The organism is Paraburkholderia sp. BCC1886 (assembly GCF_900996245.1).
GTDB lineage: Bacteria > Pseudomonadota > Gammaproteobacteria > Burkholderiales > Burkholderiaceae > Paraburkholderia.
Genome location: NZ_CAAJGK010000043.1, coordinates 57,515 through 113,986 on the forward strand (window position 1 = coordinate 57,515; position 56,472 = coordinate 113,986).

A 56,472-nucleotide genomic window follows, 5' to 3' on the forward strand; every position below is an offset into this window, starting at 1 on the left:
CGCGGCTTCGTAATTGACGGGAACCCATTCATAGCGATGACCGTCTTTCCGGATGTGTCCCAGGCCGGGAAACGCGATATGCGCGGCACCGACCAGATAGCCTTTGTCCACCGCCAATGCCAGCGCCATGCGACGCGAGCGTTTCGCCGACGCCGCGTCGCTGTCGTATTCGATCGAGACCTCCGGGTTCGGCAACTGGATCGACGCGACGTGGATAATGTCGCCCCACACCAGCAGGTCTTGCGATCCACCGTGCACCAGATAACCGGTGTGACCCGGCGTATGCCCCGGCAAGGCCAGCGCGCGAATGCCCGGCTCGAGTTCGACGTCGCCGCTGAACGGCTCGAAGCGTCCCGCGGCGACATATGGCGCCACCGAAGCGATCGCGGCATCGAAAAAAGAACTCAGAAACGCGGGCGCTTTCACCTTGTTCGCCGGGTTCAGCCAGTAGTCGGCATCGGTCTGGCTGACACGGACGATGGCGTTCGGAAACGCCATCGCGCCGTGCGCATCGATACCGCCCACGTGGTCCTTATGCAGATGCGTGAGCAGCACCTCGTCGACCTGTTCGGGCAGATAACCCGCGGCCCGCAGATTGGCGCGCAGCTTGCCGCAGCAGTCACCATACAGAACGCCCGCGCCCGAATCGATCAGGATCAGCTTCGAGCCCGTGTTGATCAGAAACGCGTTGATGGAACCCTGCACCGGTTGCTGCAAAAAATCGCGTGCCAGGTCTTTCGCAACTTCCGCTTTCGACGCGCCGTCAACGACCGTGCCGATCGGGAACGGATGCGTGCCGTCGAGCAACGCCGTCACTTCGACGCCGCCCAGCATGAGCCGATAAAAACCGGGCCCTTGCGTTTTCACCATCGGAGCGGCCGCAAAGGCAATCCCGCACCACGCCATCACCGTCACGCCAGCCAGCACCGTCAGCCAGCTCGCGACGCGCCTTGCCCCCACGCGTCCACCCTGCTTCATGATTCGATCCTCGAATTTGCCGCGTTATCGAACGGAAACCGTCAGTTCGCGGCTCAGATACGCATGAATCTGACTGACGACGGCCGCGCCATCGCCGACCGCCGCGGCCACCCGTTTGGCCGATTCAGAGCGCACGTCGCCCACTGCGAACAGACCCGGCACGCTGGTTTCCAGCAGATAATACGCGCCGGCTTCGGACCTGCGCGACTCGCTGCGCGCCGACCCCGTCATGACGAAGCCACGGTTATCGAATTCGACGCCGCTCGACACCAGCCAGTCTGTTTTCGGGTCCGCGCCAATGAAGAGAAACAGATGACGCGTCGGGACCGCCTCGTCGATGCCCTCCGCTTCGCGCCGGATATGCACTTCGGTGAGCCCGGCTTCATCGCCTTCGAGCCGGCGCAGCACACAATGCGTGCATAGCGTCACGTTCGGCAACGAGCCGATCCGGTCGATCAGATATCTCGACATGCTCGCGTTCAGATCGCCTGCGCGGATCAGCACACGAATGCTGCGGGCGAAATTCGCGAGGAATACGACCGCCTGACCGGCCGAATTGCCGCCGCCCATCAGCACGATGTCCTGTCCTTTGACGAGCTTCGCTTCGATGGTCGAGGCCCAGTAGTAGGTGCCGCGCCCCTCGAAGCGCTCGAATCCGGGCACGTCTGGTTTGCGATACGCGGCGCCGCTCGCGACCACCACGGTGCGTGCGCCGATTCGCTGCCCGTCCTGCAGCGTCAGCACGAAATTTCCCTCCTGCCGGCTCACGTCCAGCACCTTGCCGGGAATCGCCAGATGCGCGCCGAACTTGAGCGCCTGCTGGAACGCGCGCGCCGCGAGCGCCTGGCCCGAGATGCCGGTCGGGAAGCCCAGGTAGTTTTCAATGCGGGAACTGGCGCCGGCCTGTCCGCCAGGCGCGCGCTGATCGAACACGGCGACCGACAATCCCTCGGTGGCCGCATACACGGCGGCCGCGAGTCCCGCCGGCCCGGCGCCGACGATCGCGACATCGTAGACGTGCGTGGGCTCGAACGTCGGCACGAGGCCGAGGCACGACGCCAGTTGCGCTTCATCGGGTGCGCGCAGCAGGCCGCCGTTCGGGCAGAACACCAGCGGAAAATCGTCCGGACCCGTCGTCATGTCGCCGAGCAGCGTGATCGCTTCGGGATCGGTGCGGGCGTCGATCACCGTCGCCGGGTAGGCATTGCGGCGCAAAAATCCCTGCAGGCGGATGAGCCGCGCATCGTCGCCATTACCGACGATGATCGGCCCCAGTCCCTGCTCGATGAGTCCGAGTCGTCGCAGGATCAGCGCACGCATGATGTGCTCGCCCAGTTGCGCATCGGCGACGATTAACGCGCGCAAGCGCTCGGGCTCGATCACCAGCGTGTCGACGTCGGTCAGCGCAATGCCGTCGATCAGCGCCGGCTTGCCGGACAGTTGCGCCATCTCCGCCATGAAGTGACCCGCTTCATGCTCGGTGATGACGGTCGAGCGCCCGAAACTGTCGCGCGACGCGATTCTGACGCGGCCGTGCAGCAACACGAAAAGACCCAGCGCCACCTTGCCGGTTTCGAAAATCAGTTCGCCCGCGCGGAACGACCTGGGGGTCGCGAAGCGCCGCAGACTTTGAATCTCCCCCGCAGAAAGGCGCGGAAACATCTGATGCTGCCGGTATTCGAGCGACGAATACGGCATCTCGAGTTCCGGGTGGGGCAACGCATCGCCGGCAAAATCCGGGGTGTCCATAACTTGACCTCTTCTGAAACGTCGGCTGTCGGGTTGGTTCCGATTGCTACCGCTGGCTACCGCTTGCTAGCGCTTACTACCAGCCGAACTTGAGTTCGGCGCCGACATAGTCGGCATTGCGCGCGCCAAGATCGCGCAGCGACGGCCCGACCTGAAAGTGCACGGCTTCCAGTGCCGCAGCGAGATTCGCGGTGACCGCGTAGTCCGCGCGAATCTGCGTATAGAAGCCGGTCCATGCGGTGCCGTGTCCCGCAGTCCCCGGTACGACAGCCGAGCCCTGACCGTACACGGCATCCGCCGTGGTTTCGCGCCATTGCAATCCGACACCGGCAAGCAACGTGAGCTTGCTGCTCGGCTTCAGGATGAGGGTCGGCTTGACGTGCACCAGGTTCGTGTAGCCGGTGTAGCCCGCCAGCGCGAAGTAGTAGCCGTTCGGAAAGAGCGGATTGAACGTGCCGACGCGCCCGTCGCCCGGGTGACTGTCGCCCGAGGCAGCGTCTATCTGGATACCGACGCGCGGTGTCCACGGCACGCTGCTCAGCGTATAGCCCGCGAGAGAACCGACCGCCCACGCGCCGATCGTCTTGCTGCCGACATGCCCGGACTGATACATCGCTTCGACGTCCCAGTCGAGCGCCGCGAGCTTGCCCGCATAACGTGCGTCGAACACATCGCGATGCTCATCGCCGCTGGCGTCGACGAAATGCGCATTGCTGCGGTTATAGCGCGAGTAGTACGCCGACAGATCGCCGGGACCGACGTCCTTGTGCTCGACACGTACACCGCTGAACGTCAGGTCGCGATTCGACACGTCGTCGAAATCGGAGCCGTCGCGGTATTGCACCGGCTGCGAAGCGTAGGCGATCCAGCGCCACGGACCGGTTTCATAGTCGGCCCAGATCGCGTCGAACGCCTGGCGCACGTTCGGCCCGTCGCGCACCGAGACAAACCGTTGCAAGTCGAACGCCATCTCCTGGCGGCCCACGCGAAACTTCACGGTGCCGGGACCGAGCGGCTCCGTCACCGCGATAAACGCTTGCCGTAAATCCAGCGGATTTTTATCGACCGGCGACACCGCGTCCTTGCCGTACGGGTCCGCATCCTCGAACTGCGTGAAGATCTGCACATGAGGACCGAGACGCACGTCGGCGTGAACTTCGAGACGCTGCAGGATATACGTGTCGTCGTGGCCGGTGCCGAGTCCGAAGAGCGGCGCGTCGTTCATCTCCAGCCGTTCGCGCAGCACCATGCCGAGCGAGATATACGCATCGGGATTGCCGAACAGCGGCAGGTATTTCAGCGAATCGAACGGCTTGCGCGGCACGCACGGATTGGCGAGCGCCGACCAGTTCTCCTGCCAGCGGTTGAACATGACCGCGGGACGGGCGCAGGATGCCGCGCCGGCTGCAGTAGTCGCGGTGGTCGCCGCAGCGCTCGTCGTGGTCGTGTCGTCCGCACTGCCGAGCGCGGTATCCGCCGCGGAAGCGGGCAGCGCTGCCGCCAGTCCCGTGCCGAGCAGAACCGCACGCAGCGCACGCAGGGTGCACTCGCGCCGCGCATTGAGCATGACGCGCACGTCACTTGCCATCGTGCACTTCGGCGATATACCCGCCCGGGAATTCGAGCATCGCGGTCTTGCCGGTCGCGCCCTGATACGCTGGCACCAGCAACTTCGCACCGGCGGTTTGCGCGCGCTCGAGCGTGGCGCCCAGATCGTCGACGCCATAGCCCGTGGTCTCACGCCCGAACGGGAACGGCAGCATGCCGTCCGTGACGAACACGACCATCCGGCCGAAGCCCGACTCGATCCGGATCTCGCGGATGGTTTGCCCCGGACGCCCGATCACACCCGCATCCGCGTGCCGGTTGTCGGACACCACCTTGCCGTGCGAGAAATGCAGCCAGCGGCGCACGAAGTTATTCGCTTCGTAGCGCGATACATACACGCGGTTATCCGGCACGCTTTGCAGCGGCGCATAGTTCGGCGCTTTGGTGTGCCAGTAGAGTTGCATGGTCAGGCCGCCCGGCCATTGAATGATCGCGTCCTTGCCGATCGGATCCGGAAACGGATCGACCAGCACGTCGGCGCCTGCCGCGCGCGCCGCCTTCACGCCGTCGTCGATATCCGTGACGAGATAGCCGGTTCGCTCGTTGCCGAACGGATAAGGAATCGGCGTTTCGAAACCGAACACCGAGAGCATGCCGACCGGCGTCTGCACGTATTGCGACGCCGTTTTGCTCGGCGTCGGCGTCACGGTGAACACCGCGCGCGGCGACGCCTTGCCGCCGAAGGTCGCAAGAAAGCTGGTGACGAACGCGTCGAGGTCGGCCGACGCGACATACACGTGCGTAGTGTCGTATTGAGCGCCCACCGACACGTCGCGATGTTTAACCAGCGCGGCCGGCGGCGTCGCGTCTTCCTGCGGACCGTTATCGGCGAAAACGGGAGCGACCGGCGCGAGCGTGCCCAGCAGCGCGGCGCAAACCAGCGCAATGGATCGGTATCGATTGAAGAGCGTATTGCGGGACTTGAACATGGGATTACCCGATTCAGTTGAGAGGTTGAGTGGATCTCTGTTGCCATGCCATCCACAGCAGCACGGCAACCGGCAAGACAATCGCGGGAAATGAAAACCGGGTATAGGCAAGCGCGCCGCCGATCGCGCCGAGCGCGAAGCCGAGCATCGCCGCGAGCGTCGATTTGAGGCGGCTGCTTACCTGCCGGGCGTGGTCGCCCTGCGTGCCACGATGCAGCAGTTCGACCACGTCGAGCACGATCTGCGTGACATTGCCGGTCATGACCGTGTTCGGCAGCCCGGGGCTTTGCAGCAACTTGCCGCGCGCGTTCTGCACGCCCATTGCCGTCGTGCCGAGCACGCCGCACAGGAGCACCATCGGCGCGCTCGCATCCGTGACCGGCAGCGCGAGCGCGCCCGTCACGAGGAACGACACGAGCAGCGCGGCCTGCAACAGATACAACGCGCTCGACGCATCGGCCGGATGGCGGCGCTCGAGAAACTTGAAGAACACACTGGACAGCACGATGCCGACGATAAACGACGGAAACGCCAGCAGCTTGAGCAGCACGCCCTGACCCACGCCGGCGACTTCGGCGCCGATCAGCACGAAGTTGCCCGTGACGTGCGCGGTAAAAAGGCCGAACAACGCGACGAAACCCACCGTGTCGACGTAACCGGCAATCAACGCGAGAAGCGTGTCTTCGTAGCGCTTCATGTTGCGTCCGCCGTCGCGGCGCCGAGGTACACGGCGCGCATCAATTGCCCTCCTTCGCCGCATCTGCCTTGCGCACCGGCGGATTCGCAGGCGGATTCGCAGACGGCTGCACCGCCGGCACCGTGGTCTGCGCAGAAAGCTGCGCCTTGACCACCGGAATCGCGTGCTCGCCGAGCACCATGCCGAGCAGACCGGCTAGCGCGATGAGCGGCGGCGCCGGCGATTGCACTTTCAGCAGCCAGTAAAGCAGGCCGACGCCGAATCCGACGCCCAGTGAAACGATGTAGCCCATGCCGTTCTTCCTTCCTCTAACCTTCGTCAGTTCGCCCAGTTGGAGCCGAGCACCAGCCCGCAGAAATTCAGCCGGCGATAATCCGGATCCCACCGGTCCAGTACATCGGCGTTCACGCTGCCGAACGTCGTCTCGGGCCGCTGCGCCATACCGAGCGCGTACGCTTCGAGCAACTTCTCCTTGAAGCCCGATTCGCGCGGATACGTCCGCACGATCTCGTCTCTCTGCTGCGCCGTGAATTCGTCGTAACGCGCGCCACGCACGTCCATCTGCACGCCCGCGCCAATCAGCCCGACGAGCGCCGACAGATGTTCCGGAACCCCAGGCGTCGTATGCAGCGCGATGCCGAGCCACACCGCTTCGATCTCGTGCTCCGCAATCGCATGCTGAGCGAGAAAATCGCGCGCGGCGTTCGCGCCGTCCACCTCGAACCGATACGGCGACGTGCGATAGCGCGCGTTCAGTCCGACGTTATGAAACAACGCGCCGACATACAGCAACTCGATGTCGAAGATCAGGTTCTCGCGGTAACCGGTCAACGCGCCGAACAGATAACAGCGCAACGCGTGATGCAGCATCCATTCGGATTCGATCTTGCCGATCAGCCCGGTTGCCGCGCGGATCATCGCGCTGTCGGGAATCTCGACTCCTGCCACAGTTCTGCTCATGCGACTTCTCCGTGTCCATCGCCGGTTTCCCTATCGCGGATGCCGGTTCGCTTCATAGCGCGAGCTCGTGCAACCGCCGCACGCCGTCGCGAATCCATTGCAGCAGCCCGCCGGGCGACCCGTTCACATCGACGGGCGCCGCCAGCAGCAGCTCCTCGGTCGCGTGATGTTCGGACAGCAGGCGGCACATCTCCTTCGCCACCTCCGGGCGGCGCGCGAGAACCGGCGTCAGCGCGCTCCGGTCGAGACGAAACACGGTGGCGCGGGTCAGCGCGCGCACGACGACCGCAGTCCGCACGCCGGCCAGAATGCCCGACTGCCCGATCGAATCGCCCGGCGCGAGCCGGCGCAATTCGATCTCGGCGCCGGCCTTCGGCACGCTGACCTTCGCGACGCCCTGCGCGAGAATGTGCAACTCATGGCCGCTCTCGTCGTCGGCCCTGTACACGATGTCGTCCGCATCGAATTCGTGGCGCGTCAGTTGCGTCGCCAGCCCGGCGATTTCATCGTGCTCGAGCGTGCGGAAAATCAGCACGTCGCGCAACAGGCGCTCTTTCTCGTCCGTATGCATGTCGCTCACCGGCTCGGGCACCGACAACGGCTGCAGCACCACACCGCGCGACAGCAGATGCCGGTGCGCGAGATCGAACAGTTCGTTGCGCACACCCGTTTTACGGTCCAGTTCGCCGACGTAGCAGACAATCTCGTACTCCATCGCGTCGTTGGTCGCGCGGCGCACGCTCACAATCGGCTTCGGCTCGGTCAGCACTTTGGCGCAACTGGCTGCCGCATCTGTCAACGCCTGCAGCACCGTCGCCGGCCGGATCGACGGTTTGACCGGGAGCACCACGCTGATGCCGTGCGTATGCGACGGTTCGTTCGCATTGACGATATTGGTCCGCGCCGCCACGCTGTTCGGAATCACCACGATGTTGCCTTGCGCGTTGAGCAGACTGGTCGCGCGCCAGTTGCTTTCCACCACTTTTCCTTCGACCTCGCCGATCGTCACCCAGTCGCCGATCGTAAAAGGCTGGGTGGCATTCAGCACCACACCCGAGAACACGTCGTTGAGCGTGCTCTGGATTGCGAGGCCGAGCACGATCGCGAGTGCGCCCGAGGTCGCGAGCAAACCCCGCACGGGCAATTCCAGCACACAGGCAATCGCGCCGACTCCGGCCGCGAGAAACAGCAAGGCGCCGAGCACGTCCTGAAACAGACGCTCCTTGTGCCACGTTTGAGGCAGCACCGTGCGATCCAGCACGATGGTCAGAAGCCGCGCGCCTTGCAGCCACCACACCACCTCCAGCAATTGCGCGAGCAGATGCCGGAGCGGTTCGCCGGGCCACGGCGCCGCGCGCAACGGATTCATGCCGTGATCGAACAGCACGTACGTCGACAGCGCGAACATCAGCGTGCGCAACGCGAGCCGCGACTGGTCCGTCTTGCGGCCCATGAAGCGCCACGCAAGAAAGTCGAGGACCAGAATGCCTAGCCCATACAACACGCCATCGGTCAGGGTCGGCATGAAAGGTCCTTGCTTGCCGTGCGGCATCCGGCCATCGACGGCCGGCGTTCAGGGGTTCAAAGCCGGGGGTCGTGCTCAGAACGCGAAACAGCTACAACCCAGTGCCCCCCAGAAACCATTCGAATCGCTGACCGGCACGTTCTTGCGCCACGCCCAGCCATGCGCGTGCGCATGCACCCCGCACAGATTCACGCAGCCGTCCACGCAGGCCACCGCGGTCGGCTTGTAACGGCTATAGCCGCCGAATTCGGCAACGGGCGACCACGACGGACTCACCGGCAGATCGGGTGGCGCGAGCGTCGAGAACTCATCGTCCGCGTAGACCACCTTGCCGCCCACGACCGTCATGTTCGACGTGAGGAATTTGATGCGGCTTTCGTCGATCGAGAAGTAGTCTTCGCTGAGCACCGCGAAGTCCGCGAACTGGCCCGGCACGAGCGCGCCCTTCTTCTCCTCTTCGTTCGAAAACCAGGCGCTGCCCACCGTGTAGCGGCGCAAGGCTTCCATCCGGTCGAGCCGGTTCTCGCTCGCGTACATGGACGTCCCGCCCACCGTTTTGCCCGACACCATCCAGTAGAGCGACACGAACGGATTGAAACTGGCGACCCGCGTCGCGTCGGTGCCCGCGCCAACCGGTACGCCCGCATCGAGCATGTGACGGATCGGCGGCGTGCGTTTGACAGCTTCCTCGCCGTACCGGGCAATGAAGTATTCCCCCTGAAACGCCATGCGATGCTGGATCGCAATGCCGCCGCCGAGCGCGCGAACCCGTTCGATATTCTTCTGCGTGATGGTCTCGCAGTGATCGAAAAACCAGCGCAGTCCGTTGAACGGAATCTCGGCGTTCACCCGTTCGAACACGTTCAGGAAGCGTTCGATCGATTCGTTATAAGTGGCGTGCAGACGGAACGGCCAGCGGTTCGCGACCAGCAGCCCGACGACCGCTTCCAGTTCGGCTTCGAGCGAATCCGGCAAATCCGGGCGCGGTTCGAGAAAGTCCTCGAAGTCGGCAGCCGAAAACACCAGCATCTCGCCAGCGCCGTTCACGCGCAGAAAATCGTCGCCTTCGCCGGGCTTCGTCATCTTCACCCACTTGGCGAAGTCTTCGATTTCCGCTTTGGCGTTCTGCGTGAACAGGTTGTACGCAATTCGCACGGTCAGCTCGCCCTGCTTCGCCAGCTCCATGATGACCGCGTAGTCGTCGGGATAAGCCTGATAGCCGCCGCCCGCGTCGATGGCGCTGGTGACGCCCAGCCGATTCAGCTCGCGCATGAAATGACGCGTGGAATTGCGTTGATCCTCGAGCGCGAGCTTCGGGCCTTTGGCCAGCGTCGCGTACAGCAGTCCGGCATTGGGCCGCGCGATCAGCATCCCGGTCGGATTGCCGCGTTTGTCGCGCTGAATTTCGCCGCCCGGCGGGTTGGGGGTGTCCTTGCTATAGCCGACCGCGCGCAACGCGGCGGCATTCAGCAATGCGCTGTCGTACAGGTGCAGGATGAACACCGGCGTATCGGGAGCGATCGCGTTGATTTCGTCGAGCGTCGGTGCACGCCGTTCGGCGAACTGGAATTCGTTCCAGCCGCCTACCACGCGCACCCATTGCGGCGCGGGGGTCCGCGCCACCTGTTTGCGCAGCATGTCGAGCGCGTCGGCGAGCGACGGCACGCCGTCCCAACGCAGTTCCATATTGAAGTTCAGCCCGCCGCGAATGATGTGCAGGTGCGAGTCGTTCAAGCCCGGAATCACCGTGCGGCCTTTCAGGTCGATGTGCCGCGTGGCGTCGGTGGCGTGACGCAGCACGGCATCGCGCGAGCCGGCCGCGACGATACGGCCGTTGGCAACGGCAACCGCGTCGGCGAACGAGCGCTTGTCGTCCTGCGTGGCGATCTTGCCGTTGAAGAAGACGACCTCGGCCGGTGTCGGTTCGGAAGTACTGGCGTTCATGACGATCCTCATAAGGCGCGCGCCCGGGTCGCGCGCTGTCGATCGGGCGGCGCGAGTGCCGCCCGCTTTTTTAGCCCGTCTTTCGGCCCGTCTTTCAGCCTGCTTCGCTCGCGTGCTCGCCGAGAATCGACTTCGCGTAACGCACGCCGATGCCGTACGCGCTATGCGCCTTCAGGATGTCCATGCAGCCTTCGTACGTTTCGCTGCGCGCCCAGTCGCGTTGCAGTTCGAACATGTACTGGAACGAGGACATGGGCACCGCGCCGGCCTGGATGATCCGCTGCACAGCGCGCTCGTGCGCTTCCGTGCTGACGTCGCCGCATGCGTCGGTCGGCACGTAGATTTCGTAGCCTTCGTTGATCATCTGGATGGTCGGGAACGACACGCACACTTCCGTCCACAGTCCGGCGAGCACGATCTTCTTGCGGCCGGTGGCTTCGATCGCCTTGCGGAAATTCACGTCCTCCCACGAGTTCATCGTCGTGCGGTCGATCGGCGTGTACTCGGGAAACACGGACTGCACTTCCGGCACCATATCGCCGCTGAACGATCTGGCCGCGACGGTCGTGAGAATAGTCGGGACCTTGAAGAGCTTCGAGGCTTTCGCGATGGCCTGTACGTTGTGCAGGATGCTGGTCCGTTCATGCGACATCGTGCCGAAAAACATTTGCGGCTGATAATCGATCAGCGCAACGGCACATGAATCGGGGGTCAACAGTTCTTTAGCCATTTGAGGCTCCATAGGGAATTAAACGATGCAGTCTGGAATAAGAGACCTGCGTGAACTCGCCGACGGCGAGACAACCGGGCACCGTGTCGGGACAGGCGTGAGGCGGCGTCGAAGCAGTTGCATCTTATTCAGAATCTATTTTGCTGGGGGCTTAAAGCTTCTTAATCATCATTAAAGCCGGCAGGCGTCGACAAAGCCGCTTTAATCGACTCGCGCTTTAAGAAGTTTTAATGATTATGAAGTTTCATATCGCCGCCAGTTCCGTAGGATCGATGGGCCGCGCGATCGACGGGTTCTGGCGCGAAGGCATGCCCGGCTCGATTCGCGGTCGGTACGCGTGTATCCAGTCGTTCCCGGAAGTCGGGAATCAGAGCCGGATCCGATAGCGTCCCGCGCCGCCGAGCAAGATCGTCCCGAAGATGATCAGCAGCATCCACGCAAACTGCGCGTCGAAGAGCGTCCACTCCGGGTGAACAAAGACGAGTGCAATGGCCGTCACCGCGATGATCGGCAGCGCTGCCAGCCGGGTCGCGATGCCCGCCATCATCAGCACCGGACACACGACCTCGGCGAAGATCGCAAAGCCGATGGTCAGTCCTTTGCCGATATGAAACGGATCTTCTATCGCGCCGGCCTCGCGCGCGTAGTGCAGCACCTTGGGCAAGCCGTGCACGAGCAGTACGAGCACGCTGCCCGCAACCCGAAGAAAGAGCAACGCGATATCCGCGCCGCACTTCTCGAACATCGCGCCGGGATTCTCGCCGGAACGTTGCGCGATGGTCCGCGAATTCATCATTTCATTAGCTCCCTGTGATTCGCTCAAGCTAAGTCAGTCGCGAGCAAAAGTCCTGAATCGCCACTTAAAACACCTGAAAACACGAACCGCAGAGCGGCATTGCGCGATGCGTGAATTCCAGTATGCTGGCGTACCGCATCACATCCGGCTGCACGTTATGAATCTTTCCTTCGAAGTTCTCCAGGTCCTCGACGCCATCGATCGCACCGGCACGTTCACGAGCGCGGCCGAAACGCTCCACAAGGTGCCGTCGTCGTTGTCGTATCTGGTGCAGAAACTGGAAAGCGATCTGGACGTCAAGCTGTTCGACCGCAGCGGGCGGCGCGCGGTACTCACTCATGCCGGGCGCGTGGTGGTCGAGGAAGGCCGGCGGCTGCTCGAAGCCGCCGAAGACCTGGAGTGCAAGGCGAAACGCATCCAGCACGGCTGGGAGTCCGAGTTGCGCGTTGCCGTAGACGAGATCATCCCGTTCGATCTGTTATGGGATCACGTCGACGCGTTCTACAAGCTCAAGCTGGACACACGGCTGCATCTGTCGAAAGAAGTGCTGGGCGGATCGTGGGACGCGTTATTGACGCGCCGCGCCGATCTCGTCGTCGGTGCCGCGGGCGAGCCGCCGGCCATTCCGAATCTCGTCGCGAAGCCGATCGGCACGTTGCGCCATGTGTTCGTGGTGGCGCCGCATCATCCGCTTGCGTCGATGCCGGGACCGCTGACCCAGGACGTCGTCTCGCAGCATCGCGCGGTGGCCATCTGCGATACGTCGCGTAAGCTCGCGCCGCGCACGATTGCGATCGGCGTGAACCAGGAAGTCATGACCGTGCCGACGCTCGAGGCCAAACTCGCCGCCCAGATCAAAGGGCTCGCCGCCGGCACGATTCCCGAATGTCTCGCCGTCGAGCCGTTGAGCCGCGGCGAACTGGTGCAGAAAGAAGTGATCGGCATGCGCGACGTCACCCAGTTCTATCTGGCCTGGCGCGGCGACGAAACAGGTAAGGCCCTGCGCTGGTGGGTGGACGCGTTGAATCGTCCGGATCTGATCGACGACGTCGCGCAACAGCGGATGGTGACCGGCTAACCGGCCATCGGGTCACGCGCTTCCTGTTCGGGCCACGCCGCGACAATGCCGCTTTCTTCACTTGCAGCGCCCGATCCGCCTGCCTGCTTCGCCACCCGCAAGCACGTTACGGCCGCGAGATAGTCGTCGCAATCGCGGCCTTCGGTGATCTCCGCGCAGGCGGACTCGAGCAGCCGCACGGCCTCAGCGCTTTCGCCCCGCGCGTGCCAAAGGCTTGCAAGGCTGGTCGCCGCGCGCAGTTGAAACGAGCGGCACTCCTGCTCGTACGAGTCCTGCAGCGCTGCCCGTAGACAGGCTTGCGCATCGAGCGAGGCTTTCTCCGACGCCGCAGCGTCCCGCCCGCTCGACTCGCGCGCTTTCATCGCGAGCAGGTCGCCGTGAATGCGCTTCAACTCCACGGCATACCAGCCGTCGCCGGTTTCATCGCATTGCTGCAGTGCGGCCGTGAGCGTCGCGATGCCTTCGTCGTAGCGCCCCGCCCGGCCCAGCAAAAGACCATAGCGACCGACGAGCATGGCGCGCGGCGCGCCGAATTCGAGCGCCTCCAGTTCGTCCAGCGCCGCGCGGAACACGCGCGGCCGCAGCGGCCGCTCCTCGTCCAGCGTGTGCAGATATTCCTCGAAACAGCGGCAGCAGGCTTGCGCCACGCTCAGCCCGCCACGCGCGGACACCTCGCGCAGCAACGCGATTGCCTCTGCCGCCCCTTCGCGCTTGCCCGCCAGCAGCATCAGCGGCACCAGCGCTTCGACCAGCACATAACAGGTGACGATGGCCTGTTGCTGCTCACACGCGTCGTTCACGCTGTCCTCGGCGAGCGCCAGCGCCTGGTCGCGCCAACCTTGCAGCCACAGCACGCGCGCGAGCGTCGCCTGCCCGACGACACGCTGATCGACCGATTGCCCGAGCGGCAAGCCATGCTTCAGTTCGTCGGCATGTTGCAGCAGCCGTTCGAGGGAGGCGCGCGCCTGCCGCTGGTCGCCGCTGTAATGCGAGGCGATGCCGATCAACCGGTAGCCCAGAATCGTCCCGCTCGTGTCGCCGGTTTCCACGGCGAGCGAGGCGAAGCGCCGTGCGAACGCCAGCGCGTTGCGGGCCGCGCCCGCCGACTGGCTCGCGTTCCACATGCCCCATAGCGCGCGGGCTTCGAACGCGGGGTCGTCCGCTGCGATCGCCGCCGCCAGCACCTCCGACCAGATGCCGAACGTCTCGCGATTCGGTCCGTGGACATAGACGAGCCCGGCGGCCAGCGCCGACTGCAACTGCATGCGAACGAGCAGATGGCGGCTCGAACCGGAGCTTCGATGTGTGACGGCGACGACGTCGAGCGCACGGCGCGCCCAGATGCAGCATTCGTCGACCAGCGACAGTTCATAGAGCAGGAACACGACATTGACCGCGAGCGATTCGCCGAGCGCCTCGTCGCCCTTTGGCGATAGAGCCCAGCCGAGCGCCGAGCGCAGATCGTCGAGCAAGGCAAGCATCCGGCGATGCCAGCCGTCGGCCTGCGTCGCCGATGCTTCCCCGCGTCGCGGCTTATCGCCCTCCAGCACGCTCAGGTAATAACGCGCGTGATGCAACGTGATGAAACGCCGCTCGCCGTTGTCATCGAGTTTTTGCAGCGCATAGGCGCGAGTCGTTTCCAGCAGGCGATAGCTTGCGCGGCCACGTTCCGTGCGCGTCACCAGCAACGATTTTTCGACCAGTCCGGACACCGCCGTGATGACGTCGAGCTCGCTCAGCGTGCTGTCGCCGGCGACCGCAATCGCCGCCTCCATCGTGAAGCCGTTCACGAAAATGCCGAGCCGGCGCAAGCTCGTGCGCTCGGCGTCGTCGAGCAGCGCATGACTCCAGTCGAGCGTCGCCTTCAAGGTCTGGTGCCTCGGCAAGGCCGTGCGATTGCCGCCGGTCAACACGTTGAAGCGGTCGTCCAGATGCGCGACCAGCGTTTCGATGCCGAGTATCGCCGCGCGCGCCGCCGCGAGTTCGATGGCCAGCGGAATGCCGTCGAGCCGCCGGCAAACCGTGCCGGTCAGCCGCACGGTGGTTTCGTCGGACGGAAACCGCGCGTCGATCGCGCGGGCGCGCGACAGGAACAGTTCGACCGCACTGCATTGCAGCACATGGAGGTTCTCGTCGTCCTGGCCCGGCACCTGCAGCGAGGGGACCCAGTAGAGGTTTTCGGTCACCACGCGCAGCGGTTCGCGGCTGGTCGCGAGCACACGCACTGCCGGGCCCAGCGCGAGCAGCGTCTCGGCGAGTTCGGCTACGGGTTCGAGCACATGCTCGCAGTTATCGAGTACGAACAGCACGCGGCGTTCGCTCAACGACTTGCTCACCCGCGAGAAAGTCAGCGGCCCGATGGCCTGACTGACGCCGATGCTCGCCGCGAACGCGGCGAGCACACTGTTCGCGTCGGAGGTGGACGCCAGCGCCACCAGATAGACACCGTCCGGAAAGCTCGCCATCAAACTACGCGCCACCTCGATGGCGAGCCGGGTCTTGCCGATGCCGCCCGAGCCGACCAGCGTGACGTGACGCCCGTTCGCGAGCGTAGTCGAGAGATCGCGAATCGCCTCGTCGCGGCCAATCAATGTGGAAAGCTGCGCAGGCAGATTGTTGGGGATACCGCGCGATGGCGTGAACTCGCCGGAGGGATCGTCGGCGAATGCCAGGTCTGGGTCCGCGACGCTTTGAGTGGTGTTTCTGCCTGTACGGCTACTCGTGCCCGGGTTCGCGATCCTGCCTTGCATGAGCCGGTAGCCACGGCCGGGCACCGTCTGGATAAGCCCGCGACTGTCGCCGAGAATCTTGCGCAGCGCGGACATGTGTACCTGCAGATTGTTCTCTTCGACGATCGAGTTCGGCCACACCTGACGCAGCAGATCGTCTTTCGACACGAGACCGCCTCGCGCCGCGGCCAGCACGACGAGCAGATCGAACGCGCGGCTACCCAGACGTACCGGTGCCCCGTCGAGCAGAATCTCGCGACGGTCGACGTCCACCTGGAGCGGGCCAATACGGATCATGCGGGGTTCCAGGAAACAGCGGTGATTCAAAGAAAAACTCACGGGGGAGCTTGAAGCAGCGCAATCGGCGGCGCAACGGACACACCGCTTTGCGTCCCGGGAAGTCTAGAGCAACGGGCGTGACGCATGCGCGGAAAAAACTGATCCTATCGTTCGAATTTTTTGTACGGAATGCGCTCCGTCTACATGGTTTTCGGTTATTCGACGCTCAGGCGTCGGAAGCCGCATGAAGTCGCGCTTCGAGAAAGCGGACGAACGCGCGCACCTTGCTGGACTGCCGCCGGTTCGGCAGGTAGGCGGCGTACACCACGGCCTCGCCCGAGTGCGGCCGCACATCGAACTGCTCGAACAGACGCAGCAAACGGCCCGCACGAAGCTCGGCGGCAACCTGCCAGCGCGGCAGTAATGCAATGCCGCGCCCGCACATGACGGCTGCATACAGGATGTCGAGGTTGTTGGACTGCATTTGCCCATGCACGTCGACACGCTGCTCGCCCTGCTCGTTCCGGTCACCGCGAAATGTCCACGTCTGATGCGTACGATAGCCGCCGCCATACGCCGAGCGCAGGCATTCGTGGCCGCCGAGCGCCTCGGGTTCGGCCGGCATGCCGCGGCGTTGCAGATAGTCCGGCGTTGCCACGACGTAGCGCGGATTGTCGGCCAGTTTGCGCACGATCAGATTAGCGTCGCGGTCGGCCCGGCCGATACGGACCGCGACATCGATGCGCTCGTGCGCGAGATCGACGAAATGATCGGCGACCAACACGTCGAGAAACACGCGCGGGTGGTCCGCGAGAAAAGCCGCGAGATGCGGTGCGAGACAGATGCGGCTATACGTGGACGGCACGGAAATACGCAGCGCGCCGACCGGCGACGCGCCGCTGTCGAACACGCTGTCGTCCGCTTCGGCGAGGTCGTCGAGCACCTTGGTGACCTGTTCGACGTAAGCGGTGCCGGCGTCCGTCAGGCTGACCTTGCGCGGCGTGCGGGTCAGCAACGCGGTGCCGAGCGACGCTTCGAGCGAATCCATCAAGCGCGTGACGGACGACGTGGCCACGCCCAGGCGCCGCGCAGCCTTGGAAAATCCGCCTGCATCCGCGACTTCGAGCAGGGTTTTGATGGCGAGGAGCTTATCCACGGTTGGCGCCTTCTGAATGGGATTGGTTGCACTCTATGTTGTGCCACACGCAACGCCCGTTTGCGCTGGCCGCCCATTCTAGCAATCAAACGCAACGATTAAGCTATGCATAGACTCGACTCGCCTCATCGGGCGGCAACGGTCGATCGCTATTGCGCTTAAGCTGTGCGCCACGCTTACCTGCTTCCCGGAATTTCAATCAAGGAGTTGTCATGTCGACCCCGACTCACACTGCGGCGGGCGGTAGTCACCCCGTCAAGATGACGCGCGGTCTGATCGCGCTGTTCGCGTTCTGTTGCGGCACGATCGTCGCCAACCTGTACTACGCGCAACCGATCACCGAACTCATCGCGCCGGACATTCGCATGTCCGGCGGCACCGCGAGTCTGATCGTTTCGCTGACGCAGATCGGTTACGCGTTCGGCCTGTTCTTTCTCGTGCCGCTCGGCGATCTGCTGGAAAACCGCAAGCTGATGATCGTCACCGCGCTGGTGTCGATCGTCAGTCTCGCCGCCGCGGCGCTCGTGCATCAGCCGGGCGTGTTTCTCGCCATCTCGCTGCTGGTCGGCTTCAGCTCGGTCGCCGTGCAGATTCTGATTCCGCTCGCCGCGCATCTCGCGCCGGACGAAACGCGCGGCAAGGTGGTCGGCACGATCATGAGCGGATTGCTGCTCGGCATTCTGCTGTCGCGGCCTATCTCCAGCGTGGTGGCCGGGCACTTCGGCTGGCGCACGGTATTCGGCTGCGCCGCCGTGCTGATGACTTTCGTCACCGCCGTGCTCGCGCTGACCATTCCGAGCCGGCAGCCGGATCACAAGGCTACTTACTTCGAACTGATCGGCTCGCTCGGCCATCTGGTTCGCACGATGCCGGTGCTGCGTCATCGCTCGTTCTATCAAGGTTTGATGTTCGCTTCGTTCAGTCTGTTCTGGACCGCGATCCCCATCGAACTCACCCGTCATTTCGGGCTGTCGCAAACGCAGATCGGCATCTTCGCGCTGGTCGGAGCGATCGGCGCGACCTCGGCGCCGGTCGCGGGACGTCTCGCCGATGCGGGCCACACCGTGCGCGCCACGTTGATCGCGCTGGTGGTCGGCGCGCTGGCCTATACGCCGGTGCTGGTCCATCCGGCCTGGGGCGTGATCGGACTGGTCGCGACAGGGGTCGTGCTGGACTTCGCCGTGCAGATGAACATGGTGCTCGGCCAGCGCGAGATCTACGCGCTGCACGCGGCCAGCAGAAACCGCCTGAACGCGTTGTATATGACGAGCATTTTCGTGGGCGGCGCGTGCGGCTCGGCGCTCGCCAGCCCGCTTTACGAACACGGCGGCTGGACGCTGGTAGCGGCGGTGGCGACGGCGTTTCCGTTGATCGCGCTCGTGCATTACCTGTTGATCGGGCGGCCGCACGCGGCGAGTATTGCGTGAAGCGACCTCAGTCCGAAGAAAGGATCGCCGTATAGCGACGCGCTGGTAGGGCGGCCCGCAGTCCAGCGGTGCCGCGCTACCCGCCCTACTTCTCCACCACCCCCAGCAGCGCCTGCTTCCCATCCACGTACTTGTACAGCGATATCACGCCATGCCGCAGATCGCCTTTCGCATCGAACTGCGTCCTGCCGAGTACGCCTTCGTGGTCCGTCGCAGGCATGGCCGCGAGAATCTTCGCGGCGTCGGTCGATTGCGCGCGCTTCATCGCGTCGACGATCACGCCCACTGCGTCGTAGGCAAACGGTGAGTTCAACACCGGCGCGTAACCGAAGCGCTTTTTGTAGCGCTCCACGAACGCCGGGCCGCCAGTCATTTTCAGCAGCGGCGCGCCCGCAATCGAGCAGATCACGTCGTCGGCCGCATCGCCCGCGAGTTTGGCGAGGTCGTCCGCGCACAGGCCGTCGCCGGCCAGCACCTTCACCGCAATGCCCAGTTGCTTCGCCTGTTTCGCAAACGGCCCGCCCGTGCCGTCGAGTCCGCCGTACATGATGGCGTCCGGCTTTTCGCCCTTGATTTTCGTCAGGATCGCGCGGAAATCCACGGCTTTGTCGGTGCTCGCGTCGTGCGAGAGCACCGTGATGCCGTCGGCTTTCGCCTGCTTTTCGAATTCGACCGCAAGGCCCTGGCCGTAGGCCGTCGAGTCGTCGACGATCGCGATCGTTTTGATCTTCAACGTTTTCGCCGCATAGTCGGCGAGCGTCGGCCCTTGCTGCGCGTCCGTCGCGACGACGCGATACGCCGTCTTGAAGCCTTGCTGCGTATAGACGGGATTCGTCGCGGAAGGCGACACCTGCACGATGCCCGCATCGCTATAAATTTTCGAAGCCGGAATGGTCGAGCCGGACTGCATGTGGCCCACCACGGCGACCACCTGCTCGTCGACCAGTTTCTGTGCGACCTGAGTCGCCTGACGCGGATCGCCGGCATCGTCCTGCGCGTCGAACACCAGCGTCACCTTCTGTCCGCCGATCACGAGACCGGTCTGGTTGATCTCTTCGACGGCGAGGCGCGCGCCGTTCTCGGTGTCCTTGCCGAGATACGACGCCGGTCCCGTCACGGGCGCGGCCTCGCCGATCTTCACCGTCTGATCGGCCTGGGCGACGCCCACTGCGGCCGCCGCCAATGTCCCCAACACGCCGACCGTCACGATGCCGCGACCCAAAGCCTGGTATTTGCTCATGCTTCACCCGATAAGAATTGTGGTTGGAACGAACGGCGGGTCGTGCAGATGAAGCGCGATACCGTTCGTCAGCGGGATTGAATTTATGCAGCCACAATCCGTTGCGATTGCATCGATCTGCCGGAAAATAGAAGAATTGCGGCAAGCCGTCCGCGCCGACCCGCCCGTATAATCGACCGGCCCACTCAGGAGTTCGCGCATGCCGGATGTCGACGCTTCCCTCCGCGCCACCCGCTCCGTCCAGCAACTGGTCGAGCGTCTGGATGCTTCGCCGCATACCGTCCAGGTCCGCCCGAGCCGGTCCGGCGCCGAACTGAGCATCGGCATCCTGCTGTGGCCGCGCTTTCCGATGCTCTCGCTCGGCGGCCTGTGCGACGCGCTGCGTCACGCAGCGGATCGCGGCGACCAGAGTCGCCAGTTGCGCTGTTTATGGACGATTGTCGGCGCGCAAGGGGAATCGATCGAAGCGAGTTGCGGCATCCCCGTGCAAGCGCAATCCACCTTTCCGGACGTCGCGCAGTTCGACTATCTGGTCGTGATCGGCGGATTGCTGCCGCATCTGGATCAGGTCGACCGGCGCTACTGGGACTATCTGAAGCAGGCCGCCGAAGCCGGCGTTCCGCTGGTCGGCATCTGCACCGGCAGTTTCGTGCTGGCGCGCGCGGGGCTCATGGAAAGCCACGTGGCCTGCGTGCACAGCTTCCATCTCGACGACTACCGGCACATGTTCCCGACGCTGCGCGTGGCGACGCACGTCGACTATCTGATCGACGGCGCGCGCATTACCTGCGCAGGCGGCATTTCGGTTCTCGAAATGGCCGCGCGCCTGATCAGTCTGCACTGCGGCCCGGACCGCGCGTCGAAAGTGATTCATCAGATGACGGTCAGCCGCCGCGGCGGCTCGTCGTTCGTCGAGCGGCGCGCGGCGCTCGGTTATCTTTCGGTCGACGATGCCGCCGTGCGCCACGCGGTGCTCCTGATGGAGGAAAACTTCGAGGCGCCGCTGAACATCGCGGTCATTGCCAGGATGATCGGCACTAGCGTGCGCAACCTCGAACGGGCATTCATGACGGAGATGAACACGTCGCCCAACGAGTTCTACCGGCGCATGCGCTTGCGTTACGCGCGCTGGATGCTCGTCAATACGAGCCGCAAGATCACGGACATCGGCTACGAATGCGGTTTCGCGGATGCCGCGCATTTCATCCGCGTGTTCCGCGAGGCCTATGGGGTGACGCCCGGCAAACTGCGCGGGCCGCGGACCGCGAGCGCCGCCTGAACCGGCCGCCTCTATCGAATCGGTCGAATCTGTCGCGATTCTTCTACTTTCCGGCAGATCGATGCAATGCACTTCGCCGGCGACTCCGTACAGTGCGGTCATCGGGCCGACGACGTGCACACGCATGTCGTGCGGTCATCCTGAACACGAAGAGAAAGCGGGTGCGGCGGTATGCGGATATCGATCCTCGGTGCAGGCGTCATCGGTCTGTCGAGTGCTTATTACCTCAGCAGGGCCGGACACGAGGTCACCGTCGTTGACCGTCATCCGGCAGTCGCGAGCGAAACCAGCGCCGCTAACGGCGGCCAGTTGTCGTATAGCTACGTCGCGCCGCTGGCCGGCCCCGGTGTGGTGTCGAAGCTGCCGCGCTGGCTCACGCAGCGCGACTCGCCGGTGCGCTTCCGTCCGCAAATGAGTGTCGAACAATGGCGCTGGTGCTGGCAGTTTCTAGCGGCGTGCACGCGCGAACAGAGCGAACTCACGATGCGCAATCTGCTGCCGCTGTCGTTCCTCAGTCGCACGCTGCTTCATGAATTGATCGCCGCGGAACCGTCGCTCGACTTCGACTTCGTCCGCTCCGGCAAGCTCGTCGTGCACCGCGAGTCCGGCTCGATGCAAAGCGCGGTCGCGTTGCTCGAATTCCAGCGCTCGCTCGGTTGCGAACAGCAGGCATTGAGCGCGGATGCCTGTGTCGATCTCGAACCGACGCTGGCCCATCTGCAGGCTCATCTCGCCGGTGGCATCTACACGGCGAGTGAAGACACGGCCGATTGCAGCCGCTTCTGCCAAGGCCTTGAAACAGTGCTGCGCGCTCGCGGCGTGCGGTTCCTGATGAATACGTCGATCGACGCCCTCAGGTCGGATGCGAGCGGACGCATCGCAGCCTGCAGCGGCGGTGCGCCGCTCGAATCGGATCATGTCGTGGTCGCCTCGGGTGCCGCCGCCGCGCGCTTGCTGAAACCCGTGGGCATCCACGTGCCGGTGTATCCGCTCAAGGGCTATAGCCTGACCTTCGATCTGCAAGCGCAGACGGTCGCGCCTCGCATCAGCGTCACGGATTTCAGCCGCAAGGTGGTGTATGCCCGCCTGGGTGAGCGGCTACGCGTCGCGGGTATCGCGGATATCGGCGGCTATTCGCTCGAGGCCGACCCGGCACGGCTGGCGACGCTGCGCGCCGAGGCGCAAGCCCTGTATCCGGATGTCGTGCGTTCTTGCCGCTCTAACGAATGGACCGGCTTGCGCCCGGCGACGCCGCGCGGCACGCCCATTGTCGGACCGACGCGCTATCGCAACCTGTGGCTGAACGTCGGCCATGGCGCGCTCGGCTTCACGCTGGCAACCGGCTCGGCCGCGCTGCTGACGCGGTGGTTCGAAAACGGCAACGGCAAAGCCGAAAACGACGATCTGCGCGACCTGTTCACAGTTTCGCACTGAAAAACCCACCTACCGACCTCGCATGACACACAAGGCCAACATCGTCGTGATCGGAACCGGCGGCACGATTGCGGGTCAGGGCAAAGCCGCCAGCAACACGTCCGCGTACCTATGCTCGGTGCTCGGTATCGATGAAATTCTCGCGACTATCGACCCTCGCAGCCTGGCGGTCGATCTGCGCGCGGAGCAGTTGCTGCAAACCGGCTCGGAGAATTTCGGCAATGAGCAACTGCTTGCCATCGGCAGGCGTGTAGCCGTTTTGCTCGCGCAAGACGATGTCGATGGTGTGGTGATCGCGCATGGCACCGATACGATCGAGGAAACCGCGTACTTTCTGCATCTCACGCTCAAGAGCGCCAAGCCGGTAGTCGTGGTCGGCTCGATGCGGCCCCCCTCGGCGATGAGTTCCGACGCCGCGCTGAACCTCTACGATGCGATCGCGGTCGCGGCGCACCCGGCGTCGGTTGGCCTGGGCACGCTGGTCGTCGCGAACGACGAGATACATACCGCACGGGATGTCACGAAGGGCAACAGCTTCAAGGTCGAAGCGTTCCGCTCGCCGTACGGGCCGCTCGGTTATGTGATCGAAGGCCGGCCGCGCTATTACCGGCATCCGTGTCGCGCGCACACGCTCGCGACACCGTGGTCGGCCGGCACGCTTGCAAGCTTGCCTCAGGTCGATATCGTGCAGGCGTACGGCGCGCTCGAAGCGGAAACGGTGAACGCGCTCGCCGCGCGTGCAAACGGATTGATCTTCGCGGGCACCGGTAACGGCAACGTCCCGGCGCATCTGATCGAGCCGTTGCGCGATGCCGCCCGGCGCGGTGTTCACGTGGTGCGCGCGTCGCGCACGGGCAGCGGCATCGTGCTGCATAACGGCGCGCAACCGGACGACCTGTACGACTGGCTGAGCGTCGACGACCAGGTGCCGTCGAAAGCCCGCATCCTGCTGATGCTTGCGCTGACGCAATCCCGGGACGTGCAGACCTTGCAAGCGGTGTTCGAACGCTACTGAATTTCGCGCTCGTCACGTTCATCGCGTTCATCGCACTAAAGAGGCTTACCGCCCACCCGACCGCGTCGCCGATCGCACCGCCGTATCGCTTCGCGCGTCGTCGCGATCCGCGCCGATCGTCAGCCCCGCCTGCGCCAGCAGACGCCGCAGCCCCAGCTTCGGATAACTCCGTTCGACCGCACGCATATCGGCGCGCGTCTCTTCGATAATCCAGTCGCGCACGTCCGCCGCGACCTGCCGCAACGGCCGGTTCTCCGGCCACACCAGGCAGCAGCGCCGGTTCGTCACGATCAGTTCTTCTTCGGCGGGTAGCAGTGCGCCGTCGACCAGCCAGTGCGAGATCACGTTCAGCCAGCCGAGCGCGACGCCTTGCCCGAGCAACGCGGCTTGCACGACGATGGCGTAATCGTTGAAGCTCAACATGCTGGCAGCGTGCCGCCCCTGCGCTGCGAACGCCGGGAAGCGCTCATGCCAGCCGCGCTCGCCGTCGTCCATCACGATCACCGTATCGCCGTGTTCGCGGCCCGCCTCCGTTGCCGCGCTATCGTGATAGCGCCGGTTGCATACCGGCAGCAAGGTTTCCGGCATGACGAGCGCGCTGTTCTCGCCGATCTCGTCCTCGCGCAGGAAGCGCATGCCGAGATCCACGTCGACGAGCGGGCCGCCGATGCGCCCCGAGATGAGCTGGAATCGCAAGTCGACGTTGGGGAATGCCTGATTCAGCCGGCTCATGCGCGGCATCAGCCAGTGCGTCGTGAATGCGGTAGACACCGACAGCGTGACCGACTCCACGCCAGTCGCGCGCGCCTCGATCTCGCGGATGGCGTTTTCAATGCCGTTGAAGCCTTCCGATATCTTCCGGTAAAGGATCGTGCCATTCTCGGTCAACTCGATGCCGCCGCGCACGCGTTCGAACAAACGCACGCCGAGATGGTCTTCCATACGCGAGAGCATGCGGCTCACCGCGGGCTGGCTGACATATAACTCCTGCGCCGCGCGGGTGAAGTTACCGCAGCGCGCCGCCGCTTCGAACACGAACAGGGCGTTGGCGCTCGGCAATTTTTTACGGAGATTAGGCATGACCTGATGTTATGCCCGATCCAACAATTTGGGAATTGCCGCCAAAAATAGTGCGGCCTATATTTTCCCTAACGCAGGCTTCTAGAGCGAGACAAGACTTCATGGATGCACGAGCGAAAACAGGTGTTTCGATCCGATCAGCCGCGAAACGTTATGGGCCTGTCGTGGCCCTCGACGACGTTTCACTCGATATCGCCCCCGGCGAATTCGTCTCGCTGCTCGGTCCTTCGGGTTCGGGCAAGACCACGCTGCTCGGCATTCTCGGCGGCTTCGTGCAGCCGAGTTCGGGTGCGGTCTGGGTCGGCGAACGCGACATTACCTACGCGCCGCCGCACAAGCGCGACATCGGCATCGTGTTCCAGAACTACGCGCTGTTCCCCCACATGAGCGTCGGCGAAAACGTCGCGTTCCCACTGCGCGCACGCCGTCAACCGAAAGGCACATGGGCGAAGAAAGTCGCCGACGCGCTCGCCATGGTCGAACTCTCCGGTTATGAGAACCGCGGTATCGCGCAACTCTCGGGCGGCCAGCGGCAGCGTGTAGCACTGGCCCGCGCCATGGTGTTCGAGCCGCAACTCATCCTGATGGACGAACCGCTCTCCGCGCTCGACAAACAGTTGCGCGAAACCATGCAGATCGAACTGCGCCGGTTGCATCGCAAACTCGGGGCGACGATCGTCTACGTGACGCACGACCAGCGCGAGGCGCTCACGATGAGCGACCGCGTCGCGGTGCTGAAAAATGGCCGGCTCGTGCAGATCGACACCCCCGAGCGGCTCTACGACCGACCGTGCGATGCGTTCGTCGCGAGCTTCATCGGCGAGGCGACCCTGCTTGCGGTGACGCGCGCCGGCGACGACGCGGTGCGGCTCGGCGAGACGGTGCTGCGCACCGCGCATCCGCTGCCGCCCGGCGACAAACTCCAGCTCGCCGTGCAGACCGAAAAGCTCGTGATCGACAGCGGCGAACCGAGGGAATCGGTCAACCGTCTGTCGTGCCGGGTCACCGAGGTGCTGTACCAGGGCGAAAGCCTGCGCGTGTTCGCAACGCTGGCCGACGGTACCGCGATCAGCCTGCGGCAACCCGGCGGTTACGACGCCCGCCGCCGTATTCCCGAGCCCGGCGCGTCGATGAACGTCGTGCTCGATCCCCAGGACACGATCGTCGTGCCCGCCTGATTCCACATAGCTACTCCCCGCCCTGCCCGGGCAATCGCTCTTCTCTTTCACGCACACTGCAAAAGGATGATTTTCATGAAGCTCACCGATTTCAAGGTCCTGACGTTCGACGTCGTCGGCACGCTGATCGATTTCGAGCGCGGCGTACTGACCTCCATACGACGCCTCGGCGGCGCCGCCGCAAAAGACCTGACCGACGACCAGATTTTCGAGCCCTACCTGCGTGGCCGCGCGACCTACCCCGGCCGCTCGAGTCATGAAATGTCGAACGTCTACCTGTTCGTCGCGAAAGAACTCGGTCTGCCCGACGACGCGCAATCCGCCGCCGCCTTCCAGCGCGACGTGCTCGACTGGCCGGCGTTCGCGGATTCGGTCGCGGCGCTCAAGCGTCTGCGCAAGCACTTCCGTCTGGTCGCGATGACCAATGCGGACCGCGTGGCGCTGTCGAGCTATGCGCACACGCTCGGCGACCCGTTCGACGACACCGTCTGCTGCGACGAAACCGGCGTGGCCAAGCCCGACCCGCAATTCTTCGCGTACAACCGCGGCCGTCAGGCAGCGTTCGGCTACAAGTTCGACGAAATCCTGCATACAGCGCAGAGCCAGTATCACGACATCGGCGTGGCGACCAGACTCGGCTACTCGACCTGCTGGATCGAACGCCGTCAGGGCACGAAGGGCTTCGGCGGTTCGCCGACGCCGGACGTCGTGACCACGCCGACCTTCACGTTCGCGACGCTCGGCGCGCTCGCGGATGCCGTCGAAGCCGAAGCACGTCTCGCCGCCTGAGCCCATGCTCGCGCCGACGACACCCAGAACGCCGCCGCCCGCCACACTGTGGCGGGCCCTCGCCGACGCCGCGCCGGACGGCGGCGCGGCACTCAGTGCCGGCGCCCCGCTCGGGCGCGATCTCGAGGTCGAGGTCGCTGTGATCGGCGCGGGCTATTCGGGCCTCACCGCTGCGTATGCATTGCAAAAACGCGGCGTCGATTGCGTGGTGCTCGATGCCAACCCGGTGGGCTGGGGCGCGAGCGGCCGCAATGGCGGCGTGGTGTCGTCCAAGTTTCGACTGTCGTTTCCGACCATCGACAAGCTGCATGGTCTCGATACCGCGAAGCGCATGCATCGGCTCGCGCACGAGGGCGTGCGGGTCGTCGAAACGCTGGTCGACGAATTCAAGCTCACGCGTGCCCGCTTCGAAGCGACCGGCAGCCTGCGTTGCGCACACACCGAGTCCGCGCTTGCCGCGATTCGCGCGGAGGCCGACTGGGTCCGCACGCATCTGGGCGACACCACGATGACGGCGCTATCGCGCGCCGGGATCGAACACGAGACCGGTTCGAAAGGTTTCGTCGGCGGCGTGCTGAGCGCCGATGCCGGCACGATTCTGCCGCTCGAATACGTGCGTGGACTCGCGCGCGGCATCACGCAACGCGGTGTGCCGATCTACGAATCGACACCGGTTCAACAGATGCTTCGCAGGCCCGGCGAGCAGCACGTGACGCTCGTCACACCGGGCGGCACGGTGCGCGCGAAGCAGGTGATCGTCGCAACGAATGCGTACTCCGATCTCACGCCGGCGACTGCGGCGTATCAGCGCGAACTCGTGCCGTTTCGCAGCGCGATGATCGCCACCGAACGGCTTTCCCCCGAACTCGACGCGCGGTTGATGGTCGAACGGCGCAGCTACACCGAAACGCGCCGCATGATGAAGTGGTTCCGCAAGGTGGACGGCCGCATGCTGTTCGGCGGACGCGACGCGTTCGGCAAGGAAGGCCAGACTACGGGCTTCGACGCATTGCAGCGCGCAATGGTCGCGCTGTTCCCCGATCTCGCGGGCGTACGCGTGGACTACCGCTGGTCGGGCTACGTGGGTATGACGTTCAACTCGTTGCCGCACGTGGGACGCAGCGACGACGCGACGACTTTTTGTCTGGGGTATAACGGCGCAGGCGTCGCCATGGCGAGTCTGCTCGGTCAGCATGCGGCCGCGCTCGCGCTGGGCGGCACGCCCGAGCTTTCGCTGCTGGGCGCGCCGGGTTTGCGTCCCGTACCCTTCCATTCGCTGCGCGCGCCGGGTGTCCGACTCGTCGCCGCGTGGTATCAGTTTCTCGACGCCGTAGGTGCATGATGACAACCGCCAGACGGATGCTCCCGGGAGCCACCCCGATCCAAGCCGCCGGGTCCGATCCCGCCGCGCGCTATCAGCGCCGCGAAGATCGCACCATGTTTCTGCTGATGACGCCGGCGCTTCTCGTCATCGTCGTATTGCTGGTCGTGCCGCTCGCGTGGCTGTCGTGGCAGTCCATCTATCACGACGGTTTCACGCTCGACAACTACCGGCGCATGCTGACCGGTGCGTACCTCGAAACCTTCGTGCTGACTTTCAAGCTGAGCATTATCGTGACCCTGCTCACCTTGCTGCTCGGCTATCCGGTTGCCTACTTCGCCGCGTCGTTGCCGCCTAAACTGAGCGCTCTCGTGCTCGGCATGGTGATCCTGCCGTTCTGGACCAGCGTGCTGGTACGCACCTACGCGTGGCTCGTGCTGCTGCAACGCACGGGACTGGTCAACAAGGCGCTGATCGCGTCGGGTCTGGTGGAGCGGCCGGTTCAGCTCGCCTATAACCAGTTCGGCACGATCATCGCGATGGTTCACATCCTGCTGCCGTTCATGGTGCTGCCGCTCTACTCGGCGATGCAGAAGATTCCGTCGAACCTCTCGCAAGCGGGCGCGAGCCTTGGCGGCTCGCCGCTGCACGTGTTTCTGCGCGTGTTCCTGCCGCTGTCGTTGAGCGGCGTGTTCGCGGGCGTGACGCTCGTGTTCGTGCTGTGCCTCGGCTTTTACATCACGCCCGAACTGATGGGTGGCGGCAAGTCGATCATGGTGTCGATGGTCGTGAGCCGCAACGTCGAGATCTACAACAGTTGGGGCGCGGCAAGCGCGGTCAGCGTCGTGCTGCTGATCTGCGTGTTCGCGATCTTCTATGCGGCGAGCCGCGTAGTGCCACTCGAAAAGACCCTGGGCGCGAAATGAACAAACTCTCGTTCGGACGGATCGTCCTCGGCGCGGCCGTCGTGCTGATCCTGCTGTTCCTGCTGGTGCCGGTGCTGATTGTCGTGCCGATGTCGTTCTCCGACACGCGCTTCATGACCTTTCCGCCGCCGGGATACTCGCTGCGCTGGTATCACTCGTTCTTCGACAACCCCGCGTGGATCGACGCCGCGCGCACTACGCTCACCGCATCGGTGTGCGCCGCGCTGATCGCCACGCCGCTCGGCGTGGCCGCCGCGTACGCGATCCAGAACGGCACGCACCGCTTCATGCGCCATCTGCGCACCGTGCTGATGCTGCCGTTAATGGTGCCGATCATCATCGTCGCCGTGGGTGTGTTCTTCGTGTACTCGCAGGCCGGCTACGTCAACACGTTGAGCGGCCTGATTCTCGCGGACACGATGCTCGGTCTGCCCTACGTGCTGATCTCGGTCGGCGCCGATCTGCGCACCTTCGACCGCACGCAGGAGATGGTCGCGCGCAGCCTCGGGATGAATCGCCTGCGCAGCTTCATGGTGGTGACGCTGCCGCAGATCAAGGCGAGCGTGATTTCCGGCGCGGTGTTCGTGTTCATTCAGGCGCTCGACGAAACGGTGGTTGCGCTGTTCGTGTCGGGCGGCTCGAACCAGACGCTTACGCGCCGCATGTTCGTGACGCTGCGCGACGAGATCGACCCGACCATCGCCGCAATCAGCACCATGCTGACCGCCCTGACGCTCTGCCTCGTGATGATCGTCGTGGTGAGCCGCCGTTCCAGCGCGGCTCGCGCCTAACTCTTTCGCTCAAGCTCTTTACCTCATGCTCAATGCACTGAAGTTTTATATCGACGGCGCGTGGGTCGAGCCGTCGGGCGACGCACGCCGTGCCGTCGTCGATCCCTGCACCGAAGAAGCCTTCGCCGAAGTGGCGATGGGTGCGCCCGCCGATGTCGATCGCGCGGTCGCCGCGGCAAGAAACGCTTTTACGTCGTTCTCGCAGACCACGCCGGCCGAACGCCTCGCGTTGATCCGCCGGATTCTCGAGGTGTTTCTCGAGCGTCAGGCCGAGATGGGCGACATCATCTCGCGCGAACTCGGCGCACCGCTGCCGATGGCGCATGCGTGGCAGGCCGGAATCGGACGGCGGCATCTCGAACAGCTGATCCGCACGTGCGAGAGTTTCGCGTGGCAACGCACGAAAGGTACGACGCTGATCACGCACGAACCGATCGGCGTGGTCGCGCTCATCACGCCGTGGAACTGGCCGGTCAACCAGATCGTCTGCAAGGCGGCGCCCGCGATTGCAGCCGGTTGCACGATGGTGCTCAAGCCTAGCGAAGTCACGCCTTTGAACGCATTGCTGTTCGCCGAGATACTCGATGCGGCCGGCGTGCCGCCGGGTGTGTTCAACCTGATCAACGGCGACGGGCCGACGGTCGGTGCGGCGCTGGCCGCGCATCCCGATGTCGATATGGTGTCGTTCACCGGTTCGACGCGCGCGGGTGTCGAGATTGCGAAGCTCGCGGCGCCCACAGTCAAACGCGTACACCAGGAACTGGGCGGCAAGTCCGCGAATATCCTGCTGGACGATGTCGATTTCGAAGCGGCGGTCACGGCCGGCGTCAACTCCTGCTTCAACAACAGCGGCCAGTCGTGCAACGCGCCGACGCGCATGCTGGTGCCGGCGGCACGTCATGACGAAGCCGTGGAGATTGCGCGGCGCGCGGCGCAGGCACAACGCGTCGGCCCGGCGGATCACGAGTCGACGACCATGGGTCCGGTCGTCAGCAGCGTGCAGTTCGAGCGCGTGGAACGTTTGATTGCGATCGGTATCGAGGAAGGCGCGCAGGTCGTCGCGGGTGGGTTGGGACGCCCGGCCGGTCTGGAACGCGGCTTCTACGTGCAACCGACTGTGTTCGCCGATGTGCGCCCGTCCATGACCATCGCGCGTGAAGAAATCTTCGGCCCGGTGCTCGCTATCCTGCCGTATCGCGACGAGGAAGAAGCCATCGCGATAGCCAACGACAGTCCGTTCGGACTTGCGGCGTATGTTCAATCGGCGGATCTGGAGCACGCGCGGCGCGTAGCATTCAGGCTTCGCGCGGGCAGCGTGCATCTGAACTATCCGGCGTGGGATGCCGGTTCGCCGTTCGGCGGGTACAAGCAGTCGGGCAACGGACGCGAGTACGGCGAATGGGGACTCGAAGCGTTTCTCGAAGTAAAGGGGATCGTGGGATACGGCGACTGACGAAACCGTTGGCGTCTTGCTGAAACAGGGAACGTCGCATTGCGTTTGCAATGCGACGTTTTTTTCAGGCACGGCCGCGCAACATATCGGCGATGCGTTCCGCGATCATGATGGTCGGGATGTTGGTGTTCGCGCACGGAATCGACGGCATGAGCGATGCGTCGCAGACATAGAGTCCGCTGACGCCGTGCACCGCGCCGCGTGCGTCGCAGACCGCCAGCGGATCGGTGGCGGCGCCCATGCGGCAGGTGCCGGACGGATGCCACGTGCCGCCCACCGAACTCGTGACGAAACGCGTCAGCGCGCGATCGTCGGCGAGAAGCTGGTCGAGCGTCACGCCTTGCGTGACCACGCTGCGCACCAGCCAGCCGCGCAACGGTCCGGCGATATCGAGCAGTGCGCTCAGCAGCCCGCGTTGCACGGCATTCCACAGACCCGGCACGGCCACGCTGGCCACGCGCGGCGAATAGCTCGACGGCAACAGCGCGCTGCGGTGCTTCGCCATCAGCGGATCGGCGAGCGTCGTCGCGCCGAAACGCAGCGCGAGCTTCAGGCGTTCGAGATCGCGCGGGTCGGACAGCATGTTGAATTCGACCGTGGGTTCATCGCGCGGATCGGCGGATGCGAGGCTCACGCGGCCGCGCGAGTAGGACTTGTTGACCCAGAAGAAAATCGTCCCGAGCCGGTAGCCGACCGAATGCCAGCCCGATCGCGACAGGATCGCGCCGTGCATGTCGCCGGGCACGGTGTCGCTCACGCCCGACGAAAAGCGCACGATCGCCTGCTCGTGATGCTCGTCGGGATAAGGCGTGCGCGCGCTACGCGGCAACACCGCGGAGACGGCGATCGACGGATGCTCCATCAGATTGCCGCCGACGCCGGCGCGGTCCGCGCGCACCTCGATACCAAGCGCGGCCAGTTCGGCCGCCGGGCCGATGCCGCTTCGCATCAGCAGCGCCGGCGTGTGCACGGCGCCGCTGCACACGATCACCTGGCGGGCATGCAAGGTTTCGCTCCTGCCGTCCGCACTGGTGACCCGCGCGCCGATCGCCCGCTTGCCGTCGAACAGCACGTGCTCGACGAGCGTCTGCGTACGGAGGGTGAGATTGGGACGCGCACGCACCGTGTCGTCGAGATAGCAGACCGAGGTCGGGATGCGCTCGCCCGCTTCGCTCACCGCGATCGATCCGATGAACGTGCCGTCCTGCCACGGACCGTTCTGATCGTCGCGCTGCGGGTGACCGCGCGCGTCGAGCGTCGCGAGCACCGCTTGCACGAACGGCGAGATGCGCGCCCATGGCGTGCGCTGAATGCGCACCGGCCCGCTCGCGCCATGCAGCGCGCCGTCGAAGTCGCAATCGGTTTCGAGCTTGCGGAAGTACGGCAGGCAGGCGTCCCAGTTCCAGCCGTCGGCGCCGAGTGCCTGCCATTCGTCGTAGTCGGCGGGCGCGCCGCGGTTGGCCATCAGCGCGTTGATCGCCGAGCCGCCACCGAGCAGACGCGCCTGTTCGTATCGGCGGATCGCGGCCGGCGCGCTCATGCGTGCCTTCAGGCGCTGCCAGATGTTCGCGGTGTCGAGATAGGCACGCCCGGGATAGCGGCTGCGCACCGCGGCGGGCATGTCGGTTGGGGAGATGTTGCGGCCGGCCTCGACGAGGCAGACGGTCTTGCCGGCATCTTCGGAAAGCCGCGCGGCCAGCACGCAGCCGGCCGAACCGCCGCCGAGAATCAGATAGTCGATCACGTTCGATGAATGCGCTGACGGTGAGACGGGCGGAACGCGCAAAAAGCGCCTGAAATAAGGGCGATTAGCGAGCAAGCGACGAACTGCGCCGCTTGCCGTATCACGACTTACTGCATGAATTTCAGCCAGCGCGCCTTCGCCTGAATGCCGGCGTCCGACGCCCACCACTCTTCCGACATCAGCGTCTGCACGGCCGCATTTTCCGGCGAGCTAGGCAATTCGCTCGCGCGTTTCGCCGTGATCTTGCCGGTCTTGAACGCCGCCGGATTGCCCGGACCGTAATCGATATACAACGGCAAGTTGGCCTGCAGGTCCGGCGACACGGCCGCGTTGACGAACTTGATCGCGTCGGGCAGATTCGGCGCGTTCTTCAGCACGCACAGTTGTGTGTTCTGCAAGATGCCGTCCTTGTACGTGAAGTCGATGTCGGGATTGTCCTTGCGAACCGCGCTCGCGCGGCCGTTCCAGATCATCGTCATGTCGACTTCGCCGTCGTGCAGCAATTGCGCCGACTGGCCACCCGAGGTCCACCACACCGTCACGTCGGGCTTGATCTGCTGGAGCTTCCTGAACGCGCGATCGACATCGAGCGGATAGAGCTTGTCGCGCGGCACACCGTCGGCGAGCAGCGCGGCTTCGAGCACGGTTTGCGGATCGTTACGCAATGCGCGCGTACCGGGAAACGCCTTCACGTTCCAGAAATCGGCCCAGCTTTGCGGCACTTTCTTCAACGTCTTCTTGTTGTAGCCGATCACCGTCGAGTAGAACTCATAGGCGACCGAATACGGCGTGCGGTATTTCTCGGGCATCGCGGCCGCGTTCGGCAGCTTCGAAAAATCGAGCTTTTCGAGCAGCCCTTCCTTGCCGCCGCGCAGACAGTTGGCCGTGGGGGTGTCGACCACGTCCCAGATCGGCTTGCCCGTCGCGCCCTGGGCCTTGATCTGCGGCCACGCGTCCGGAATGCTGTCCTGGTTCACGGTGATGTCGAGCAGCTTTGCAGCCGGATCGAGAATGGCTTTGGTCTGCGCTTCCTGATAAGTCCCGCCTTGAGAGACGAAGGTAATCTTTCCAGCGGCGAGCGCCGATGTCATGGCAGCAGGCACCAGGCCCACGACACTGACAACCAGCAAAGCAGCAAGCGGGCGTAAAACCGGGCGCAACATTGGCTTCTTGATCACGACCATGTCCTCGAAACGGTTAAGAAGAAAAATATCGTGGCTGAAATGCAAGTTGAGTTGAATATAGTGACTCCGTTTTTTGGCGACAACGCCGCAATTGTTGTGGGGGTCATGACATCACGTTATGCCACGTGTTAACCCGACGCCGATCCCCGAACGGCTCCCGTACCGGATTTCATCCCGGAATCCGTACCGGTACTGTACCGGGTGCGCTCGCTAGAATGCTGCCCAGTCTTTCATTCCGACATCCCGGAGCCTTCCATGTCCTTCCTGAGCTTCAGCGCGCTGCCCGCCGGTATGCTGTTCGCGCTCGTCACGTCCATTACGCCGGGGCCGAACAACACCATGGTGCTGGCCTCGGGCGTCAACTTCGGTTTTCGGCGGACCTTGCCGCATCTGTCGGGAATCAGCGCCGGTGTCGTGCTGTTGATGTTGTCGGTGGGAATCGGTCTCGGTGAAGCCTTCGTGCATTTTCCTGTCCTGTACACCGTGCTCGAAGTCGCGAGCGTCGCTTATCTGCTGTATCTGGCGTGGAAGATCGGCACGTCGGGCGAACTGAAAGTCAAACAGGGCGAACGCCGCCCGATGAAGTTTCTCGAAGCGGCCGCTTTTCAATGGGTCAATCCGAAAGCCTGGATGATGGTGCTGACCGCCGCCACCACGATTCATCTGTGCGAGAGCACCAGCCTGAACGCCGTGGCCATGGCGGTGGTTTTCTATGTGATCGGCTTTCCTTGCATCTGTGTGTGGGCCGGCTTCGGCACCGCAATGCGCCAGGTGCTGTCGAACCCGAAGTGGTTGCGCGTTTTCAATCTGACGATGGCCGCCTTGCTCGTGCTGTCGCTTTACCCCATCGCATTGAAGCTGCTCGGCATGGGCGGCTAAAGCGCACCGCGTCCCACCTGTTCGATGAATCGCCACAACCCGTCGTCGGTCGAATACGGCGCGTTGAAGCGGAACCAAGCGCTGGGGGCATCGTCGGGACGGAAGTAGGAGCCCGGCGCGAGCCAGATGCCATGCTGCAATGCCGCGGTTGCCACCGCCCCCGCTCGCTCCGCTTCGATCGGCAGACGCGCCCACAGAAACAGCCCGGCGCGCGGCCGGTGAAACAGCTCCAGCCCTAGCGAGTCGAGCCGCTCTTCCACCGTGGCATGCGCGAGTTTGAGGCGTTCGTTGACCGTCTCCACGTGACGCGCGTAGCGCCCTTCCAGCAATACCTTGTCGACGATCCGCTCGATCGCCTCCGACGACGTCAGCCCCACCGCCATCTTCGTGCGCGCCAGTTCGCGCAGCACGGCCTGCTCGGCGACCACGTAGCCGCAGCGCAGCCCCGGCGTCACAGTCTTCGAAAAGCCGCCGACGTAAAGCACGCGCTGCAGCCCTTCCATCGCCGCGAATAACGGCGCGCCGGACGGCGCCAGTTCGCGGCTCACGTCGTCCTCGATCACCCACATGCGTTGCCGCTCGGCAATCTGCAGCAAGCGGAACGCCGCCGACATGCCGAACGTGGCGCCGGTCGGATTCTGCAGCGTGGTGTTGACGAAGATCGCCTTCGGCTTGTGCTCGGCAACGAGCGCTTCGAGCACGTCGGTGTCGACGCCTGCGGGCGTGCGCGGCACACCGTGCACGACCAGTCCCGCGAGCTTGAGAATCTGCAGCAGATTGCAATAACCGGGGTCTTCGACAATCACCGCATCGCCCGCGCGCAGCAGAGTGCGCACGATCAGATCGAGCCCTTGCGTCGCGCCCTGCGTGAGCAGCACGTTGGCGACGTCGACGGGCAAGCCGCGCCGGTCGAGTTGCTCGGCGATCCGCTCGCGCAAAGGCGCAAAGCCATACGGATGGCCGTAATCGCCGAGACGCGCCGCGGGCACCCGGCTCATCGCGCGCAACGCATGCTGCAAACCCGATTCGTTGATCCACTCGTTCGGCAGCCAGCCGCCGCCGGCCTTGATCGGCACGGAATGATCGGCGAACACGTCGGACAGCAGCCAGTTGGCCGTGAGGCTCGGCGGTTGCCAGTCGGTCGCCGCGACGCGCTTCGCCTTAGCCCGCACCGCCACGCGATAACCCGAGCCGCGCCGTGCCACCACCAGACCCATCGACACCAGCCGGTTGTACGCTTCTGTCACGGTGAAGGTGCTGAGCTCGTGGCTTTGCGCCAGTTGCCGCACCGACGGCAGCAACGCGCCGCCGCGCAGCGATTGCGCCTCGATGGCGCGCGCGAAGCCTTGCACGACCTGTTCGACGAGCGTAGGAGCCGCGCGCCGGTCGCGCTGGAGTTGAAGTTCGATCATGGTTGCCGTAGAGCGACGAAAGCGGGGCCGCGGCATGCCGCCCGATACCGGAGGTTAGCGATCGGCACAGTTAGCGTCAATCGGCCAATACAGTTCGCGCCCCACCGCTGCAACTGTTTATGCCGACATTAAATCGCCGGCGCTAGAGTTTCGGCACGCCCCAGAGGACCACTCGTCGGGGAACCCACTTCGAGGAACACATCATGACTTCGCGCCCCGTCATCGACGATCTGTCGTCTTTCTGGATGCCCTTTACCGCCAACCGCCAGTTCAAGGCCGCGCCGCGCCTGCTGGAATCGGCGAAGGGCATGTACTACCGCAGCACGGATGGACGCGAAGTGCTCGACGGCTGTGCGGGGCTGTGGTGCGTGAACGCAGGGCATAGCCGCGACGAGATTGTCGCCGCCATCACCCAGCAACTGTCGACGCTCGATTTCGCGCCGACGTTCCAGATGGGCCACCCGCTCGCGTTCGAAGCCGCGACCAAAGTGGCCGAACTGATGCCGGAAGGGCTCGACCGGATTTTCTTCACCAACTCCGGGTCGGAATCGGTCGATACGGCGCTGAAAATCGCGCTGGCTTATCACCGTTCGCGTGGCGAAGGACAACGCACGCGTTTGATCGGCCGCGAGCGCGGTTATCACGGCGTGGGTTTTGGCGGCATTTCGGTGGGCGGTATCGCGCCGAATCGCAAGATTTTCTCCGGCGCGCTGCTGCCGGCCGTCGACCATCTGCCGCACACGCACAATCTCGAACAGAACGCTTTTTCGAAAGGCCAACCGGCGTGGGGCGCTCATCTTGCCGATGAACTCGAGCGCATCGTCACACTGCACGATGCGTCGACCATTGCCGCGGTGATCGTCGAACCGGTTGCGGGATCGACCGGCGTGCTGATTCCGCCGCAAGGCTATTTGCAGAAGCTGCGCGACATCTGCACGAAGCACGGCATCCTGCTGATTTTCGACGAAGTGATCACGGCTTTCGGCCGGGTCGGCAAGGCAACCGCCAGCGAGTATTTCGGCGTGACGCCGGATCTGATCACCATGGCGAAGGCCATCAACAACGCGTCGATTCCGATGGGCGCCGTGGCCGCGAGCCGCACGATTCACGACACCATCGTGAACAACGGTGCGCAAGGAGCCATCGAGCTGTTCCACGGCTATACGTACTCGGCGCATCCTGCAGCCGTGGCCGCGGCGATCGCAACGCTCGATCTGTATCGACGCGACAATCTGTTCGATCGCGCGGCGTCGCTCGCGCCGGCCTTCGAAACCGCTGCCCATTCGCTGCGCGGCGCGAAACACGTGAAGGACGTTCGCAACCTCGGTTTGATCGCCGGCGTCGAACTCGAATCCCGTGACGGCGCACCGGGCGCGCGGGCTTACGAAGCATTCGTCAAGTGCTTCGAAGCCGGCGTGCTGGTGCGTTTCACGGGCGACATCCTGGCATTCTCGCCGCCGCTCATCATCGACGAAGAGCAGATTGCGCACATCTTCAAGACCGTGGGCGACGTGCTGGCGACGATCGCTTGACGCATTACCGATGAGCTCGAGCCGCTCGCGTCTGAGCGGCTTTTTTTGCGGCCGCCGAGCGGCCCGATTCGCCCTTCGTCGTCGCCGCTTTTTTCGCTGCGGCGGAGCGGCTGGCGGCCGGACGCTTCGCTGCTGCGGACTTCGTCTGTTTCGACAGCGCCGTATGCGATGCGCCGGCTTTGCCTTCGCGCTTCAGCGCGCTAGTTGCGGCGCGCGAGCGTCTTGCCGTCGATTCCGTGCTGGCGGTGCTGGCGGTTCCGCTGGTGCCGGACTTCGTCGCGCTCTTACGCGCCGTGGTCTTGTGCTGCCCCGCCGCATTATCCTTAACCGCCTTCTTGCGCGTCGCTTCGCTCGTGGCGCCCTTCTTCGGCGATTTCACCGCCACGCCGGCCCGCCGCGCTTCGGATAGTCCGATAGCCACCGCCTGTTTGGCCGATCTCACGCCATGCTTGCCGGCGCGCACCTTATCGACCTGCTCCTTGATGAATTCACCTGCCTGTGTGCTCGACGCTTTACCGGCACGCTTGTCGGCTCGGGCACGCTTGATGGTTTTCTCTTCGGGCATCACGGTTCTCCGGTTGACTGTAGGCCCTTGAATCGCAGCAACGGCTGTGCCGGGGAGTCGAAGGTCGATGAAGTAACGGCGGTTGTGAGGGGTCGCGCCAGGGTGTCAGTCGGCGTATGGTGGCAACGAGGGTCGGCACCATGGTCCGATTCCATCAGGAGACAGCCATGAAAATCGCTACCGTTCGCGCAGGCGCGCATATCGAAGGTATCCACTGGATCGCGGAATATGTCGGCGATGCGCACGAAATCCGCGTTTTTCGCGATGGTCTCGAAGTGGATGTGCACAACGCGCCGTCGACGTTGTTCGGCGATGAGGAAAACGCGGGGTCGAAAAGCACGGCGGACCATCGCGCTAGCGAGGCCGCGGTGCTGGCTTATCTGAAGCAGTTCGTGATGGAGCACGATACCGAGGAGTAGAGGCTTCGTCCTGCTTTCGCAGACCGAACCGCGGACCGAACCGCAGATCGCTCAAAGCTGCTTGCAATAGAAGGTCGTTCCGCAAAATTTGCCGTCGGGCATCAGCGCATAGTTGGGCACTTCCCCGACCCGCTGCCAGCCCGCTCGCTCATACAGTCGCTCGGCGTCGCCGCCGCTCACCGTGTCCAGCACGAGAACCGACTTGCGCTCGTGGCGCGCTTGCCGCTCGGCTTCGGCCATCAGTCGCTGGGCGACGCCGGAGCGCCGCGCTTTCCGATGGACCAGCATTTTCGCCACGTCTGCGCGATGCGGCTGATTCTCGGGTTGCGCGGTGATCAACTGCACGGTGCCGACGATCTGTCCGTCTGCCGTTTCCGCGACCAGCAGCACGCGTTCGCCTTCTGCCACGCCATCGACCACCTTGCGCCAGAAATTCACGGCCGTTTCGCGGGCAATCGGCAGCATGAAGCTGACCGACGCGCCGCCTTCCACGCAATCGATCAACACATCGCTCAAGGCGTCCACACACGCCGACGCTTCGTTGGCACCGAGCCGGCGAACGATCAGGTCGTCGGTCATCCGTTTCTCCTTTTATCAGGCGTGACGCTCGTGAGCGCCACCATGTAGCATGCTGGCTTGCGAGTGGGATTTCTGAACGCGGTCGGGCAGTCCAGCCGCATCGCGAGGCAGTCGCCGGTGTCGAGACGCCAGATCGTCTCGCCGGCGGTAATTTCCATGGTTCCGTCGAGAATCCAGATTTGCTGATGGATTTCCGTATCGCGCGAACCCGTCTCGTAATTCACGCGCTGGCCGGCCGGAAAGTCGACTTCGACGAGTTGAATGGGGGACCACGCAGCCGGAGACACCTGGCGGCGCACATAGCCGGAGGCTGGGTCGGTCCACACCGCACGGTCGCGCGCACGGGAAACAGGGGACGACGCGGCCACTTCCGTGACGCCCTGCTCGAACAGCGACCCCAGCGGCACGTTCAACGCAGTCGCCAGTTTGTCCAGCACAGTCGCGGTCGGACTGCTTTCACCTCGCTCGATGAGCGAGATGGTCGAGCGGCTGACGCTGCTGCGTTCGGCCAGCAGATCGAGTGACCAGCCGTTGGCATCGCGAAGCTCCCGAACGCGGCCGCCAATTCGCTCGTTGATTTCCATGATTCCAGTTTATTGGATTTAAGTTCCAGTAAACTAGAATTTGGCCACCGGTTTGTCAATGGGGAAATGAGTACGGCCTTGCCAACCTCGATGACCGACTATATGATTCATATACGTTTCATATAGAGAGAAAAGCATGGGCATCGTCAATATCGACGACGATCTGCACGATCAGATCCGCAAGGCGAGCACGGTGTCGTGCCGCTCGATCAACGCGCAAGCGGCGTTCTGGATCAAAATCGGCATGTTGTGCGAGCTGAATCCGTCGCAAACCTTCAACGAAATCGTTACCCGCGAATTGCGAGCGGCGGGCGTGACGGAGCCTGTCGCTAAAGGAGTCGCGGCGTGACGAAGCGACCCGAAGAAATCGCATTGCTTGCGGAGTCGGGCAAGCTGCTCGCGCAGGTATTCCGACATCTCGACCGGCTCGACCTCATCGGCATGTCGACCATGCAGGTCAACGATCTGGTCGACGATCTGATCGTGACCGAACTTGACGCGCGGCCGGCCAGCAAAGGCCAATACGGATACGCGTACGCGCTCAATTCCTCGCGCAATAACGTGGTTTGTCACGGCGTTCCTTCTCCCACTGAGTTATTGCAGAGCGGCGATATCGTCAACTTCGATATCACGCTGGAGAAGAACGGCTATATCGCCGATTCCAGCAAAACCTATCTCGTGGGTGAAGTGTCGGCACCGGCGAAGAAGCTCGTGCAGGTCACTTACGAGGCGATGTGGAAAGGCATCAACGCGGTTCGTCCTGGTGCGAGGCTCGGCGACGTGGGTCATGCCATCGAGCGGCATGCGCGAAGAAACGGTTACTCGGTCGTCCGGGAATATTGCGGGCACGGCATTGGGCGCGAGATGCACGAGGACCCGCAAGTGCTGCATTGGGGAAAGCCGCGGACCGGTCTGATGCTGCGCGAAGGCATGGTGTTCACCATCGAGCCGATGATCAACCAGGGCCGGCATACCGTTCATACCGAAGAAGACGGCTGGACCGTCGTCACGACCGACGGACAACTGTCCGCGCAATTCGAGCACACCGTGGCCGTCACTCGGAACGGAGTGCGGGTTCTGACGTTACGTAGCGATGAGAAGACGGTGAACTGATTGGGACAATGAGGGCGAGCGCGTCTCTATTCCGCTGCGGGAAACGAAGGCCCGCGTCGCAAGCGGATGGGTCCATGTGTCGTCGTGTCCGCGTCCACGATAGCGTCGCCTTGCGTGATGAAGATCGTTCCTTCACGCGCGAGTCGCGACGCGACTTGCCGCACTGAAGGCATCGACGCACGCCAGCCGTCTTCCTCTTCCACGAGGGCGCGCGCGACATCGGATGGACAGATAGACGATGTCGGCGCGCGTCGGCTGAGCAGGTCCAGCATGCATCGCTCGATGTCGGTGTCGGGTAGGGTCATGGCAACTCCGCAGCCGCGGCACGGTCGCGCGGTTTATATTGCAAGCTTACCAGGTCGTCACATTGTGGATGATCCCGAAGCATTCGTTATTGCGAAGTCAGGCAAGCCGCAGGTCAATGGGTCTGACAACCACACCCTGTACCCGCGCACACCACGCAAAGCATCGTGTGCGCGTCCCTCGCCCCCTCACTCCGCAGGCCGCAACTTCTTCACTTCCGCATCCGACGGCTGCACGGTCGATCCATCGACATACCGATACGACGTCATCACGCCCTTCCCGTCCTTCAACGCCGTCACGCCGACGAACGCACCCATCGTCGACTGGTTGTCCTGCGCGCGATACGTGATCGGCCCGAACGGCGTCTGAACCGGCAGTCCCTTGAAGGCCGCCGCCAGCTTGTCGGAATCGACCGAACCCGCCTTCCTGATACCGGCCGCTACCGACATCAACGCGGAATAGCCGACCACCGAGCCCAACCGCGGGTAATCGTGATACTTCGCCTCGTACGCGGCGACGAATTCCTTGTTCGCCGACGTCTCCACCGAATACCACGGGTAGCCCGTCACGATCCAGCCAGTCGGCGCTTCCGCACCCAGCGGATCGAGATAATCCGGCTCGCCGGTCAGCAGCGACACCACGCTGCGATCCTTGAAGAGTCCCCGCGTGTTGCCTTCGCGAACGAACTTCCCGAGGTCGGCGCCGAACAGCACGTTGAAGATCGCATCCGGCTTCGCATCGGCAATGGCCTGGCTCACGGCGCCCGCATCGACATTGCCGAGCGGCGTGGCCTGCTCGGCGACGAACTCCACGCCCGGCTGCGCGGCGCTCAACAGCTTCTTGAACGTCGCCACCGCCGACTGACCGTACTCATAGTTCGGATACACCAGCGCCCAGCGCTTCTTCTTCAGCTTGGCCGCTTCGGGCACCAGCATCGCCACCTGCATATAAGTGGAAGGACGCAGACGGTACGTGTATTTGTTGCCGTCGGCCCAGACGATCTTGTCGGTGAGCGGCTCGGCGGCGAGGAAGAACATCTTCTTCTGTTTCGCGAAATCGGCCAGCGCGAGGCCGGTGTTCGACAGGTAGCCGCCAAACAGCAGTTGCACCTGTTCACGCGCAATCAATTCCTGAGCGACGCGAATCGTATCGCCGGGGTTGCCGTTGTCGTCGCGCGAGACCACTTCGAGTTGTTTGCCGAGCACGCCGCCGGCGGCATTCACCTGCTCCAGCGCGAGATTCCAGCCCTTCTTGTAAGGCTCGAGAAAGGCGGGTTGCGCCTTGTAGCTATTGATTTCACCGATCTTGATGGTTTGCTGTGCACTCGCACCCAAAGCGGCAAACGATAGAACCGTTGAAACCGTAAGGCGAGAGACCCATGCTGCGCGCGTGGTCATGCGTTGCTCCGTTATCGAAAAAATGGCTGGAATGGCGTGGTTTTTCTATCAGGCAATCAAAGCGGTAAGCCGGCATCGTACCGATTTCGGACGGCGCGCGTGAAGAAACGCGCTTACACGCCCAGAAACGCCTGCCTCACCGCCTCGTCCCGCACCAGCTCGTGCATCGCGCCGCTATAGCGAATCTCGCCTTTTTCCAGCACATACGCGCGATCGCCGACCAGTTCGGCGAAGTGCAGATTCTGCTCGGATAAAAGAATCGACAGGCCTTCGCGCTTGAGTTCGAGAATCATGTTCGCCATCTGCTCGACGATGATCGGCGCGACACCTTCCGACGGTTCGTCGAGCAGCACGAGATAAGGATTGCCCATCAGCGTGCGCGAGACGGTCAGCATCTGCTGCTCGCCGCCGCTCATCTGCGCGCCGGGACGCTGCGGCATCTCGCCGAGATTCGGGAACAGGCGGAACAGCTTTTCCGGTGTCCATTGCGGCGCGCCTTCGCGCGGCGGCTGACGGCCGGTGTCGAGGTTCTCCATCACCGTGAGATCGGCGAACACGCGCCGGTCTTCCGGCACGAAACCCATTCCCATGCGGGCGATACGATGCGACGGCAGCGTCGAGATGTCCGCGCCGCGAAAGCGCACCTCGCCCTCACGGCGCGGCAGCAAACCCATCAGCGCTTTCATCGTGGTGGACTTGCCCGCGCCGTTGCGGCCCATCAGCGCGACGACTTCGCCACGGCCGACTTCGAGATCGACATCGAACAGACTCTGCGCGCGGCCATAGAACGCGTTCAGGCCGGTGACTTTCAGCAGGGGCTCACTCATGGCGCCCGGCCTCCCTGCGTCGGATGCGATAACGTCGCCTCGGGTAACGGCGCGTGCGGCTGAAACGTCTTGCCGGTGCCGAAATACACTTCCTGCACACGCGGGTTCTGACGGATCGTGTCGGCGTCGCCTTCTGCGATCAGCTTGCCGCGCGCGAGCACGATCATCCGGTCGGCGTGCGCGAACACCACGTCCATGCTGTGCTCGGTGAACAGCACGCCAATGCGGTGCTCGATGACGAGACGTCTGGTCAGCGCCATCAGCGCATGGCGCTCCTGCGGGGCCATGCCGGCGGTGGGCTCGTCCATTAGCAGCAGCGTCGGGCGGTTGGCCAGCGCGATAGCGAGTTCGACGCGCTTCACGTCGCCGTAGGCCAGCACACCGCAGGCGCGCTGCGCTTGCCCCACCATGCCGACCTGATCGAGCAAGGCAAGCGCTTCGTCGGCATAGCGCGAGCCGGCGGATCGCCAGAGACCGAACGTCTTGCGCTCGCGGGAGATGAGCGCCATCTGCACGTTTTCCTGCACGGTCATCGAATTGAAGGTCGCGGCAATCTGGAACGTGCGGCCCACGCCGAGCCGCCAGATATCGCGCGGCCGCATGCCGACCAGTTCTCGGCCGTTCAGACGAATCGAGCCCGAGCCTGGCGCCAGTTGTCCGTTGACCATGTTGAACAAGGTGGATTTGCCCGCGCCGTTCGGCCCGAGCAGCGCCAGCAGTTCGCCGGCTTCGAGGTTGAACGAGACGTCGTCGACCGCGTTGACCCCGCCGAACGATTTGCCGAGGCCCGTTACGCTAAGCAAACTCATCGGCTTTCCTCCACGGCGCGCGTTGCCGGCACATCGGGCAGATCGGGAAAATCGGCCTCGTCGTCGCCGAAGCGCGCACGCACGAAACCGGCGATGCCCTGCGGAAACGCCATCACGAGCAGCAGAATCGCAAAGCCTAACAACGCTTGCCAGTAATCGGTCTGGCGCGCGACGGTGTCCTGCAGCCACGTGAACACGGCCGCACCGACGATCGGCCCGGCCAGCGTCTGGACGCCGCCGAGTAGCACCATCACGAGTCCATCGACGGAACGGCTCACGCTGATCACTTCCGGCGAAATCGTCCCTTTGGAGAAGGCGTACAGCGAACCCGCGAGTCCGCAGAAAAGCGCCGCGATGACGAATGCCGCCCACTGCACGCGCTTCACGTCGATGCCGATCGCCTCGGCACGCAACGCCGAATCGCGCGACGCGCGCATCGCGTAACCGAGCGGCGAGAACAGCAACTTGCGCAACAGCACGACGCCGGCCACCGCGCACGTGAGCGTCACGTAATAGAAGGCCACTGGCGAAGACAGCCAGTTAGCCGGCCACAGTCCGAGAATGCCGTTGCTGCCGCCAGTCACGTCGTCCCACTGGAACACCACGGACCACACGATCTGCGCGAACGCGAGCGTCAGCATCGCGAGATACACGCCGGAAAGGCGCACGCAGAACCAGCCGAAAAGCAGCGCGCCCGCCACCGCGAGCAGCGGTCCGAGCAGCAACGCGGCTTCCATCGGCAGATTCAATACTTTGAGAAACAGCGCGGCGCCATACGCGCCGAGGCCGAAATACGCAGCGTGGCCGAACGAGTGCATGCCGCCCGGTCCCATGATGAAGTGCAGGCTGGTGGCGAACAGCACCGCAATCAGAATCTCGACCATCAGCACGGGCAGGTAAGGAAAGGCACCGGCGGCGAGCGGCGCGAGGACGAGCGCGAGCAACACCAGTCCCGCGAGCCACTTCGCGCGTTTTCCGGCGTGCCGCAACGGCGCTTCGGGCTCACCCATTCCACGCACTGCGGCGCTCGCCTTGCCGAACAAACCCCACGGACGCACGACCAGCACGAGCGCCATGACCGCGAATTCGACCACCAGGGTGAAGCGGCTCAACGACAAGCCGATGCCGAACAGCGTCACGTGCCCCACGCCGATACACAGCGCCTTGATCTCGGCGATGATCAACGCGGCGACGAACGCGCCCGGGATCGACCCCATGCCGCCGACCACGACGACCACGAACGCGTTGCCGATGGTCTCCAGATCGAGCGACAGATTCGCCGACATCCGCGGCCCCTGCAACGCACCGCCGAGTCCCGCGAGAAACGCGCCGACGAAAAACACGCCGGTGAACAACCAGGCCTGATCGACGCCGAGCGCGCCGAGCATCTCGCGATCCTGCGTCGCCGCGCGCACCAGCGTGCCCCAACGCGTGCGGGTAAGCGCATACCAGAGCAGCAGCAGAACCAGCGGACCGATGACGATCAGCGCGAGATCGTAAGTCGGCAGCGGATGACCGAGAAACTGCACCGCGCCGGCCAGATGCGGCGCGCGCGGGCCGAACAGATCGTCGGGGCCCCACAGCCACAGCGCGGCATCGCGAAAGATCAGGACCAGCGCGAAAGTAGCCAGCAGATGAAACAACTCGGGCGCCCGATAGATGCGCCGCAGGACGATCATCTCCACCAGCGCGCCGAGCACGCCGACCGCCAGCGCCGCCGCCAGCACGGACAGCCAGAATCCCACCGACGTCTGGCCGAAGCGGCTCGCCACGCTATACGCGACGTACACGCCGAGCATGTAGAACGAGCCATGCGCGAAATTGACGATGCGCGTCACGCCGAAGATCAACGACAAGCCGGCGGCGACGAGAAACAGCGTCGATGCGTCGGCGAGTCCGTTGACCATCTGTACCAGCAGATTCGAAAGCATGACGACCTTTGATTCTTTGAACGGCAGGACACTACCAGCGAAACAATGCGGCGCAAACCACGACGGCTGGGCTGTATGATAAAGGCACAGCTTCATCACCCTGCCGCGCCCCCGCATCGGAGTCGAACGAGAGCCTCCGGCGCCCACCGGGAAATCAAGGACCGCCATGAGTTCCATCGTCGGGCGCAAGCACAGCACTACGGGCATTCGTGCGAAACAGGCGCAGGACACCCGCGCCAAAATTCTCAAAGCCGCCATCAAGGTCTTCGCCAGCGAGGGCTATGCGAGTGGCCGCATAGAAAGTATTTCGAAGGCCGCCCGCTCGCACGACCGGATGATCTACTACTACTTCGGCAGCAAGGAACAACTCTTCGTCGAAGTGCTGGAGACCATTTACACCCAGTTCAACGAAGCCGAAAGCCGGCTCGAACTCGACCTCGCCGACCCCGTGCGCGGTCTCGAGCAGATGTGCGAATTCGTCTGGCGCTATTACCTCGAACATCCTGAATTCGTCACCCTGCTCTCCAGTGAAAATCTGCATCAGGGCAAGCACGCGAAGAAATCGCTAAAGCTTCAGGAGATTTCGGGCTACGCGATATCGGTCGTGCAACGCGTGCTGGACGCGGGCCAGGCGCAACGGGTTTTTCGCGCGGAGGTACGCGCGCGCGATCTGTATCTGATGATCGCGTCGCTTGGTTATTTTTATAACGCGAACCGGTACACGTTGAGCGCATTCCTCGGCGAACCGTTGATGGACGAAGCCGCGCTCGCACATTGGTTAGAAGTGGTCAAGGACACGGTGCGGCGCGCGGTGTGCGTGACGCCGGGTTAGCCGGACAACCAGCGAGCCCGGACGAACGTCGATTTTCAGCCACTACACGGGTTTCCTGACCTCGGTGTCCTCGTGCACGATTTCCTGGCCGTCACGCGTCTGCGGAAACATGGAGAGCAACGGCTTCCCCGTGCCTTTGTCGATCAGCCACGAATGGCGCTCGCCGCGTGCGAACAGGTGCCGCTCGCCCCACTGCTGCATCGCCACTATGACGGGAAACAGACTTTCCCCTTTGGCCGTCAACACGTATTCCTGATAGGTCGTGCCGTCCGAGGCCGGACGGGTCACGAGAATGTCCTCGGCGACCAGGTGGCTCAGGCGATCCGACAGGATGTTGCGTGCCACTCCCAGGTTGCGCTGAATGTCGCCGAAGCGGTGGATGCCGTCGAACACATCGCGCAGGATCAGCAGCGACCAGCGATCGCCCACCACGTCGACGGTGCGGGCGACGGGGCAGGTTTCCTCTTTCACGGCTTTGCGGCGTGGCATGGCGTCTTTCTTCCGAATGGCTTCGAACCTCAGGTGGTTGCATTTTAAAACTACTCGACTTACCATTCAATCGGTTTTGTTTTGCAACTGGATTACGACCGATGAAGACTGCTTCCATTTCGCTCGCGTCGCCCGGCAACGAGCGTGCTCGAGTGCCGCAAGCCGACATGCCGCGCGGACTCGTGCTGTTATTTGCTGCCGCTAGCGGCTTGAGCGTGGCCAACGTGTATTACGCCCAGCCGCTGCTGGATGCATTGGCGCTGGACTTTGGCATCGCAAATGCCGCTATCGGTGGCGTGATCACGGCCACTCAGGCCGGTTGCGCGCTCGCGCTGTTGTTACTGGTGCCGCTGGGCGACCGCGTGGAGCGTCGCCGTCTGATGATGGTGCAACTGCTGGCACTGGTCGCCGCGCTCGGCGTCGTGAGCCTGGCGCGATCGACGCTCGTGCTGCTGGTCGGCATGCTCGGCGTCGGCTTATTGGGGACGGCGATGACGCAAGGGCTGATCGCCTACGCGGCCGCCGCGGCCGCTTCTCACGAGCGGGGCCGGATAGTCGGGGCGGCCGGCAGCGGCGTTTTCATCGGTCTGCTGATGGCGCGCGTATTCGCCGGCGCGGTCGGTGATCTGGCGGGCTGGCGCGGTGTCTATGTCTGTTCCGCGGCAATGATGCTGGCGCTCGCCTTCCCGTTATGGTGGCGACTGCCCAAGCTGGGGACCGCCGCCAATCCGATGAGCTATCCGCGCCTGCTTGCCTCGATGCTGTCGATACTGCGGAACGATCGTGTGCTGCAGATTCGCGGCGTGCTGGCGCTGCTGATGTTCGCCAGCCTCAACATCTTCTGGAGCGCACTGGTCCTGCCGTTGAGCGCGCCGCCCTACCGCTTTTCGCACACCGCCATCGGCGCATTCGGACTGGCCGGCGTCGCGGGTGCGCTCGCCGCGGCGCGCGCCGGACAATGGGCCGATCGGGGCTATGGCGAGCGCACGAGTGCCGCCGCGCTGATCATGCTGGTCCTCGCCTGGTGGCCGCTGTCGATGCTGCCGCATTCGTTGTGGGCGCTGGTGATCGGCATCGTGTTGCTGGATCTCGGCGGTCAGGCATTGCACGTGACCAATCAAAGCCTGATCTTTCGTACGAACCCGGACACGCATAGCCGGCTGGTCGGTCTCTACATGTTGTTTTACGCGGTCGGCAGCGGGCTCGGTGCAATCGGTACGACGATCACTTATGCGCATGCCGGCTGGCATGGCGTGTGTATTCTGGGCGCGAGCGTCGGTCTGCTGTCGCTGGTGTTTTGGGCCGTGACCCGGCGGGCGATGCCCGACGCGGTCGCCGGAAGTTGAATCTCAATCTTCGAGGGATGAATGGATGAATTGAACCTGCTGGCCGACGCCGATGCGCGCGGCCTGCGCTACACGGAAGGCAACGAGACCCGGCGCGTGTTCCCTTCGAACGAGGCTATCGCGGCACTGAGCGCGTTCGACGAACCGCTGCCCGCGAGCGGCTTGCCGGCCGGCGAAACATTGGCGCTGCTGGATGGCGTCGGTTCACCGGCGACCACGGCATCCAACGGCCCGCGCTATTTCGGTTTCGTGATCGGCGCGGCGCTACCGGCCGCCGCGGCGGCGGAACGGCTCATGCTGGCGTGGGACCAGTGCGCGTCCACGTTCGACAACTCCCCCGTCTCGGCGACCGTGGAGCGGATCGCGGGCCGCTGGGTGCTCGACGCACTCGACCTGCCGCGCGAGAGCGCAGTGGGTTTCGGCACGAGCGCCACGGCTTGTACGCTCGCAGCGCTCGCCGCCGCCCGCCGCGCGTTGCTGGCGCGGCAGGGCTGGGACTTCGACCGCCAGGGCTTGAGCGACGCACCGGAAATCAAGGTCGTCGTGCCGGAACTGGTGCACATCACCGTGAAAAAGGCGCTGCGGATACTCGGCTTCGGGCTGGACCGGATCAGGTATGCCCCGGTCGATGCCGACGGGCGCGTCGATGTGGCGCGGCTGCCGTTGCTGGACGACAGCACGATCCTGTGTCTGCAAGCCGGCGAGGTGAACACCGGCGCGTTCGATCCGTTCGCACAGATCATCCCCCGCGCGCGGGAAGCCGGGGCCTGGGTGCATGTCGACGGCGCTTTCGGCCTGTGGGCGCGCGCCTCGTCGCTGGCAAGCTTGACCGAAGGCGTCGAACAGGCCGATAGCTGGACGACCGATGCCCACAAGTGGCTGAACACGCCCTACGACTGCGCAATGGCGATCTGTCGCGATCCGCAGGCATTGGCCGAGGCGATGAACTGCGATGCGGTCTATTCGACTGCGAGCGCGGATGCGCAGAAGAACCTCACGCTGGAATTCTCGCGCCGGCCGCGCGGCATTCCGGTCTGGGCGGCGCTACGCACGCTGGGTCGCAGTGGGATCGCGAATCTGATCGAGCGGCACTGCGCTCAAGCGCGGCAGATTGGCGAAGGCCTGACCCGTGCCGGCTTCGACGTACTCAATCGGGTCGTGCTGAATCAGGTGCTGTTCCGTTGCGCGACCGATGCCCAGACGCACGCGGTGCGGACCGCCGTGCAGGCATCCGGCGAGACATGGTTCGGCGGCACGGTCTGGCAGGGGCGGCCGGCGCTACGCATCAGCGTGTCGTCGTGGCGCACCCGGGACGAGGATGTGGAAGCGTTGGTGCGACTGCTGGCCGGGCTCAACCAGAACAACCCGGCCAACCCTGCTAACCCGGCCACCTGACCGACTGCCCCAGGCGGTTTCAGTCTTTAAGGCTGCGCCGCCGCGTCGTCTTCGCGGAACAGCTTGTCGGCCAGGTGAAACGCCGAATTCGCCGCCGGCACGCCGCAATAGATCGCGGTCTGCAACAGCACTTCCTTGATCTGCTCGCGCGTCACGCCGTTGTTTTTCGCGGCGCGCAAATGCAACGCCAGCTCTTCGCTGCGATTCAACGCGACCATCATCGCGATGGTCAGGAGACTGCGCGTGTGACGCGGCAAGCCGTCGCGCGTCCAGATTTCGCCCCACGCATAACGGGTGATCAGGTTCTGGAACTCGTCCGTCAATTCAGTGCGGTTCGCGAGCGACCGGTCGACGTGCGCGCTGCCCAGCACCGCGCGACGAACCCCGAGCCCGGCTTCATAGCGGTCTTCGTCGTTCATTTCTGCTCCGTCAGGAAATCGAGCACGGTCTTCGTGAAAGCCTCGACCTTCTCGATGTTGGAAAGATGCGAAGCGTCGAGTTCGACGTAACGCGCGCCCGGAATCGCCTGCGCCAGTTCGCGGCCTTGCGCGGGCGTGGCGGCCAGATCGTGCGTGCCGCTGATCACCAGCGCGGGCACCTTGATGCCGGGCGCTTCGGGACGCAGATCGGCCGCGTCGATCGCATCGCAATTCGACGCGTAGCCTTCCTTGTCGGTATGCACGAACACGTCGCGGATCATCGACAGCGCGACCGGCTCGCGTTCGAAGAACCCAGCCGTGAACCAGCGCGGCAACACCGCGTCGGCGAGTGCGAGCAAGCCTTCGGCGCGTGCTTTCGCGGCGCGCGGCACCCACACTTCCGGCGAACCGATGCGCGCGGCGGTATTGCACAACACGACGCGCTCGATACGGTCCGCGTGACGCGCGGCCAATGCGACGCCGGTCAGACCGCCCATCGAGAGCCCGCAAAAATTCGCGCGCGCGATCTTCAGCGTATCCATCAGGCCGAGCACGTCGCCGGTCAATTGCTCGATCGTGTACGGGCCTTCAGGCGCTTCGGAATGGCCATGACCACGCGTGTCGTAACGCAGCACGCGAAAGTGTTTCGACAGTGCCGCGACTTGCGGCGTCCACATCGAGATGTCGCTGCCGAGCGAGTTCGACAGAACCAGCCACGGCGCGCTGCCGTGACGGTCGCCGTCGATTCGATAATGCAGCTCGGTGCCGTTGACTGCGGCGTAAGGCATGCCGGTTACTCCCTGGAGTTGGATTGGGCGCGCGCGGCGCGGGTCTGATGAAGGGCCAGCGCGGCGTCCACATAAGCGTGGGCCTGGCCGACGTAATGGGCGGGGTCGAGCAGTTGCCGCAGGCGCTCGACCGGCAGATGATCGGTGACGGCGGCATCGGCGGCCAGCACGTCGAACAGCGTTTTGCCGCCGGCAATCGCCGCTTTCGACGCGCGTTCGACCAGATGATGCGCATCCAGCCGGCCGATGCTGTCGCCGAGCGCGAGCATCACCGCTTCGCCGAGAATCAAACCCTGTGTGATGTCGAGGTTCGCCGCGAGACGCGCCTCGTTGACGTTCAGGCCGCACGCGATCTGCTGGATATGGGCGAGCGCGCCGCCGGCGAGCCGCGCGAGATCGGGCAACGCGTCCCACTCGGCTTGCCAGCCGCCGAGCGCGCGTTCGTGCTCCTGCACCATGCCCGCGAACACGGTCGCCACCAGCCCGGGCGCGCGCGTCGCGGCGGTCAGCACGGCCGCGCAACCGACCGGGTTGCGCTTGTGCGGCATTGTCGACGAGCCGCCTTTACCGGCTGCGGCCGGTTCGGCCAGTTCGTCGACTTCGGTTTGCATCTGAAGCGAGATGTCGCGCGCAATTTTGCCGAGCGTGCCGATCAGCATGCCGAACAGCGCGGCCGTGTCGGCCATGCGGTCGCGCTGCGTATGCCACGGCAAGGTCGGCACGGCGAGGCCGAGTTCTTCGGCGAGCGTGCGCGTCACCTCGGGCGCGGCATCGCGCAGACTCGCCAGCGTGCCCGCCGCGCCGCCGAATTGCAGCACCAGCACGCGCGCGCGCAATGCATCGAGCCGGTCGCGATGACGCAGCAACGCGTCGAGCCATTGCGCGAATTTCAGACCGAGCGTAATGGGCAACGCCTGCTGCAACCACGTGCGGCCGATCATCGGCGTCGCACGATGGGTTTGCGCGAGCTTCGCGACTGCGTCGCAGGTGGCCTGCAAACCCTGGTCGAGCAGCGTGAAGGTGTCGCGCAGTTGCAGCACCGTCGCCGTGTCGATGATGTCCTGACTCGTCGCGCCCCAATGCACGTACTTCGATGCGTCGGCGTCGGCCGCTTTCACGCGCGCGGTGAGTTGCTTGACGAGCGGAATCGCCAGATTGCCGCCGAGCGCGGCGTCGCGCACCAGCGCGTCGGCGTCGAGCTGGCTCGCTTCACAAGCCGCCTCGATCGCCGCCACCGCGCTATGCGGAATCACTCGATGCGCCGCCGCTGCCCGCGCGAGCGCCGCTTCCACGTCGAGCATCCGTTGCAGCGTCGTGTGCGGCGCCCAGATGTCGTTCATCGGCTGAGTGCCGCAGAGAAGGCCGGTCAAACGGGCGCTGGAGTCGAGCATGTGATAGGCGTCGATGAACGAGGGTTGAATGAATCGGGCCGCGCTCAGGCCGCCCTGGCGTTTTGCGTACCGTCGATCAGCGGCACGCCGGTCAGGTCGTGCAACTCGTCGAAGCTGATATCCGAGCAGATTTCGCTGACCACCAGACCTTGATCGGTCACGTCGATTACCGCCAGATCCGTATAAATGCGATCGACACATGCAACGCCGGTGACCGGATACGAGCATTCGGCGGCGATCTTGCTTTCGCCCTGCTTCGTCAGGTGCTCCATCATCACATAGACCTGCTTCGCGCCGATCGCCAGATCCATTGCGCCGCCCACGGCCGGTATCGCGTCGGGCGCGCCGGTGTGCCAGTTCGCGAGGTCGCCCTTGGCCGACACCTGGAACGCGCCCAGCACGCAGAAGTCGAGGTGGCCGCCGCGCATCATTGCAAACGAATCGGAATGGTGGAAGTACGCGCCGCCGGTCAGCAAGGTGACGTGCTGCTTGCCGGCGTTGATCAGTTCGTCGTCTTCCTCGCCTTTCGCGGGCGCCGGGCCCATGCCGAGCAGACCGTTTTCACTGTGCAGGAAGATTTCTTTTTCGGCGCCGAGGTGGTTCGCCACCAGGGTCGGCACGCCGATGCCGAGGTTCACGTAAGCGCCTTCAGGAATGTCCTGGGCAACGCGCTTGGCCATTTCATCGCGGGTCAGTTTTTTCATGTCGGGTCTCCTCAGGCGGCGGTCGCGGATGCCAGTTCGGCTTGATGCGTGGCTTGCGGCACTTCGATCACACGTTGCACGAAGATGCCGGGCGTAATGATGTTTTCCGGATCGAGTTCGCCGAGCGGCACGACTTTCGACACCTGCACGATGGCGGTTTTCGCGGCGCTGGCCATGATCGGGCCGAAGTTGCGCGCGGTCTTGCGATACACCAGATTGCCCCAGCGGTCGCCCTTGAACGCCTTGATCAGCGCGAAATCGGCGTGCAGCGGCGACTCGAGCACGTAGTGCTTGCCGTCGATCAGGCGGGTTTCCTTGCCCTCGGCCAGCCTCGTGCCGTACGCGGTCGGCGTGAAGAAACCGCCGATGCCGGCGCCCGCGGCGCGAATCCGTTCCGCGAGATTACCTTGCGGCACGAGTTCCAGTTCGATTTCGCCGGCGCGGTAGAGCGCGTCGAACACATACGAGTCGGTCTGACGCGGGAACGAGCAGATGATCTTGCGCACGCGCTTCGCCTTGAGCAACGCAGCGAGGCCGATGTCGCCGTTACCGGCATTGTTGTTGACGATGGTCAGCTCGCGCGAGCCCTGCTCGATGAGCGCGTCGATCAGCTCGGAGGGCATGCCGGCCGTGCCGAAGCCACCGATCATGACGGTCGCGCCGTCGTGGACATCGGCGACCGCCGACTGAAGTGACTCGAAAATCTTGTTGATCATGTCGAAATTCCTTTGGGGGCGCTGCAAGCCGCTGGACGGGCGGAGTGGCCGGGGGGTGACGCAGGTGGCTGGTGCAGCGAGGCTTGGCAGGACTGTCTCCGGGCTTGGGCGGGTTTCGCGCATTGGCTGACTTCTCGTTCGCCAATTGTTCTATATACGAACATGGATTCGTTTAGCGAACCAATGCGCGATTATGGTTGGCGCCCGGGAAACTTGTCAAGGCGGCGAGTCCCTACTATCCGGATCCGGAAATTCTGCCCGACCCTCTATACACTGGCGGCATACCACCCGCGCCCTTTGGGGCTCATGACCATGCCCGAGACGCAACTCGACCTCAACCTTATTCCCTACCTCGTGGCGATGGAAGACACCCGCAACGTCAGCCGCGCGGCCGACCAGCTAGGCGTCAGCCAGCCGCGCGTCAGTACGGCGTTAGGCCGGCTCCGGCAATATTTCGACGATCCGCTGTTCGTGCGCACCTCCAAAGGCATGGAACCCACGCCGCGCGCGCTGGCCATCCTGCCCGCCGCGCGCGACGCGCTGCTGCGCATCGAGAAAGGCATGCTCGACGTGCAGGAGTTCGAGCCGGCGACCAGCACGCACACGTTTTCCATCGCGCTATCGGACGTAGGCGAGATCGTGTTTCTGCCGCGGCTCCTGCAACTGTTCGCCGAACGTGCGCCGTTCGCGAATCTGCGGTCGGTGTCGCTGTCGCCCTCGCAGGTGGAACGCGGCCTCGAATCCGGCGACGTCGATCTCGCGGTCGGCTATTTCCCGGACCTGTCGGGCACCAACTTCTTCCAGCAACGGCTTTTCACGCACCGGTTCATCTGCCTGATGCGTTCGGGGCATCCGCTTTCCAGAGCGCCGCTGACGCTCGCGCAGTATGTCGCGGCCGGCCATGCGGTCGTGCGCGCCGAAGGGCGCAGCCAGGAAGTGCTCGAACAGCATCTGGAGAAGAAGCGAATCAAACGCCGCGCGGTGCTCGAAACCCCGCACTTCATGAGTCTGCCGTTCATCCTCGCGCGCACCGATCTGCTCGCGACGGTACCGCACGCGATCGGCTTCGCCTACGTGTCCGAACATGCGTCGATCATGCTGGTCGAGCCGCCGCTGCCGCTGCCGCGCTTCGATCTGCGCCAGCACTGGCATCGCAAGTTTCATAACGATCCGCGTGGCACGTGGTTGCGCGGCGTGGTCGCCGAACTTTTCAACGACGCGCTCGACGAGTGGCCCAAATAAGCCGCGCCCCACCGCCGTAGGGGGCATCGCGCCGCGCCCGGCAAAACATGGAACAATGGCCGCACTCATTGAACCCGTGTGAACCCGCGCGCGCAGGGCGTCGTGGACGCGCGTTTCCCAGAGGAGCCATGGATGGCCAGCAGCAAATCGAACACAAACCAACCGGCGGCGCAAACAGCGCGCCCCAGCCGCGACGAAGCCGAAGCAGCGGTTCGCGTGCTGTTGCGTTGGGCCGGCGATAACCCCGAGCGCGAAGGTCTGCTCGATACTCCGGCGCGCGTCGTGCGCTCCTATGAAGAGTTTTACGCCGGTTACCAGATCGATCCGCGCGAGATTCTGTCGCGCACCTTCTCCGAAGTGGACGGCTACGACGAGATGATCGTGCTGAAAGACATCCGCTTCGAAAGCTATTGCGAACATCACATGGTGCCGATCATCGGCCGCGCGCACGTCGCGTATCTGCCGAATCATCGGGTGGTGGGTATTTCCAAACTGGCGCGCCTCGTCGATGCGTTCGCCAAGCGGCTGCAAATCCAGGAAAAGATGACGGTGCAGATCGCCGATACGCTGAACGACGTGCTGCAACCGGCAGGCGTCGGTGTGATCCTCGAAGCGGCGCATCAGTGCATGTCCACGCGTGGCGTGCACAAGGCCGGCGTCACGATGGTGACCTCGCGGATGCTCGGCACGTTCCGCTCCGACCCGTCCACGCGGCGCGAGTTTCTGTCGATCGTCGGCAATCCGGGCGTGGTGGCAATCTCGAACACCTGAGACGGCAGGC

Annotated in this window: 53 protein-coding genes (1 of these 53 running past the window's edge); 21 read left to right on the forward strand and 32 right to left on the reverse strand. The window is 64.2% G+C overall.

Annotated elements, in window-relative coordinates; translation table 11 throughout:
- The 11 genes from FQ746_RS13390 to FQ746_RS13440 all read right to left on the reverse strand — a co-directional run.
- On the reverse strand, positions 1–906 hold the 5' portion of the coding sequence (locus FQ746_RS13390) for an MBL fold metallo-hydrolase (protein WP_260854023.1). The gene continues 12 nt to the left of window position 1, outside the view; 906 of the gene's 918 nt are visible here — the first part of the coding sequence; the start codon lies at positions 904–906; the stop codon falls past the left edge of the window.
- Positions 907–1,002: 96 nt separating this feature from the next.
- Positions 1,003–2,727, reverse strand: a complete 1,725-nt coding sequence (locus FQ746_RS13395) for an FAD-dependent oxidoreductase (RefSeq protein ID WP_144109869.1) — start codon at positions 2,725–2,727, stop codon at positions 1,003–1,005.
- Between the two features lie 76 nt (positions 2,728–2,803).
- Positions 2,804–4,315: an alginate export family protein gene (locus FQ746_RS13400; protein ID WP_260854017.1), complete on the reverse strand. Its 1,512-nt coding sequence runs from the start codon at positions 4,313–4,315 to the stop codon at positions 2,804–2,806.
- Entirely contained in the window at positions 4,305–5,264 is a 960-nt protein-coding gene (locus FQ746_RS13405; protein WP_144109870.1) for a glyoxalase, read from the reverse strand. The genes FQ746_RS13400 and FQ746_RS13405 overlap by 11 nt, the downstream gene beginning before the upstream one ends.
- A 13-nt stretch (positions 5,265–5,277) precedes the next feature.
- Positions 5,278–5,961 (reverse strand): YoaK family protein, encoded by a 684-nt coding sequence (locus tag FQ746_RS13410; protein WP_144109871.1) that lies wholly within the window; start codon positions 5,959–5,961, stop codon positions 5,278–5,280.
- A 40-nt stretch (positions 5,962–6,001) separates the two neighbouring features.
- The gene (locus tag FQ746_RS13415) at positions 6,002–6,253 is read right to left on the reverse strand and encodes a DUF1427 family protein (RefSeq protein WP_144109872.1); all 252 of its coding nucleotides are present in this window, start codon (positions 6,251–6,253) and stop codon (positions 6,002–6,004) included.
- Positions 6,254–6,279: 26 nt separating this feature from the next.
- Positions 6,280–6,921: a phosphohydrolase gene (locus FQ746_RS13420; protein WP_144109873.1), complete on the reverse strand. Its 642-nt coding sequence runs from the start codon at positions 6,919–6,921 to the stop codon at positions 6,280–6,282.
- Between the two features lie 52 nt (positions 6,922–6,973).
- Entirely contained in the window at positions 6,974–8,446 is a 1,473-nt protein-coding gene (locus FQ746_RS13425) for a mechanosensitive ion channel family protein (protein WP_144109874.1), read from the reverse strand.
- Between the two features lie 75 nt (positions 8,447–8,521).
- The gene (locus FQ746_RS13430; RefSeq protein ID WP_144109875.1) at positions 8,522–10,390 is read right to left on the reverse strand and encodes an amidohydrolase; all 1,869 of its coding nucleotides are present in this window, start codon (positions 10,388–10,390) and stop codon (positions 8,522–8,524) included.
- A 94-nt stretch (positions 10,391–10,484) separates the two neighbouring features.
- Positions 10,485–11,120, reverse strand: coding sequence for a hydrolase (locus tag FQ746_RS13435; RefSeq protein WP_144109876.1), 636 nt, complete (start codon positions 11,118–11,120; stop codon positions 10,485–10,487).
- Between the two features lie 367 nt (positions 11,121–11,487).
- Complete coding sequence (locus FQ746_RS13440) at positions 11,488–11,865, reverse strand: DoxX family protein (protein ID WP_144109963.1); 378 nt, start codon at positions 11,863–11,865, stop codon at positions 11,488–11,490.
- A 208-nt stretch (positions 11,866–12,073) separates the two neighbouring features.
- On the opposite strand from FQ746_RS13440, the gene FQ746_RS13445 reads away from it, so the two are divergent.
- On the forward strand, positions 12,074–12,994 hold the full coding sequence (locus FQ746_RS13445) for a LysR family transcriptional regulator (RefSeq protein ID WP_144109877.1): 921 nt from the start codon (positions 12,074–12,076) through the stop codon (positions 12,992–12,994).
- On the opposite strand, the gene FQ746_RS13450 is transcribed toward FQ746_RS13445, so the two are convergent.
- Together FQ746_RS13450 and FQ746_RS13455 are read right to left on the reverse strand one after the other, a co-directional pair.
- A complete protein-coding gene (locus FQ746_RS13450; RefSeq protein ID WP_144109878.1) occupies positions 12,991–16,020 on the reverse strand; it encodes an ATP-binding protein in 3,030 nt (1,009 codons plus the stop codon). The genes FQ746_RS13445 and FQ746_RS13450 overlap by 4 nt on opposite strands.
- 208 nt (positions 16,021–16,228) lie before the next feature.
- Positions 16,229–17,158 (reverse strand): LysR family transcriptional regulator, encoded by a 930-nt coding sequence (locus FQ746_RS13455; RefSeq protein ID WP_144109879.1) that lies wholly within the window; start codon positions 17,156–17,158, stop codon positions 16,229–16,231.
- A gap of 212 nt (positions 17,159–17,370) precedes the next feature.
- On the opposite strand from FQ746_RS13455, the gene FQ746_RS13460 reads away from it, so the two are divergent.
- Complete coding sequence (locus tag FQ746_RS13460) at positions 17,371–18,585, forward strand: MFS transporter (protein WP_144109880.1); 1,215 nt, start codon at positions 17,371–17,373, stop codon at positions 18,583–18,585.
- Positions 18,586–18,670: 85 nt separating this feature from the next.
- Here the strand turns inward: FQ746_RS13460 and FQ746_RS13465 are convergent, their stop codons facing one another.
- The gene (locus tag FQ746_RS13465) at positions 18,671–19,825 is read right to left on the reverse strand and encodes a branched-chain amino acid ABC transporter substrate-binding protein (protein WP_260854018.1); all 1,155 of its coding nucleotides are present in this window, start codon (positions 19,823–19,825) and stop codon (positions 18,671–18,673) included.
- Positions 19,826–20,024: 199 nt separating this feature from the next.
- Between FQ746_RS13465 and FQ746_RS13470 the strand changes: the two genes are divergently transcribed.
- The 3 genes from FQ746_RS13470 to FQ746_RS13480 all read left to right on the forward strand — a co-directional run bounded on the left by FQ746_RS13470 (position 20,025) and on the right by FQ746_RS13480 (position 23,553).
- The gene (locus tag FQ746_RS13470; RefSeq protein WP_144109881.1) at positions 20,025–21,104 is read left to right on the forward strand and encodes a GlxA family transcriptional regulator; all 1,080 of its coding nucleotides are present in this window, start codon (positions 20,025–20,027) and stop codon (positions 21,102–21,104) included.
- A 171-nt stretch (positions 21,105–21,275) separates the two neighbouring features.
- Positions 21,276–22,538: a D-amino acid dehydrogenase gene (locus FQ746_RS13475; RefSeq protein ID WP_144109882.1), complete on the forward strand. Its 1,263-nt coding sequence runs from the start codon at positions 21,276–21,278 to the stop codon at positions 22,536–22,538.
- Between the two features lie 22 nt (positions 22,539–22,560).
- On the forward strand, positions 22,561–23,553 hold the full coding sequence (locus tag FQ746_RS13480; protein ID WP_144109883.1) for an asparaginase: 993 nt from the start codon (positions 22,561–22,563) through the stop codon (positions 23,551–23,553).
- 45 nt (positions 23,554–23,598) lie between these two features.
- Here the strand turns inward: FQ746_RS13480 and FQ746_RS13485 are convergent, their stop codons facing one another.
- Positions 23,599–24,633 (reverse strand): LysR family transcriptional regulator, encoded by a 1,035-nt coding sequence (locus FQ746_RS13485; RefSeq protein ID WP_144109884.1) that lies wholly within the window; start codon positions 24,631–24,633, stop codon positions 23,599–23,601.
- Between the two features lie 101 nt (positions 24,634–24,734).
- Between FQ746_RS13485 and FQ746_RS13490 the strand changes: the two genes are divergently transcribed.
- The 6 genes from FQ746_RS13490 to FQ746_RS13515 all read left to right on the forward strand — a co-directional run bounded on the left by FQ746_RS13490 (position 24,735) and on the right by FQ746_RS13515 (position 31,091).
- Positions 24,735–25,811, forward strand: a complete 1,077-nt coding sequence (locus FQ746_RS13490; protein WP_144109885.1) for an ABC transporter ATP-binding protein — start codon at positions 24,735–24,737, stop codon at positions 25,809–25,811.
- Between the two features lie 75 nt (positions 25,812–25,886).
- Positions 25,887–26,600, forward strand: coding sequence for an HAD-IA family hydrolase (locus FQ746_RS13495; protein ID WP_144109886.1), 714 nt, complete (start codon positions 25,887–25,889; stop codon positions 26,598–26,600).
- A 4-nt stretch (positions 26,601–26,604) separates the two neighbouring features.
- On the forward strand, positions 26,605–27,942 hold the full coding sequence (locus FQ746_RS13500; protein WP_144109965.1) for an NAD(P)/FAD-dependent oxidoreductase: 1,338 nt from the start codon (positions 26,605–26,607) through the stop codon (positions 27,940–27,942).
- On the forward strand, positions 27,939–28,847 hold the full coding sequence (locus tag FQ746_RS13505; protein ID WP_144109887.1) for an ABC transporter permease: 909 nt from the start codon (positions 27,939–27,941) through the stop codon (positions 28,845–28,847). Before FQ746_RS13500 ends, FQ746_RS13505 begins: the two co-directional genes overlap by 4 nt.
- Positions 28,844–29,638: an ABC transporter permease gene (locus FQ746_RS13510; RefSeq protein ID WP_144109888.1), complete on the forward strand. Its 795-nt coding sequence runs from the start codon at positions 28,844–28,846 to the stop codon at positions 29,636–29,638. The genes FQ746_RS13505 and FQ746_RS13510 overlap by 4 nt, the downstream gene beginning before the upstream one ends.
- A 25-nt stretch (positions 29,639–29,663) precedes the next feature.
- On the forward strand, positions 29,664–31,091 hold the full coding sequence (locus FQ746_RS13515; protein ID WP_144109889.1) for an aldehyde dehydrogenase family protein: 1,428 nt from the start codon (positions 29,664–29,666) through the stop codon (positions 31,089–31,091).
- Positions 31,092–31,155: 64 nt separating this feature from the next.
- Here the strand turns inward: FQ746_RS13515 and FQ746_RS13520 are convergent, their stop codons facing one another.
- Positions 31,156–32,835, reverse strand: coding sequence for a GMC family oxidoreductase (locus FQ746_RS13520; protein WP_144109890.1), 1,680 nt, complete (start codon positions 32,833–32,835; stop codon positions 31,156–31,158).
- A gap of 107 nt (positions 32,836–32,942) precedes the next feature.
- Positions 32,943–33,998 carry an ABC transporter substrate-binding protein gene (locus FQ746_RS13525; RefSeq protein ID WP_409932398.1) on the reverse strand — a complete coding sequence of 352 codons (1,056 nt, stop codon included), beginning with the start codon at positions 33,996–33,998 and terminating at the stop codon, positions 32,943–32,945.
- A gap of 276 nt (positions 33,999–34,274) precedes the next feature.
- Between FQ746_RS13525 and FQ746_RS13530 the strand changes: the two genes are divergently transcribed.
- Positions 34,275–34,898: a LysE family translocator gene (locus FQ746_RS13530; RefSeq protein ID WP_144109892.1), complete on the forward strand. Its 624-nt coding sequence runs from the start codon at positions 34,275–34,277 to the stop codon at positions 34,896–34,898.
- Here the strand turns inward: FQ746_RS13530 and FQ746_RS13535 are convergent.
- Positions 34,895–36,310 (reverse strand): PLP-dependent aminotransferase family protein, encoded by a 1,416-nt coding sequence (locus tag FQ746_RS13535; protein WP_144109893.1) that lies wholly within the window; start codon positions 36,308–36,310, stop codon positions 34,895–34,897. The two genes, FQ746_RS13530 and FQ746_RS13535, sit on opposite strands and share 4 nt — an antisense overlap.
- Before the next feature lie 203 nt (positions 36,311–36,513).
- Between FQ746_RS13535 and FQ746_RS13540 the strand changes: the two genes are divergently transcribed.
- A complete protein-coding gene (locus FQ746_RS13540; RefSeq protein WP_144109894.1) occupies positions 36,514–37,842 on the forward strand; it encodes an aspartate aminotransferase family protein in 1,329 nt (442 codons plus the stop codon).
- 4 nt (positions 37,843–37,846) lie between these two features.
- On the opposite strand, the gene FQ746_RS13545 is transcribed toward FQ746_RS13540, so the two are convergent.
- Positions 37,847–38,407, reverse strand: a complete 561-nt coding sequence (locus FQ746_RS13545; RefSeq protein ID WP_144109895.1) for a DUF6496 domain-containing protein — start codon at positions 38,405–38,407, stop codon at positions 37,847–37,849.
- A 167-nt stretch (positions 38,408–38,574) separates the two neighbouring features.
- Between FQ746_RS13545 and FQ746_RS13550 the strand changes: the two genes are divergently transcribed.
- Complete coding sequence (locus FQ746_RS13550) at positions 38,575–38,826, forward strand: hypothetical protein (protein WP_144109896.1); 252 nt, start codon at positions 38,575–38,577, stop codon at positions 38,824–38,826.
- Between the two features lie 51 nt (positions 38,827–38,877).
- Here FQ746_RS13550 and FQ746_RS13555 read toward each other — a convergent pair whose 3' ends face one another.
- The gene (locus FQ746_RS13555) at positions 38,878–39,405 is read right to left on the reverse strand and encodes a GNAT family N-acetyltransferase (RefSeq protein WP_144109897.1); all 528 of its coding nucleotides are present in this window, start codon (positions 39,403–39,405) and stop codon (positions 38,878–38,880) included.
- Positions 39,402–39,989 (reverse strand): helix-turn-helix domain-containing protein, encoded by a 588-nt coding sequence (locus tag FQ746_RS13560; RefSeq protein ID WP_144109898.1) that lies wholly within the window; start codon positions 39,987–39,989, stop codon positions 39,402–39,404. The genes FQ746_RS13555 and FQ746_RS13560 overlap by 4 nt, the downstream gene beginning before the upstream one ends.
- A 136-nt stretch (positions 39,990–40,125) precedes the next feature.
- Between FQ746_RS13560 and FQ746_RS13565 the strand changes: the two genes are divergently transcribed.
- Complete coding sequence (locus FQ746_RS13565; protein WP_144109899.1) at positions 40,126–40,338, forward strand: ParD-like family protein; 213 nt, start codon at positions 40,126–40,128, stop codon at positions 40,336–40,338.
- On the forward strand, positions 40,335–41,102 hold the full coding sequence (map, locus tag FQ746_RS13570; RefSeq protein WP_144109900.1) for a type I methionyl aminopeptidase: 768 nt from the start codon (positions 40,335–40,337) through the stop codon (positions 41,100–41,102). The genes FQ746_RS13565 and map overlap by 4 nt, the downstream gene beginning before the upstream one ends.
- A 26-nt stretch (positions 41,103–41,128) precedes the next feature.
- Here map and FQ746_RS13575 read toward each other — a convergent pair whose 3' ends face one another.
- The 5 genes from FQ746_RS13575 to FQ746_RS13595 all read right to left on the reverse strand — a co-directional run bounded on the left by FQ746_RS13575 (position 41,129) and on the right by FQ746_RS13595 (position 46,369).
- Positions 41,129–41,407, reverse strand: coding sequence for a DUF3253 domain-containing protein (locus FQ746_RS13575; protein WP_144109901.1), 279 nt, complete (start codon positions 41,405–41,407; stop codon positions 41,129–41,131).
- 186 nt (positions 41,408–41,593) lie between these two features.
- Positions 41,594–42,802, reverse strand: a complete 1,209-nt coding sequence (locus FQ746_RS13580) for an ABC transporter substrate-binding protein (protein WP_144109902.1) — start codon at positions 42,800–42,802, stop codon at positions 41,594–41,596.
- 113 nt (positions 42,803–42,915) lie between these two features.
- A complete protein-coding gene (locus FQ746_RS13585; protein WP_144109903.1) occupies positions 42,916–43,629 on the reverse strand; it encodes an ABC transporter ATP-binding protein in 714 nt (237 codons plus the stop codon).
- Positions 43,626–44,438 (reverse strand): ABC transporter ATP-binding protein, encoded by an 813-nt coding sequence (locus FQ746_RS13590; RefSeq protein WP_144109904.1) that lies wholly within the window; start codon positions 44,436–44,438, stop codon positions 43,626–43,628. The genes FQ746_RS13585 and FQ746_RS13590 overlap by 4 nt, the downstream gene beginning before the upstream one ends.
- Complete coding sequence (locus FQ746_RS13595; RefSeq protein ID WP_144109905.1) at positions 44,435–46,369, reverse strand: ABC transporter permease; 1,935 nt, start codon at positions 46,367–46,369, stop codon at positions 44,435–44,437. The genes FQ746_RS13590 and FQ746_RS13595 overlap by 4 nt, the downstream gene beginning before the upstream one ends.
- A gap of 166 nt (positions 46,370–46,535) precedes the next feature.
- Between FQ746_RS13595 and FQ746_RS13600 the strand changes: the two genes are divergently transcribed.
- Positions 46,536–47,201 carry a TetR/AcrR family transcriptional regulator gene (locus tag FQ746_RS13600; protein WP_144109906.1) on the forward strand — a complete coding sequence of 222 codons (666 nt, stop codon included), beginning with the start codon at positions 46,536–46,538 and terminating at the stop codon, positions 47,199–47,201.
- Positions 47,202–47,243: 42 nt separating this feature from the next.
- Here FQ746_RS13600 and FQ746_RS13605 read toward each other — a convergent pair whose 3' ends face one another.
- Positions 47,244–47,690 carry a winged helix-turn-helix transcriptional regulator gene (locus tag FQ746_RS13605; protein ID WP_144109907.1) on the reverse strand — a complete coding sequence of 149 codons (447 nt, stop codon included), beginning with the start codon at positions 47,688–47,690 and terminating at the stop codon, positions 47,244–47,246.
- Positions 47,691–47,857: 167 nt separating this feature from the next.
- On the opposite strand from FQ746_RS13605, the gene FQ746_RS13610 reads away from it, so the two are divergent.
- The gene (locus FQ746_RS13610) at positions 47,858–49,036 is read left to right on the forward strand and encodes an MFS transporter (RefSeq protein WP_186310736.1); all 1,179 of its coding nucleotides are present in this window, start codon (positions 47,858–47,860) and stop codon (positions 49,034–49,036) included.
- Between the two features lie 21 nt (positions 49,037–49,057).
- Positions 49,058–50,431, forward strand: a complete 1,374-nt coding sequence (locus tag FQ746_RS13615) for a pyridoxal phosphate-dependent decarboxylase family protein (protein WP_144109909.1) — start codon at positions 49,058–49,060, stop codon at positions 50,429–50,431.
- A gap of 26 nt (positions 50,432–50,457) precedes the next feature.
- Here FQ746_RS13615 and pcaC read toward each other — a convergent pair whose 3' ends face one another.
- The 5 genes from pcaC to FQ746_RS13640 are packed head-to-tail and all read right to left on the reverse strand — an operon-like array spanning position 50,458 to position 54,449.
- Positions 50,458–50,850 carry a 4-carboxymuconolactone decarboxylase gene (gene pcaC, locus FQ746_RS13620; protein WP_144109910.1) on the reverse strand — a complete coding sequence of 131 codons (393 nt, stop codon included), beginning with the start codon at positions 50,848–50,850 and terminating at the stop codon, positions 50,458–50,460.
- Positions 50,847–51,638: a 3-oxoadipate enol-lactonase gene (pcaD, locus tag FQ746_RS13625; protein WP_144109911.1), complete on the reverse strand. Its 792-nt coding sequence runs from the start codon at positions 51,636–51,638 to the stop codon at positions 50,847–50,849. Before pcaD ends, pcaC begins: the two co-directional genes overlap by 4 nt.
- 5 nt (positions 51,639–51,643) lie before the next feature.
- On the reverse strand, positions 51,644–53,029 hold the full coding sequence (locus FQ746_RS13630) for a 3-carboxy-cis,cis-muconate cycloisomerase (RefSeq protein ID WP_144109912.1): 1,386 nt from the start codon (positions 53,027–53,029) through the stop codon (positions 51,644–51,646).
- 44 nt (positions 53,030–53,073) lie between these two features.
- Positions 53,074–53,733 (reverse strand): 3-oxoacid CoA-transferase subunit B, encoded by a 660-nt coding sequence (locus FQ746_RS13635; protein WP_144109913.1) that lies wholly within the window; start codon positions 53,731–53,733, stop codon positions 53,074–53,076.
- A gap of 11 nt (positions 53,734–53,744) precedes the next feature.
- Complete coding sequence (locus FQ746_RS13640) at positions 53,745–54,449, reverse strand: 3-oxoacid CoA-transferase subunit A (RefSeq protein ID WP_144109914.1); 705 nt, start codon at positions 54,447–54,449, stop codon at positions 53,745–53,747.
- 312 nt (positions 54,450–54,761) lie between these two features.
- Between FQ746_RS13640 and FQ746_RS13645 the strand changes: the two genes are divergently transcribed.
- Together FQ746_RS13645 and folE are read left to right on the forward strand one after the other, a co-directional pair.
- The gene (locus FQ746_RS13645) at positions 54,762–55,691 is read left to right on the forward strand and encodes a LysR family transcriptional regulator (protein WP_144109966.1); all 930 of its coding nucleotides are present in this window, start codon (positions 54,762–54,764) and stop codon (positions 55,689–55,691) included.
- 132 nt (positions 55,692–55,823) lie between these two features.
- Positions 55,824–56,462 carry a GTP cyclohydrolase I FolE gene (gene folE / locus FQ746_RS13650; protein WP_144109915.1) on the forward strand — a complete coding sequence of 213 codons (639 nt, stop codon included), beginning with the start codon at positions 55,824–55,826 and terminating at the stop codon, positions 56,460–56,462.
- Positions 56,463–56,472: the final 10 nt, after the last annotated feature.

Bases quoted from the DNA above. Each gene is read 5' to 3' on its own strand.
- FQ746_RS13450 (WP_144109878.1), bottom strand. From the start codon at position 16,020: ATGATCCGTATTGGCCCGCTCCAGGTGGACGTCGACCGTCGCGAGATT.
- FQ746_RS13525 (WP_409932398.1), bottom strand. From the start codon at position 33,998: ATGTTGCGCCCGGTTTTACGCCCGCTTGCTGCTTTGCTGGTTGTCAGT.
- FQ746_RS13595 (WP_144109905.1), bottom strand. From the start codon at position 46,369: ATGCTTTCGAATCTGCTGGTACAGATGGTCAACGGACTCGCCGACGCA.
- FQ746_RS13585 (WP_144109903.1), bottom strand. From the start codon at position 43,629: ATGAGTGAGCCCCTGCTGAAAGTCACCGGCCTGAACGCGTTCTATGGC.
- FQ746_RS13430 (WP_144109875.1), bottom strand. From the start codon at position 10,390: ATGAACGCCAGTACTTCCGAACCGACACCGGCCGAGGTCGTCTTCTTC.
- FQ746_RS13600 (WP_144109906.1), top strand. From the start codon at position 46,536: ATGAGTTCCATCGTCGGGCGCAAGCACAGCACTACGGGCATTCGTGCG.
- FQ746_RS13575 (WP_144109901.1), bottom strand. From the start codon at position 41,407: ATGACCCTACCCGACACCGACATCGAGCGATGCATGCTGGACCTGCTC.
- FQ746_RS13415 (WP_144109872.1), bottom strand. From the start codon at position 6,253: ATGGGCTACATCGTTTCACTGGGCGTCGGATTCGGCGTCGGCCTGCTT.
- FQ746_RS13645 (WP_144109966.1), top strand. From the start codon at position 54,762: ATGCCCGAGACGCAACTCGACCTCAACCTTATTCCCTACCTCGTGGCG.
- FQ746_RS13405 (WP_144109870.1), bottom strand. From the start codon at position 5,264: ATGTTCAAGTCCCGCAATACGCTCTTCAATCGATACCGATCCATTGCG.
- FQ746_RS13635 (WP_144109913.1), bottom strand. From the start codon at position 53,733: ATGAAAAAACTGACCCGCGATGAAATGGCCAAGCGCGTTGCCCAGGAC.
- FQ746_RS13475 (WP_144109882.1), top strand. From the start codon at position 21,276: ATGCGGATATCGATCCTCGGTGCAGGCGTCATCGGTCTGTCGAGTGCT.
- FQ746_RS13555 (WP_144109897.1), bottom strand. From the start codon at position 39,405: ATGACCGACGACCTGATCGTTCGCCGGCTCGGTGCCAACGAAGCGTCG.
- FQ746_RS13615 (WP_144109909.1), top strand. From the start codon at position 49,058: ATGGATGAATTGAACCTGCTGGCCGACGCCGATGCGCGCGGCCTGCGC.
- FQ746_RS13560 (WP_144109898.1), bottom strand. From the start codon at position 39,989: ATGGAAATCAACGAGCGAATTGGCGGCCGCGTTCGGGAGCTTCGCGAT.
- FQ746_RS13445 (WP_144109877.1), top strand. From the start codon at position 12,074: ATGAATCTTTCCTTCGAAGTTCTCCAGGTCCTCGACGCCATCGATCGC.
- FQ746_RS13395 (WP_144109869.1), bottom strand. From the start codon at position 2,727: ATGGACACCCCGGATTTTGCCGGCGATGCGTTGCCCCACCCGGAACTC.
- FQ746_RS13640 (WP_144109914.1), bottom strand. From the start codon at position 54,449: ATGATCAACAAGATTTTCGAGTCACTTCAGTCGGCGGTCGCCGATGTC.
- FQ746_RS13435 (WP_144109876.1), bottom strand. From the start codon at position 11,120: ATGGCTAAAGAACTGTTGACCCCCGATTCATGTGCCGTTGCGCTGATC.
- pcaD (WP_144109911.1), bottom strand. From the start codon at position 51,638: ATGCCTTACGCCGCAGTCAACGGCACCGAGCTGCATTATCGAATCGAC.
- FQ746_RS13485 (WP_144109884.1), bottom strand. From the start codon at position 24,633: ATGCCTAATCTCCGTAAAAAATTGCCGAGCGCCAACGCCCTGTTCGTG.
- FQ746_RS13540 (WP_144109894.1), top strand. From the start codon at position 36,514: ATGACTTCGCGCCCCGTCATCGACGATCTGTCGTCTTTCTGGATGCCC.
- FQ746_RS13500 (WP_144109965.1), top strand. From the start codon at position 26,605: ATGCTCGCGCCGACGACACCCAGAACGCCGCCGCCCGCCACACTGTGG.
- FQ746_RS13580 (WP_144109902.1), bottom strand. From the start codon at position 42,802: ATGACCACGCGCGCAGCATGGGTCTCTCGCCTTACGGTTTCAACGGTT.
- FQ746_RS13605 (WP_144109907.1), bottom strand. From the start codon at position 47,690: ATGCCACGCCGCAAAGCCGTGAAAGAGGAAACCTGCCCCGTCGCCCGC.
- FQ746_RS13420 (WP_144109873.1), bottom strand. From the start codon at position 6,921: ATGAGCAGAACTGTGGCAGGAGTCGAGATTCCCGACAGCGCGATGATC.
- FQ746_RS13440 (WP_144109963.1), bottom strand. From the start codon at position 11,865: ATGTTCGAGAAGTGCGGCGCGGATATCGCGTTGCTCTTTCTTCGGGTT.
- FQ746_RS13550 (WP_144109896.1), top strand. From the start codon at position 38,575: ATGAAAATCGCTACCGTTCGCGCAGGCGCGCATATCGAAGGTATCCAC.
- FQ746_RS13490 (WP_144109885.1), top strand. From the start codon at position 24,735: ATGGATGCACGAGCGAAAACAGGTGTTTCGATCCGATCAGCCGCGAAA.
- FQ746_RS13610 (WP_186310736.1), top strand. From the start codon at position 47,858: ATGCCGCGCGGACTCGTGCTGTTATTTGCTGCCGCTAGCGGCTTGAGC.
- FQ746_RS13495 (WP_144109886.1), top strand. From the start codon at position 25,887: ATGAAGCTCACCGATTTCAAGGTCCTGACGTTCGACGTCGTCGGCACG.
- FQ746_RS13460 (WP_144109880.1), top strand. From the start codon at position 17,371: ATGTCGACCCCGACTCACACTGCGGCGGGCGGTAGTCACCCCGTCAAG.
- FQ746_RS13530 (WP_144109892.1), top strand. From the start codon at position 34,275: ATGTCCTTCCTGAGCTTCAGCGCGCTGCCCGCCGGTATGCTGTTCGCG.
- FQ746_RS13470 (WP_144109881.1), top strand. From the start codon at position 20,025: ATGCCGGATGTCGACGCTTCCCTCCGCGCCACCCGCTCCGTCCAGCAA.
- FQ746_RS13565 (WP_144109899.1), top strand. From the start codon at position 40,126: ATGGGCATCGTCAATATCGACGACGATCTGCACGATCAGATCCGCAAG.
- pcaC (WP_144109910.1), bottom strand. From the start codon at position 50,850: ATGAACGACGAAGACCGCTATGAAGCCGGGCTCGGGGTTCGTCGCGCG.
- FQ746_RS13410 (WP_144109871.1), bottom strand. From the start codon at position 5,961: ATGAAGCGCTACGAAGACACGCTTCTCGCGTTGATTGCCGGTTACGTC.
- folE (WP_144109915.1), top strand. From the start codon at position 55,824: ATGGCCAGCAGCAAATCGAACACAAACCAACCGGCGGCGCAAACAGCG.
- FQ746_RS13505 (WP_144109887.1), top strand. From the start codon at position 27,939: ATGATGACAACCGCCAGACGGATGCTCCCGGGAGCCACCCCGATCCAA.
- FQ746_RS13465 (WP_260854018.1), bottom strand. From the start codon at position 19,825: ATGAGCAAATACCAGGCTTTGGGTCGCGGCATCGTGACGGTCGGCGTG.
- FQ746_RS13590 (WP_144109904.1), bottom strand. From the start codon at position 44,438: ATGAGTTTGCTTAGCGTAACGGGCCTCGGCAAATCGTTCGGCGGGGTC.
- FQ746_RS13545 (WP_144109895.1), bottom strand. From the start codon at position 38,407: ATGCCCGAAGAGAAAACCATCAAGCGTGCCCGAGCCGACAAGCGTGCC.
- FQ746_RS13480 (WP_144109883.1), top strand. From the start codon at position 22,561: ATGACACACAAGGCCAACATCGTCGTGATCGGAACCGGCGGCACGATT.
- FQ746_RS13510 (WP_144109888.1), top strand. From the start codon at position 28,844: ATGAACAAACTCTCGTTCGGACGGATCGTCCTCGGCGCGGCCGTCGTG.
- FQ746_RS13400 (WP_260854017.1), bottom strand. From the start codon at position 4,315: ATGGCAAGTGACGTGCGCGTCATGCTCAATGCGCGGCGCGAGTGCACC.
- FQ746_RS13630 (WP_144109912.1), bottom strand. From the start codon at position 53,029: ATGCTCGACTCCAGCGCCCGTTTGACCGGCCTTCTCTGCGGCACTCAG.
- FQ746_RS13515 (WP_144109889.1), top strand. From the start codon at position 29,664: ATGCTCAATGCACTGAAGTTTTATATCGACGGCGCGTGGGTCGAGCCG.
- FQ746_RS13535 (WP_144109893.1), bottom strand. From the start codon at position 36,310: ATGATCGAACTTCAACTCCAGCGCGACCGGCGCGCGGCTCCTACGCTC.
- FQ746_RS13425 (WP_144109874.1), bottom strand. From the start codon at position 8,446: ATGCCGACCCTGACCGATGGCGTGTTGTATGGGCTAGGCATTCTGGTC.